At 36.5% G+C, this 51,858-nt stretch carries 55 protein-coding genes; 45 read left to right on the forward strand and 10 right to left on the reverse strand.

What is annotated here, in order from left to right; genetic code table 11:
- Window positions 1-125: 125 nt before the first annotated feature.
- Complete coding sequence (locus ACOEN1_RS08945; protein WP_422486548.1) at window positions 126-1,604, reverse strand: peptidoglycan DD-metalloendopeptidase family protein; 1,479 nt, start codon at window positions 1,602-1,604, stop codon at window positions 126-128.
- Between the two features lie 268 nt (window positions 1,605-1,872).
- On the opposite strand from ACOEN1_RS08945, the gene ACOEN1_RS08950 reads away from it, so the two are divergent.
- Window positions 1,873-2,847 carry a linear amide C-N hydrolase gene (locus ACOEN1_RS08950; protein ID WP_422486549.1) on the forward strand — a complete coding sequence of 325 codons (975 nt, stop codon included), beginning with the start codon at window positions 1,873-1,875 and terminating at the stop codon, window positions 2,845-2,847.
- A gap of 112 nt (window positions 2,848-2,959) precedes the next feature.
- Here the strand turns inward: ACOEN1_RS08950 and ACOEN1_RS08955 are convergent, their stop codons facing one another.
- From ACOEN1_RS08955 to ACOEN1_RS08965, 3 genes are all read right to left on the reverse strand, one after another.
- Window positions 2,960-3,244: a DUF427 domain-containing protein gene (locus ACOEN1_RS08955; RefSeq protein ID WP_422486550.1), complete on the reverse strand. Its 285-nt coding sequence runs from the start codon at window positions 3,242-3,244 to the stop codon at window positions 2,960-2,962.
- 290 nt (window positions 3,245-3,534) lie between these two features.
- The gene (locus tag ACOEN1_RS08960; protein WP_422486551.1) at window positions 3,535-4,287 is read right to left on the reverse strand and encodes an SDR family NAD(P)-dependent oxidoreductase; all 753 of its coding nucleotides are present in this window, start codon (window positions 4,285-4,287) and stop codon (window positions 3,535-3,537) included.
- Between the two features lie 1,113 nt (window positions 4,288-5,400).
- A complete protein-coding gene (locus ACOEN1_RS08965; protein WP_422486552.1) occupies window positions 5,401-6,117 on the reverse strand; it encodes a CPBP family intramembrane glutamic endopeptidase in 717 nt (238 codons plus the stop codon).
- Between the two features lie 540 nt (window positions 6,118-6,657).
- Between ACOEN1_RS08965 and ACOEN1_RS08970 the strand changes: the two genes are divergently transcribed.
- The 7 genes from ACOEN1_RS08970 (at window position 6,658) to pcm (ending at window position 12,817) form a co-directional block, all read left to right on the forward strand.
- The gene (locus ACOEN1_RS08970) at window positions 6,658-7,563 is read left to right on the forward strand and encodes a GGDEF domain-containing protein (protein WP_422486553.1); all 906 of its coding nucleotides are present in this window, start codon (window positions 6,658-6,660) and stop codon (window positions 7,561-7,563) included.
- Window positions 7,564-7,777: 214 nt separating this feature from the next.
- Complete coding sequence (locus ACOEN1_RS08975; RefSeq protein ID WP_422486554.1) at window positions 7,778-8,287, forward strand: helix-turn-helix domain-containing protein; 510 nt, start codon at window positions 7,778-7,780, stop codon at window positions 8,285-8,287.
- Between the two features lie 12 nt (window positions 8,288-8,299).
- On the forward strand, window positions 8,300-9,313 hold the full coding sequence (locus ACOEN1_RS08980; protein WP_422486555.1) for an alpha/beta fold hydrolase: 1,014 nt from the start codon (window positions 8,300-8,302) through the stop codon (window positions 9,311-9,313).
- A 281-nt stretch (window positions 9,314-9,594) separates the two neighbouring features.
- A complete protein-coding gene (locus ACOEN1_RS08985; RefSeq protein WP_422486556.1) occupies window positions 9,595-9,945 on the forward strand; it encodes a DNA polymerase ligase N-terminal domain-containing protein in 351 nt (116 codons plus the stop codon).
- A gap of 244 nt (window positions 9,946-10,189) precedes the next feature.
- Entirely contained in the window at window positions 10,190-11,206 is a 1,017-nt protein-coding gene (ligD, locus tag ACOEN1_RS08990) for a non-homologous end-joining DNA ligase (RefSeq protein WP_422486557.1), read from the forward strand.
- Between the two features lie 2 nt (window positions 11,207-11,208).
- Window positions 11,209-12,093 (forward strand): non-homologous end-joining DNA ligase, encoded by an 885-nt coding sequence (gene ligD, locus ACOEN1_RS08995; RefSeq protein ID WP_422486558.1) that lies wholly within the window; start codon window positions 11,209-11,211, stop codon window positions 12,091-12,093.
- Window positions 12,094-12,193: 100 nt separating this feature from the next.
- Complete coding sequence (gene pcm, locus ACOEN1_RS09000; RefSeq protein ID WP_422486559.1) at window positions 12,194-12,817, forward strand: protein-L-isoaspartate O-methyltransferase; 624 nt, start codon at window positions 12,194-12,196, stop codon at window positions 12,815-12,817.
- Here the strand turns inward: pcm and ACOEN1_RS09005 are convergent, their stop codons facing one another.
- Together ACOEN1_RS09005 and ACOEN1_RS09010 are read right to left on the reverse strand one after the other, a co-directional pair.
- Window positions 12,818-13,195: a YidH family protein gene (locus ACOEN1_RS09005; protein WP_422486560.1), complete on the reverse strand. Its 378-nt coding sequence runs from the start codon at window positions 13,193-13,195 to the stop codon at window positions 12,818-12,820.
- Window positions 13,196-13,227: 32 nt separating this feature from the next.
- Entirely contained in the window at window positions 13,228-15,171 is a 1,944-nt protein-coding gene (locus ACOEN1_RS09010; RefSeq protein WP_422486561.1) for an SLC13 family permease, read from the reverse strand.
- Window positions 15,172-15,486: 315 nt separating this feature from the next.
- Here ACOEN1_RS09010 and ACOEN1_RS09015 point away from each other — a divergent pair, with 315 nt between their 5' ends.
- The 8 genes from ACOEN1_RS09015 to ACOEN1_RS09050 all read left to right on the forward strand — a co-directional run bounded on the left by ACOEN1_RS09015 (window position 15,487) and on the right by ACOEN1_RS09050 (window position 22,760).
- Entirely contained in the window at window positions 15,487-16,629 is a 1,143-nt protein-coding gene (locus ACOEN1_RS09015) for an ABC transporter ATP-binding protein (RefSeq protein ID WP_422486562.1), read from the forward strand.
- Between the two features lie 14 nt (window positions 16,630-16,643).
- Entirely contained in the window at window positions 16,644-17,306 is a 663-nt protein-coding gene (locus ACOEN1_RS09020; protein WP_422486563.1) for an ABC transporter permease, read from the forward strand.
- A gap of 21 nt (window positions 17,307-17,327) precedes the next feature.
- On the forward strand, window positions 17,328-18,212 hold the full coding sequence (locus ACOEN1_RS09025) for a glycine betaine ABC transporter substrate-binding protein (protein ID WP_422486564.1): 885 nt from the start codon (window positions 17,328-17,330) through the stop codon (window positions 18,210-18,212).
- Window positions 18,213-18,411: 199 nt separating this feature from the next.
- Window positions 18,412-19,335: a tocopherol cyclase family protein gene (locus tag ACOEN1_RS09030; RefSeq protein ID WP_422486565.1), complete on the forward strand. Its 924-nt coding sequence runs from the start codon at window positions 18,412-18,414 to the stop codon at window positions 19,333-19,335.
- Between the two features lie 82 nt (window positions 19,336-19,417).
- Window positions 19,418-20,272 carry an SDR family oxidoreductase gene (locus ACOEN1_RS09035; RefSeq protein ID WP_422486566.1) on the forward strand — a complete coding sequence of 285 codons (855 nt, stop codon included), beginning with the start codon at window positions 19,418-19,420 and terminating at the stop codon, window positions 20,270-20,272.
- A gap of 153 nt (window positions 20,273-20,425) precedes the next feature.
- Window positions 20,426-21,661 carry a PQQ-dependent sugar dehydrogenase gene (locus ACOEN1_RS09040; RefSeq protein WP_422486567.1) on the forward strand — a complete coding sequence of 412 codons (1,236 nt, stop codon included), beginning with the start codon at window positions 20,426-20,428 and terminating at the stop codon, window positions 21,659-21,661.
- A 214-nt stretch (window positions 21,662-21,875) separates the two neighbouring features.
- Window positions 21,876-22,529, forward strand: a complete 654-nt coding sequence (locus ACOEN1_RS09045; protein WP_422486568.1) for a hypothetical protein — start codon at window positions 21,876-21,878, stop codon at window positions 22,527-22,529.
- Between the two features lie 72 nt (window positions 22,530-22,601).
- Complete coding sequence (locus ACOEN1_RS09050) at window positions 22,602-22,760, forward strand: hypothetical protein (RefSeq protein ID WP_422486569.1); 159 nt, start codon at window positions 22,602-22,604, stop codon at window positions 22,758-22,760.
- Window positions 22,761-23,010: 250 nt separating this feature from the next.
- Here ACOEN1_RS09050 and ACOEN1_RS09055 read toward each other — a convergent pair whose 3' ends face one another.
- Window positions 23,011-24,144, reverse strand: a complete 1,134-nt coding sequence (locus ACOEN1_RS09055; RefSeq protein ID WP_422486570.1) for a PAS domain S-box protein — start codon at window positions 24,142-24,144, stop codon at window positions 23,011-23,013.
- A 183-nt stretch (window positions 24,145-24,327) separates the two neighbouring features.
- Here ACOEN1_RS09055 and ACOEN1_RS09060 point away from each other — a divergent pair, with 183 nt between their 5' ends.
- Window positions 24,328-24,552, forward strand: a complete 225-nt coding sequence (locus tag ACOEN1_RS09060) for a DUF1328 domain-containing protein (RefSeq protein WP_422486571.1) — start codon at window positions 24,328-24,330, stop codon at window positions 24,550-24,552.
- A gap of 121 nt (window positions 24,553-24,673) precedes the next feature.
- The gene (locus ACOEN1_RS09065; RefSeq protein WP_422486572.1) at window positions 24,674-25,300 is read left to right on the forward strand and encodes a general stress protein; all 627 of its coding nucleotides are present in this window, start codon (window positions 24,674-24,676) and stop codon (window positions 25,298-25,300) included.
- Between the two features lie 258 nt (window positions 25,301-25,558).
- Here the strand turns inward: ACOEN1_RS09065 and ACOEN1_RS09070 are convergent, their stop codons facing one another.
- Complete coding sequence (locus ACOEN1_RS09070; protein ID WP_422486573.1) at window positions 25,559-27,298, reverse strand: ATP-binding cassette domain-containing protein; 1,740 nt, start codon at window positions 27,296-27,298, stop codon at window positions 25,559-25,561.
- 347 nt (window positions 27,299-27,645) lie between these two features.
- On the opposite strand from ACOEN1_RS09070, the gene ACOEN1_RS09075 reads away from it, so the two are divergent.
- The 9 genes from ACOEN1_RS09075 (at window position 27,646) to ACOEN1_RS09115 (ending at window position 37,177) form a co-directional block, all read left to right on the forward strand.
- Window positions 27,646-28,497, forward strand: a complete 852-nt coding sequence (locus ACOEN1_RS09075) for a CPBP family intramembrane glutamic endopeptidase (protein ID WP_422486574.1) — start codon at window positions 27,646-27,648, stop codon at window positions 28,495-28,497.
- A 51-nt stretch (window positions 28,498-28,548) separates the two neighbouring features.
- Window positions 28,549-29,943, forward strand: a complete 1,395-nt coding sequence (locus tag ACOEN1_RS09080; protein ID WP_422486575.1) for a flavocytochrome c — start codon at window positions 28,549-28,551, stop codon at window positions 29,941-29,943.
- A 330-nt stretch (window positions 29,944-30,273) separates the two neighbouring features.
- Complete coding sequence (locus ACOEN1_RS09085) at window positions 30,274-32,628, forward strand: FtsX-like permease family protein (RefSeq protein ID WP_422486576.1); 2,355 nt, start codon at window positions 30,274-30,276, stop codon at window positions 32,626-32,628.
- 20 nt (window positions 32,629-32,648) lie between these two features.
- A complete protein-coding gene (locus tag ACOEN1_RS09090) occupies window positions 32,649-33,401 on the forward strand; it encodes an ABC transporter ATP-binding protein (RefSeq protein ID WP_422486577.1) in 753 nt (250 codons plus the stop codon).
- A 34-nt stretch (window positions 33,402-33,435) separates the two neighbouring features.
- Complete coding sequence (locus tag ACOEN1_RS09095; protein WP_422486578.1) at window positions 33,436-34,629, forward strand: hypothetical protein; 1,194 nt, start codon at window positions 33,436-33,438, stop codon at window positions 34,627-34,629.
- Window positions 34,630-34,810: 181 nt separating this feature from the next.
- Window positions 34,811-35,293, forward strand: coding sequence for a hypothetical protein (locus ACOEN1_RS09100; protein WP_422486579.1), 483 nt, complete (start codon window positions 34,811-34,813; stop codon window positions 35,291-35,293).
- Window positions 35,290-35,829 (forward strand): permease, encoded by a 540-nt coding sequence (locus tag ACOEN1_RS09105; protein WP_422486580.1) that lies wholly within the window; start codon window positions 35,290-35,292, stop codon window positions 35,827-35,829. The genes ACOEN1_RS09100 and ACOEN1_RS09105 overlap by 4 nt, the downstream gene beginning before the upstream one ends.
- A gap of 130 nt (window positions 35,830-35,959) precedes the next feature.
- A complete protein-coding gene (locus ACOEN1_RS09110) occupies window positions 35,960-36,535 on the forward strand; it encodes a sigma-70 family RNA polymerase sigma factor (protein WP_422486581.1) in 576 nt (191 codons plus the stop codon).
- Window positions 36,536-36,610: 75 nt separating this feature from the next.
- Window positions 36,611-37,177, forward strand: coding sequence for a DUF2703 domain-containing protein (locus tag ACOEN1_RS09115; protein WP_422486582.1), 567 nt, complete (start codon window positions 36,611-36,613; stop codon window positions 37,175-37,177).
- A gap of 113 nt (window positions 37,178-37,290) precedes the next feature.
- Here ACOEN1_RS09115 and ACOEN1_RS09120 read toward each other — a convergent pair whose 3' ends face one another.
- The gene (locus ACOEN1_RS09120; RefSeq protein WP_422486583.1) at window positions 37,291-37,491 is read right to left on the reverse strand and encodes a dodecin family protein; all 201 of its coding nucleotides are present in this window, start codon (window positions 37,489-37,491) and stop codon (window positions 37,291-37,293) included.
- 278 nt (window positions 37,492-37,769) lie between these two features.
- Here ACOEN1_RS09120 and ACOEN1_RS09125 point away from each other — a divergent pair, with 278 nt between their 5' ends.
- The 17 genes from ACOEN1_RS09125 to ACOEN1_RS09205 all read left to right on the forward strand — a co-directional run bounded on the left by ACOEN1_RS09125 (window position 37,770) and on the right by ACOEN1_RS09205 (window position 49,781).
- Window positions 37,770-39,083: a copper amine oxidase N-terminal domain-containing protein gene (locus ACOEN1_RS09125; RefSeq protein ID WP_422486584.1), complete on the forward strand. Its 1,314-nt coding sequence runs from the start codon at window positions 37,770-37,772 to the stop codon at window positions 39,081-39,083.
- 202 nt (window positions 39,084-39,285) lie between these two features.
- On the forward strand, window positions 39,286-39,798 hold the full coding sequence (locus ACOEN1_RS09130; protein ID WP_422486585.1) for a permease: 513 nt from the start codon (window positions 39,286-39,288) through the stop codon (window positions 39,796-39,798).
- Window positions 39,799-39,802: 4 nt separating this feature from the next.
- Window positions 39,803-40,264: a hypothetical protein gene (locus ACOEN1_RS09135; RefSeq protein WP_422486586.1), complete on the forward strand. Its 462-nt coding sequence runs from the start codon at window positions 39,803-39,805 to the stop codon at window positions 40,262-40,264.
- Window positions 40,265-40,343: 79 nt separating this feature from the next.
- Window positions 40,344-40,808, forward strand: a complete 465-nt coding sequence (locus tag ACOEN1_RS09140; protein WP_422486587.1) for an aminoacyl-tRNA deacylase — start codon at window positions 40,344-40,346, stop codon at window positions 40,806-40,808.
- Between the two features lie 6 nt (window positions 40,809-40,814).
- Window positions 40,815-41,009: a YwbE family protein gene (locus ACOEN1_RS09145; RefSeq protein WP_422486588.1), complete on the forward strand. Its 195-nt coding sequence runs from the start codon at window positions 40,815-40,817 to the stop codon at window positions 41,007-41,009.
- A 15-nt stretch (window positions 41,010-41,024) separates the two neighbouring features.
- Window positions 41,025-41,363 carry an arsenate reductase family protein gene (locus tag ACOEN1_RS09150; RefSeq protein ID WP_422486589.1) on the forward strand — a complete coding sequence of 113 codons (339 nt, stop codon included), beginning with the start codon at window positions 41,025-41,027 and terminating at the stop codon, window positions 41,361-41,363.
- Window positions 41,364-41,431: 68 nt separating this feature from the next.
- Window positions 41,432-42,109 (forward strand): metal-dependent hydrolase, encoded by a 678-nt coding sequence (locus tag ACOEN1_RS09155; RefSeq protein WP_422486590.1) that lies wholly within the window; start codon window positions 41,432-41,434, stop codon window positions 42,107-42,109.
- Between the two features lie 128 nt (window positions 42,110-42,237).
- Complete coding sequence (locus tag ACOEN1_RS09160; protein WP_422486591.1) at window positions 42,238-42,945, forward strand: AzlC family ABC transporter permease; 708 nt, start codon at window positions 42,238-42,240, stop codon at window positions 42,943-42,945.
- Complete coding sequence (locus ACOEN1_RS09165) at window positions 42,938-43,258, forward strand: AzlD domain-containing protein (protein WP_422486592.1); 321 nt, start codon at window positions 42,938-42,940, stop codon at window positions 43,256-43,258. Before ACOEN1_RS09160 ends, ACOEN1_RS09165 begins: the two co-directional genes overlap by 8 nt.
- Before the next feature lie 13 nt (window positions 43,259-43,271).
- Window positions 43,272-44,099, forward strand: a complete 828-nt coding sequence (locus ACOEN1_RS09170) for an alpha/beta fold hydrolase (protein ID WP_422486593.1) — start codon at window positions 43,272-43,274, stop codon at window positions 44,097-44,099.
- 16 nt (window positions 44,100-44,115) lie between these two features.
- Window positions 44,116-45,399, forward strand: a complete 1,284-nt coding sequence (kynU, locus tag ACOEN1_RS09175; RefSeq protein ID WP_422486594.1) for a kynureninase — start codon at window positions 44,116-44,118, stop codon at window positions 45,397-45,399.
- 58 nt (window positions 45,400-45,457) lie between these two features.
- Window positions 45,458-46,219 (forward strand): ribonuclease H family protein, encoded by a 762-nt coding sequence (locus ACOEN1_RS09180; RefSeq protein ID WP_422486595.1) that lies wholly within the window; start codon window positions 45,458-45,460, stop codon window positions 46,217-46,219.
- Between the two features lie 66 nt (window positions 46,220-46,285).
- On the forward strand, window positions 46,286-46,504 hold the full coding sequence (locus ACOEN1_RS09185; protein ID WP_422486596.1) for a hypothetical protein: 219 nt from the start codon (window positions 46,286-46,288) through the stop codon (window positions 46,502-46,504).
- Window positions 46,505-46,882: 378 nt separating this feature from the next.
- On the forward strand, window positions 46,883-47,575 hold the full coding sequence (locus tag ACOEN1_RS09190) for a LysE family transporter (protein WP_422486597.1): 693 nt from the start codon (window positions 46,883-46,885) through the stop codon (window positions 47,573-47,575).
- 150 nt (window positions 47,576-47,725) lie between these two features.
- Window positions 47,726-48,601: a DUF6671 family protein gene (locus ACOEN1_RS09195; protein ID WP_422486598.1), complete on the forward strand. Its 876-nt coding sequence runs from the start codon at window positions 47,726-47,728 to the stop codon at window positions 48,599-48,601.
- Window positions 48,602-48,681: 80 nt separating this feature from the next.
- A complete protein-coding gene (locus ACOEN1_RS09200; RefSeq protein ID WP_422486599.1) occupies window positions 48,682-49,194 on the forward strand; it encodes a DNA-deoxyinosine glycosylase in 513 nt (170 codons plus the stop codon).
- A gap of 26 nt (window positions 49,195-49,220) precedes the next feature.
- Entirely contained in the window at window positions 49,221-49,781 is a 561-nt protein-coding gene (locus ACOEN1_RS09205; protein ID WP_422486600.1) for a DUF3795 domain-containing protein, read from the forward strand.
- Window positions 49,782-50,055: 274 nt separating this feature from the next.
- Here the strand turns inward: ACOEN1_RS09205 and ACOEN1_RS09210 are convergent, their stop codons facing one another.
- On the reverse strand, window positions 50,056-50,604 hold the full coding sequence (locus tag ACOEN1_RS09210) for a carboxypeptidase-like regulatory domain-containing protein (protein WP_422486601.1): 549 nt from the start codon (window positions 50,602-50,604) through the stop codon (window positions 50,056-50,058).
- 198 nt (window positions 50,605-50,802) lie between these two features.
- Here ACOEN1_RS09210 and ACOEN1_RS09215 point away from each other — a divergent pair, with 198 nt between their 5' ends.
- Window positions 50,803-51,642 (forward strand): RNA methyltransferase, encoded by an 840-nt coding sequence (locus ACOEN1_RS09215; protein WP_422486602.1) that lies wholly within the window; start codon window positions 50,803-50,805, stop codon window positions 51,640-51,642.
- The last annotated feature ends 216 nt before the right edge of the window (window positions 51,643-51,858 follow it).

Below are 51,858 nucleotides of genomic sequence, written 5' to 3' on the forward strand. Positions count from 1 at the left end.
GCGCCGTATACGGAACCGTACGTACGGTGCTGTGAGAGGTCGGTAGATGAAATAATCATCTACCTCCTACTCGATTGAAAAAATACTTTTTGACACCTAGTATAGAATCAGGGGTCAGCCCAGTATTACCTCATAAGTTCCTGGTAATTATTTTTTGTAACCGGTTGGTTGTAAATGAGATATCCAGGCTCCACATTGGTTGCATAATAAGACATTGTGAAATGTAGATGTGGACCTGTGGAAAAACCGGTAGAGCCAACTGCTCCTATCAATTGACCACGTTCAACCATATCTCCTTGTGACACAAATAGCTTCTCCAGATGGAAATATATGCTGAACAATCCTTCCCCATGATCTATGACTACACTGTTTCCAGTCAAGGTAAGATGCATAGCTAAATTGACCTTACCCCTGTTGGTTGCAAGCACATCAGTATTTGTTGGTGCTGCAATGTCTAGTCCGGAGTGTCTGTAAGATGTTGGCGATCCATTGACTGTACGTGATTCACCAAATTCAGTGGTGATTCTACCTTTGGTTGGTAATATAAAGGGTTCCGCATAATATTTTACAGGTGAAGATACTTCCCGAGAAGGGTTAAAATATTTTCTGTATTGGGCATAAGCTTCGTCAGATCTTGTGCTGGATTCAACATTGGGATCAACCGTCAGATATTGAACCCTGAAATTCCTGGAAACCACTTGGATAGTCTTTGTTATTGCATCTCCAGTTTTGGAATCGGTAATCTTAAGGCTATGGACTCCTGGGGTTGTATTGTAGTTTGTTGGGATATATCCATGAATTACTCCATCTGAAATATACCAGCTAAAACCAGGATACAAATCTTGAACCAGTGATAATTCCGAAGGATTAGTTGCATGATATACATTTATTCTTAACATATCCCCTTGCTGGAGTCTGTCCTTGGAAATGGTTACATTTACAGGAAGGCTTTCATCAGGGATGATACCCTGTCTAACCAATAATCTATAGGATATGACAGCTGCCTCTGCCCTGTTGGCATTTTGCTTGGGAGCAAAGGTTCCATTCGGATAGCCTGAAATGAGATCTAAAGCAACAGAAGCAATAGCATTCTTTTTATAATCAGGAGAAACAGCATCAAAGTCGCTTAGACCTGTGCTCGCTTTGTGAAGGGCTGAGGAATCTACTCTACCTCCAGATTGAGCATAGGCGTTGACCACTATACTTGCCATTTCTTCTCGAAATATGTTTTTGTTTAGAGTCGATTCATCCATATTCCCAAACTCATCTGAGCTGATAAGGCCGATTTTTATTGCAGCCTCGACATAGGGCTGTCCCCAGAACTCACCATTTTGACGACTTCGTACATAGGTGCCCTGTGAATTTAAAACAAGTGAAATAAATTCTATCCTTTTTATATTGTCATTTGGCTTGAAGGTGCCATCGGGATACCCTTCGATGGCTTTGTAGTCTGAAACCGTGTCCACATAGGATTTTGCCCAGTGGTTATCGACATCGCCAAAACTTGCAGCAAATGAAGGTGTTACAGCAGTCATGGTGGATACAGCAATAACCCCAATTATTAGAATCAAACTGAATATTCGTTTAAAATACTTATATGACATTTATTGCACTCCTTTCAAGCTGGCTCACAAAAGATATTTTCAATCGTTCACTACTTATAGTATATCTCAATGAGTCATTTAATTGCATTACAATGATATGACAATAAGACCAAACCCCTGAAATACCAAGTCGGTTTAATTTATTTTAGAACAGTTCATAATATGATAAAATCAGAAGAAAGCAATTGATTTTAAATCTTAAGTTATTTAAATATTAAATGCAGCCTGATGGAAGAAATCAAAATACAAGAACAGAAAGAGTGGTCATATGTGTACTGGAATAAAAATTGACTTTAATGATGGTTGTGTAATTGGAAGGACAATGGACTATGAAACCCCTTTGAATTACAATGTATTATTCTTGCCAAGGGAGTACAATTACTGCAAGGATTTGACTGGCAGAAAACTTTACTCAAAATACAAGATGCTGGGAGTTTGCTTTTATGATAGAGACCCACTCAAGGATGGGGTTAATGAACATGGATTGATTGGTATAACCAACGACTTTGCAGGCTTCAATCTATACCCTAAAAACACCAATCCTGATAAAATCAATATATCAAGTCGGGATTACTTTACCTACGCCCTTGCAAACTACAGATCCGTTAAGGAGTTGGTAAGTGATTTGCCTAATATTCGCATGGCTACCAATAATAGCATGGGAGAGAAAGTATTGTCTCCGGACTTTCATTTTATGTTTGCAGATTCAACCAAGAGATGTATCGTAATTGAACCAAAAGGAGGAGAGCTTATTTGTTATGAAAACCCCTATGATGTCATGACAAACTCCCCTGGATTTAAATCCCATGTAAGAAGGCTCAATCAACACATGGACACTGAAAAGATTGAAGACTTCAACTCCTCCAAGGAGCTGCCAGGAGGATACGACCCTGTTTCCAGGTTTGTGAAGGCTTTCTACATGACCAGAATGTGCATTAAATCCTATGATTACAAGGAGGCGCTTTCAAACTTCTACAGCATAATGTCAGCCATGACACTTCCAAATGGATTCATTAAGAACAAGAAGTATAATCACACGACTTATACAAGATACATCTGCTCCTACGATACAAAGCATATGCAATTAACCATCAAGTCTGATACGAATCCAATGGTATACAGTTTAAGCCTTGAGGATATTGTTGATGAAAATAATAGGCAGGCAATTTTTCTAGATTTTGATTTCATGACGCAAGAATTAAGAGAAAGCAAAAGAAGCAAACAGTCTCCAATACCTGACTAGAATTCCCTTAATGCTTCTACAGAGTGGATTAAGCAAAAAGGTGTATAGGATAATAGACGGCAGGAACTAAAATAAGAGAAGCCGACATTCCGGCTTCTCTTTAATAAACTTCTTAATCCTCAACTACTTTGACATCCTTCCAGAAAGCAAATTGTCCCTTTATGTGAGATGCCTTTTCTTTAGGTTCAACATAAACCCATGCTGCATTTTTTGATTCATGCTCTCCAACTACCAAATGATAGTAGCTGGCTTCACCCTTCCAGGGACAGATGCTCTTGTGTTCGCTGTTTTTCAAATATTCCATGTTAACATCTTCCTCAGGAAAATAGTGATTTCCTTCCACAACAACAGTACGGGTACTATCAGCAATTATGGTATCAGCAAATATGGCCTTCATAAAATATATCCTCCTATCTCTGTAAGTTTCTCAGGAACAATAAATACAAACAATTGTCCATTAAGGAATATTTACCCAGAAAAGATCATACTATAGAATAGGCTCTCAAATTTTAAATTTGTGCGGGATTAAGTAGTGATATGAGCAAGAAAAACACATAAAAACCCTTGGGCTAACATGGGAAATCTTCTCTTGCGAAAGATAGAATACAATTATAGTCCAAGGGTCTTATTAAGTTAAATAACTTTTAAGCAGTCAAGACACGTAAGCTGATTTAATGAAATTACTTACTAAGCTATCATACCGCCATCGATTACAATAGTGGTTCCTGTGATATATTTTGCATCATCGGATGCCAGAAAAGCTGCAAGCTTACCTATCTCATCAGGCGTACCTACTCTCTTTAGAGGTATGCCTTCTATTATGGCTTTGGTTTGCTCAGAAGGATCCTCCAGCATATCCTTAGTCATGGAGGTCTCAATCATACCTGGGCATATGGCTACTGCCCTAATACCATCTGCTCCATGCTTTGTGGCAGTGTCACCCGTCAGTCCAATTATACCATGCTTGGATGCAGTGTAAGCAGGACTTGAAAGCCCTCCCCGAAGACCCGCTACAGAAGCTATGTTTATTATGACGCCGTATTTGTTTTCCAGCATATTCTCAAGGGCATATTTAGTTCCTAGAAAGGTACCCTTTAGATTAACGTCTATTACCTTTTCAAAAGTCTCTTCTTCCGTGGTTGGAAAAGTTCCCTGACCATCAAAAATCCCTGCATTGTTTACAAGTATGTCAATTCTGCCATACTCTTCAATAACTTTAGATATGGCTTCCTTGAATACCTTGGAGTCAGAAACATCTCCCTGTAGGGAAATCCCTTTTCCTCCTTCTTCATGAATCATACTTAAAGTTTTGTCACCACTTTCCTTTGTACGATTGATTATGGCAATTGCTGCACCCTCTCTTGCAAGCTCAAGAGCAATCTCTCTACCATTCCCCGACCCTGCTCCGGTAACTATGGCTATTTTATTCTTTAACTTCATACAAGATACTCCCCTTTCTTTTAATCAAAAAACACATCCTCATTTATTGATTACCCGTGAAGGGAAGCAATATTCATAAAAAAAGCATGATGGATTCTAGCAGGTGCTCTTAGAATGAGTGAGTATAATATGCAATAAATTCTGGGGCATTAGGTTTATATAAGCATTAAATCGGTAAATGTTTTAAAGCAAAGGTAGAGGACTGGGTGATAGACATAAACGCTGTCATTGATAGGTAAAAGATGAAGACTACTGGAAAGATTTTTACATGGTGAAACAGAAATTATCAGGTATCAACAGTAGTGATAAACACATCTTAATCTTATCGAGAATAATCGAAGATTTAGTGAAAACAATGAATAATGACAGATGTGAAGTTAATGATTTTGTGAGACTTGAAGAGTAGCTATGAAACTATAAATCAGATTAAATGGAGGAATAATAGGGTATTATTATAGTACTTAAATAGAAAATATGTCCTGAGTGATGAGCTGTATGCACAAATACAGACAGAACTAATATGCTATTTAGTAGTAACCAGGTAACGATAGAAGAAGTATAAGAGTACGACTCTAGTGAAAACATGATCTAACATATAGGTATATCATTAACTAATATTTCCTATGTGTTATGCATAAAAAACAAAGAAGAATTATGATCTACCAGCAATTGAGAGGGAGGTATTAATTATGAATTCAATTATTTACATCATAGGTGCAATCGTGGTTATTTTTTTTATACTTAGAGTTCTTGGTCTGGTTTAGGCACGAGGCAATGTATTTGAGAAAAACATCTATTGACGGATATATTAACTGTGTATAGGATTTAAAAAGATTCCCGTAAGGCGGCTTGATGTTGTTTTGCGGGTTTTTTGTGTAAAAAGAAAATTGTATGATGATTTGTAGATAAGCATACACGCCAATTGAATTGTGCTAAAAGCACCTTGATTGACTTTGATTGCCTTTACCGTATTGTTTGCATTTATGATTCGTCAAACGCTGGATATTGGTTTTGCTCAACTCACAGGACTATGGTATGGATTTTGGCTAAAAAATAGGAAGGGGATGTTGGAATAAGGAGAATCGGGTTGCCAAAATATGACTTTATCCTATATTATAGAATGAAGGATAAAACAATGGTAGCTCCAACCATCAACACATTGCTGAAGCTATGCATTATCATTGGATAATACATGCTTCCGCTTTTTTCGTAGCAGATTCCATAAAAAATGCCGAGTCCAAATGCTAAAACCAACTGTGAACTACTGTATGTCATCCCAAAGGGATTGAATGTAAAGCTCATGTGAGCCATTGCGAAAACAACTGCAGCCAGAAGGTTTGCTGAGCTGATATTGTATGTGATAGTTTTTCTTTTAAGGAATAATGAAAACATTGTAATAGCAAAAGCCCTGAAAATCAACTCTTCTGAGGGACCAGACAATAGAAGTTGAAATCCCATGTATCCAACAATATTTGTTGCAGTTAGCGGGAATTGAAAATGCTGAAATCCATTGGTAAGGATCAAGAAAGTGAAGGATCCAATGGTATAGAATGTAAAGTACTTAAAGAATCTCAAGGTTATGATTTTACCAACGGTCTTGTCTCCCCAGTGTAAACCAAAATTCAGATTATATCTTTTCTTAAGAAAAATCATGATCAACAGAAAAATTAATGCTTGAAAGATATGATGTACAGAAATCCATGCAAAGGAACCATCTGGATCGATGGTAGAGTAGTCAAACAGATTGGCAAAATAGTCAGCAGTTCTTGGAATAAAGAGCAATAGAAACGATAAAAGAATTACAATAATAAAATTTCTGGCTTTTTCCATGGATGTCTCCTTTCAATGAATCTGCAATAATATTTTAGCATTAGTGTATCTTACTTGCAATTAAAACCAGATAGAAAGTACAAAACTCCAGTAAGCATCACTCAATTTCATGTACATTGCAGCTAAAATTTTCAAGAAATGGCCATGAAATATTAGTGGACAGCACAAATCAAGGAGCGAGAAAAAGGAATCTATCATATGCAGTCAAGGTGGTATATAATCAGCCAATTATTCCTAATATGATGGCAATCATACCAAAAATATTTTTTGGAGCACTTTTATGCTAAAATAATGATAAGGAAAGGATATATCATAAATCCTCATTCTTTATTAAATGGTGATTTAGATGTTTATTCCAGGAAAATTATTTTTAATAGGCATGAAACAAGCTCCTGAGTTCTCTCTAATCAGTACATTCGTATAATAATAGAGAATGAAGCAGGTAAGCAGTTTGATAAAGAACTTTTCAGGATAGCCCTGGAAAAGATTAAAAAGAACAATTGTAAACTATTAAGAAATTAATGTAAAGGGGTGGCTATGGTGGAAATAAATTTAAAGGAATTTGAGGCTCTTCTTCATCAATTGACTACATTTGATAAAATGTATGAGCAGGTAAGGATTGTGGATCCTGTTAGCAAGGAAGTCTTATTCGTTAAGAATAATAATGAAGAAGAACTTATACCACTTATTGAATCTTGCTTTGGTATATGGGGAAAAGGTATGATATGTAATAATTGTATTTCTATGAGAGCTTACAATGAAAACGAAACCTTTATCAAAATCGAAACATCTCTTGATAAAATTTTTATAGCTACTGCGATACCGATAAAAATAGAAGAGGAAATGGTTGTAGTTGAACTTCTAAAAAACGTTACAAAAAGTATGATTCTTGGGGACATTGAGTTAACCGAAGGCTTGGAAATTAAAAGACTGCTGGACCAAGCCAATGTTGTAGCAGTGACAGATGAGCTGACACAAATTTATAACAAAAGGTATATAATTGAAAGGTTACCTGTTGATATTGTAAAATCTCATCTTGAAAATCAACCTCTTTCACTCATCATGGCAGATATTGACCACTTCAAAAGAATTAACGACACTTATGGACATTTAGCAGGAGATTATGTATTAAAAGAATTTGCTTGCATCCTTGGGAAAAACACAAGACAGGATATGGATTGGATTGCAAGATTTGGTGGTGAAGAATTTATTATCTGCCTCCTAAATACAGATAAAGAACTAGCAAGTACTATCGCTGAAAGGATGAGAACAGCCATAGACGAGACAGTTTTTAATTATAAAGAAGAAGAGATTAGATTAACATCAAGTTTTGGCCTCTGCACTTTAAACGGTGAAGAAAGGTTAGACTATGAGAAACTGATCCACTGTGCTGACAAGAAACTATATGAGGCTAAAAAGACTGGTAGGAACAAAGTGATTGATTGAATATTCCGTTGCTAGAGTAATCGTTCATAGATTTATTTTTTATTGCAAAACAACTACTAATGATTTATACCTCCTTGAAACAAGGAGGTATATTTTTTATGATAAATTTGTCTTTGAGAGCCTTTGGAGTGGTAATAAGTAGTAAAATAAATTTTGCTTGACTAATACCAAATATGGAATTATAATTAAAAATGGAATCAAAAGGAGGCAGATTATGAAAAATATTAATGAAATACTGTTAAATCCTGTTCGAATGCGAATTATTCAGGAACTTTCCACAAGAGATAGCGCAACAGCCAATGAGCTTTGTGAAAAAATCAGTGACGTGCCACGGACAACCATGTATCGACATATAAAAATATTAATTGAGAACAAAATCCTATCAGTTATTTCGGAAGAAAAAGTGAGGGGAAGTTTAGAGAGAACAATTGCATTGAACATTCCTGAAATCACCAAACACAATACTGTCGAGAACGCTGCTGAAAATGCTTTGGGATTTCTCTTAAGCAATTACACTAAGTTTCATAGGTACTTTAATGCGGAGAATCCAGATCCCGGGAAAGACATGATTTTTCTGAATAATACGGTATTGATGATGAATGATCCTGAATTCGAGCAATTTCTTAATGAACTGCGCCAGTTGCTATTGAAGTACAGTTTTGATGTAGGCGAGGATAGAAAAACCAGGGATATTTCGATTATTTCTGCACCTGTGGAGGACTAAAGGAGAAGCATTATGAGAAAAAAAGATGGAACTAATCAGAAAAAGACTAAAACAAAATGGAGGATAAAGATCATGATAATTGCTGGAACGCTCCTCGGATTTGTAGCATTGGCTATGCTTGTTGGTTCAATTGCTCAAGCTACCTATTTCAAAGGGAAATTGGAACAAATTGAGCCCTATGGGCAGATTATTGATATTGAAGAAGGGCAGATGCATCTCTACTCAATGGGAGATGGAGAGAAGACGATTGTTTTGCTCCCCGGGATGGGTGTTGGCCTTCCATCCGCAGATTTTTCACCTCTTATGCGTACACTTAGTCAAAATTACACTGTTGTAACGGTCGAATATTTTGGAATGGGCTTTAGCAGTCAAACAGAGAAACCACGAACGACTGAAAATTATGTTGAAGAAATAAGATTGGCACTTAAAGAAGGGGGATTCGAGGCACCCTATGTGTTAGTGCCCCACTCAATCTCAAGTGTTTTTAGTGAATACTATGCATCGAAATATCCAGAAGAGGTGGAAGCAATCATATCACTTGATGGTACGTCGACCGCATTTTATGAAGAGATGCCATCTTATGTAAAATATTTGCTACCTGTTGCAAGATTCCAGCAATCTACAGGAACCTTATCACTGCTTGCCAATATTACAACGAAAAAACAAGAATTGCTCGATAAGGGATTTACTCAAAAAGAAATCAGTGACGTGATTATATTCGGTGGGTTTACACTGAATAAGAATGTGTTGGAACAAATTAGGAGTACACCTGAATATATAAAAGATACAAAGGATTTACCTTTTCCCGAATCGGTTCCCTATTTTAAAGTGATTTCCAAAGATACTTATGAAACACCCAATAAGCAACTAAAAATCACGCCTCAGGAATATCAACATAACCATCTTAAACGGATAGGTGAGCATGCAGAATACGAAATACTTGAAGGCAACCATTTTATTTATTCAAATAATGCTGATAGGATTCTAGAAATAGTTGATAATGTATTAATCAAGACCAAACAATAGACAGTGGAAGAGCTACTGATGTAGCAAAGATAGCCAATAGATAAAGACAATCAAATAATTATTTCTCCAACCGCACCTGCATGTATTCTAGTTAAAAAGTCATTTAATATGGCTTTTTTTATTGCGAATAGTAAATTTCTACTTTCAGTAAGAACTGGTATATTGTCGGACATTTGGGAACTCGAATTCAAAGACTGATGTAATCATTCCCAGTTGATTCTAGCTACCTTATGTTAAGACTCTCAGAGATGTGGTATATATTTTAATGAGGAGTGAGTTTTATGAGCAAGAAGGAGAAGAAATTGGAGAAGTACTATTCTAAACGGGATATTGACAAGTCTCCTGAGCCCAAAGGAGAAAAAGATATCTCAGAAAATGAACCGATATTTGTTATACAAAAGCATGATGCAAGCAACCTTCACTATGACTTTCGACTTGAAGTGGGTGGTGTTTTAAAATCATGGACAATTCCCAAGGGACCTTCAACAGATCCTGAAGACAAGAGATTGGCAATTCCAACGGAAGATCACCCAATTGACTATGTTAATTTCGAGGGTGTTATCCCCGAGGAAAGCTATGGAGCGGGTGAGGTTATTGTATGGGACACAGGAAAATATGAAAATACATCGTAAAAAGACAATAACTCTCTGTCCATTGAAGAAGCCGTTGAGAAAGGACATATTACTGTCAATCTGAAGGGAGAAAAACTTCAGGGAGGATATGCACTAATCAGGACAGGCAACGAGAATGATTCCAGATGGCTTTTCATGAAAAAAAAGGATGATAAGGCAGATGCCAGGAGAAATCCAGTGAGCACAGAACCAGAATCAGTCATAAGCGAGAATACTATTGAAGATCTGAAAAAGGAAGATCAAGATGATTGATATCAGGGAAGTCATTTCAGAAAATGAGGAAAGCAAGCTCACACAAAATGAAATGCCAGATTGGATAGAACCTATGCTGGCAACCCTTACGCACAATCCATTTTCAGAGAAGGGTTGGCTATATGAACGAAAATTTGATGGTGAAAGGTGTCTGGCCTTTAAAAGTGGAGATGATCTGCAGCTAATGTCCAGAAATAAGAAGGATTTAAAATTTAGATATCCTGAAATAGCAGATGCATTATCCTCAATGAATGTCGACAGCTTTATAGTTGATGGTGAGATTGTAGCATTTGATGGCACGGTTACAAGCTTTTCAAGGCTCCAGAAACGTATGCATGTCAGCAGCATGGAAGAAGCTATGGAAAGCGATGTGGAAGTGTATTATTACGTATTTGATATTATGTATGCAGATAAATACGATCTTACAGACCTGCCTCTAAGGGAAAGGAAGAAAGTTTTAAAAAGAATTCTGGACTTTCAGGAGCCAATTCGTTATACCATTCACCAAAATGAAAATGGCCTTGAGTACTTGCAGGAAGCCTGCAACAAGCAATGGGAAGGCTTAATAGCTAAAAAATCTTATAGCCAGTATTTGGGTGCTAGGTCAAAGAAGTGGCTTAAATTTAAATGCAGTAAAAGTCAGGAGTTCATTATAATGGGCTATACTGATCCCAAGGGTGAAAGAATAGGTTTTGGAGCATTGATTATGGGTTATTATGAAAATGATAGACTGAAGTATGCCGGCAGGGTTGGAACTGGCTATAATGATGATTTTCTGAAAGAATTGAGTGAAAAACTAAAAAGAATTGAAACTGACCATTCTTTCCTTGATGATGATATTCCAGGAAATGGTATTCACTGGGTTGAACCAAAGTTTGTAGGAGAGGTAAGTTTTAACGAATGGACAGATGATGGGAGACTAAGGCACCCAAGCTTTAAGGGTCTAAGGGATGATAAGGATCCAAAGGATGTTGTCAATGAGAACTTGAGAGCAAAGAAGGGTGATTGATTATGAAAATCAATGATAGAGTAATCGAGTTAACAAATACTGACAAAGTGATCTTTAGTGGAGATAACATTAAAAAAGGTGACATTATTAAGTATTACAAGGATATATCTCCCGTAATGATTCCCCATATAGAGGACAGGCCCATGACTCTTCATAGATTTCCCAACGGCATTGAAGATAAGGGCTTCTATCAGCAGGAAATTTCTGATTATTTTCCCGATTGGATTAATCGGACTTCTGTTAATAAGAAAAAAGGGGGCAAGGTTAGCCATGTAGTATGCAATAACCCGGAAACTCTGGTTTACCTGGCTAATCAGGCATGTATCACCCCCCATATATGGCTAAGCAAAATATCTAAGCTGGAAAAGCCGGATAAAATTGTTTTTGATTTGGACCCTTCTGACAATGAAAATACCTTGATAGTAAAGGCAGCTAAGGAGCTCAAAGAATTTTTTGACGGTACGGATTTAATTCCTCATTTGATGACAACAGGATCACGGGGGCTACATGTGGTTGTTCCAATTGTACCTGAAATGAGTTTTGATGATGTTCGAACTTATGCAGCAAAAATAGCTAAAATTATTGAAAAGGAGAACCCAGATGATTTTACCACCCAGCATCGAAAAGAAAAGCGTAATGGTAGACTTTTTATAGATTACTTAAGGAATTCTTATGGCCAGACATCTGTTGCACCCTATGGCATCCGAAGTATAGCAGGAGCCCCAGTAGCGACTCCTCTGGACTGGGATGAACTCAAATATGAAGATTTTGATCCACAAAAATACAATATAAGGAATATCTTTCGAAGACTGGGGCAAAAGAAGGATCCTTGGAAGAATTTTAGATCCAAGGCATCATCCTTACACGGGCTAGATAGCTTGCTTTAGGTTTATATGGAAGTTATGTCATATGAACTACAGCAAATGTATGTCACAGAAAATCTGTATGAAGATTTCTGGAGGTTACTTTAAAAGGAGGCTCATTAAAATGGATGAACTGTCTTTATTGGTAGAAAAAATTATAGCAAGAGGTATTTTAAAAACTCCTTCAATAAAAGATGCACTGTTAACTGTGGACCGTAAGGATTTTGTGTTGCCCAAGTACGGAGAATATGCTTATGATGACCAGCCTTTACCCATTGGTGAAGGACAAACAATTTCTCAGCCATCAACTGTTGTTTTTATGCTGGAACTTCTACAAGCTCAAAAAGGCAATAAGGTTTTGGATGTAGGGTCTGGTTCTGGATGGACTACTGCACTTCTTGCACATATTGTAGGTCCCAAGGGGAAAATAGTTGCCGTGGAGCTTTTGGAGACATTAAAAACCTTTGGTGAAAACAATTTTAAAAAGACCAAGTATGAGAATGCCACTTTCCTTAAGGGAAATGCAGCTGGTGAGCTTCATGAAGAAGCTCCTTTTGACCGTATACTTGTTAATGCTAGTGCAAGGGAAATTCCACCTACTTTTCTTTCTCAGTTGACCATAGGTGGAAAAATGGTTATTCCTCTTAAAGATGCTCTCGGAAATCTTGTTCTAGTGGAGAAGCTGGGTGAAGACGATTATAAAAAAAGTTACTACCCAGGTTTTGCATTTGTTCCGTTTATAGAATGATTAAACTCTTAAGATAACTATCAAACTGACAATGGTAAGTGCAAAAATCACAATTGTGAGAACAAGCAATAGCCAGAAAGGAGTGACATCAATTCCAACATCCTTTAATCTATTGAGAATTTTTCTATAACGCCAGTAAGCAAAGACATAGCTGGCTTCTCCTGTTATAACCAAAAGTATTCCCATGCCTCTAATTAGTATTGTAGGACCAAATTCACCCAAGAATGCAATTACCCCTAAGCCTGCACTAACAAGCGCTAGACCTGTTCGAATCCAGGCAATAAAAGTTCGTTCATTTGCCAATAGCGTTCTTTCATTGGCTAGGTTTGTTTTACTATCTGCTAAGATTTTTTTTTCATCCTTTTCACCAATTAACATTTGATTAGACTCACCTCTCTTATTAAAAATATTTACAGTCCCCAGAAAACAGCTATGAAAATAGGTGTCACAATTGCCAATAGTATTTGCAGAGGAGCTCCTACTAAGAAATAATCTTTAAATTTATAGCCTCCTGAACTGTACACCATTAGATTTGTCTGATAACCCATAGGTGTTAGAAATGCCGTACTCGCTGCAAAAGTCACTGCGATTACAAATGCAAAAGGGTTGACTCCAAGTTGTTCAGCAATACCAACAGCTATTGGTAGCATTAAAATAACACTGGCATTATTGCTAATAATATTGGTAACAGTGGCGGTAAATAAATAAAATATGCCTAATATGACTAAATTTGGCAAGTCTTTGATGACATTGAGCAATTGAATAGTTAAATATTCAGCTGCTCCCGTTTTTTCAAGAGCCAGACCCAGAGGAATCAACCCGGCCAAGAGAAATATGGTTTGCCAGTTTACATATTCATATATTTCAGGTGGCTTAATACATCCAGTGGTCACCATAAGTACCACACCGAGGAATGCTGACAGGACAATAGGAAGAATGCCCATTACCGCAAGGACAATTACACCAGCCAATATACTCAAGGTCAGAATAATTTTTGAATAATTAACATCATCACTTTCAACTTCTGCAATTACAATTAAGTTCTTACTTTTTGAAATCATTTTATATGTGTTGGAACTTCCAAGCAACAATATGCGGTCGCCTGCCTTCAATTTAATTTCGCTGATGCTTTTATGAATCAACTTGTTTCCTCTACGAACCGCAAAAGCCAATGCCTGATAGTCTTTGAAAAACCCCAAGTGATCTAGAGTCTGGCCTTCAACAATAGATGCGGGTAAGACAACCACTTCAATATACTTATCCCAGTCATTTGAAATTTCCATGGCTTTTTCCTCAGCCTTTACTTCGGCGAGCAATCTAACCCCGTCAATTTTTCTGATGCTTTGCAGATTATCCAAATCCGTTCGTAGTATTATTCTATCTTCAGCTTCCAGGGGTTTTGAAATTGAAGTGGCAGGTGTTTCATCTTTTGAGGAAATCAATTGTACAACTTCAATATCTAAATCATTCTTTTCCAATATTTTGTCAATACTGCTTCCAATCAATGAAGATTCTTTTCTTATCACTATCTCGGTAAGAAAATTATCTGCAAAATACTCTTTGGTTAGGCTTTGATCGGAACTAATTCTTTCAGGGAGAAGTCTATGTCCTATTATAACCAAATACAATACACCAAAGAAGAAAACAACAATTCCCAGTTGTGTGAACTCAAACATTGAAAAAGGTTGACCGATTAATCTATCGGAAACATCACTGGCCAATATGTTGGTAGATGTACCGATCAAGGTCAGCATACCTCCCATCATTGATGCATAGGATAAGGGAATCAATAACTTGGAAGGAGAAGATTTAGTCCTTCTGGTCATTGTGATTATCATCGGCGTAAAAATAGCTACCACAGGTGTGTTATTTAGAAATGCTGAAAGGATTCCTGATAGAACAGCAATAAAAGATAGCTGCTTAAAGGTATTATTACCGGTATTTTTAATAATTAAATTACTGATCATCTTGACTAATCCACTTTTTCGAACTGCACCACTAACTATAAACATTGCCAACACTGTTAAGGTGGCCTTATTGGAAAATCCAGACAAGCTTTCTGCCACAGTTAGGTTGGTCCAAGGTTTTAGTATAATTAAGATAACAGGGATTGAAATTGCGATAATATCCAATGGGACAGGCTCTAGAAAGAACAAAAGCATAAGAACCAGAACAAGTGCCAATATTACAACAATGCCTGAGGTAAGGGTCTTGCTCTTCAGGGATTCCATGTTTTTACCGGTGGCAGCAAATACAGGAGTATCTATTGTGGAGACTAAGATTCCAAGTATCAGTATAATACATATGAAAATATGAAAAATAGTTTTTGATGGTTTTTGTCGGTTTAGGAACAAGTCAGTCCCCTCCTTTGGGTCTTGTACACCTCACCATGATTGCCAGAAACAATTTTGATTTATGCTCAAACCTATCATTATAAATTTTATACCCTAATACAAAAAATAATAGTTGGAAAATCTATGTTTGGTTTGAGTTTCAATTAATTTGAACCATATTTCAAGGAATCCTGGATTAAGTGAAAAGATGTTTCAAATTTGACATAAGTCCTCAAACTTGGGTATAGTAAATATATAGATGAGCAAATTTAGAATGTTCAGACAAATCCATAAGGCATTTACACATTAACTTTAACAAAGAAGGAGGTTTTTAAATTGATTGAACTTGTAAATATAACCAAATCATACGATGGTAAAATTAACGTTATAGAAAACCTTAATTTGAAGATAAATAAGGGAGAGATTGTTGTTCTGATTGGTGAATCTGGATGCGGGAAAACTACAACTTTGAGGATGATAAATAGACTTAACGAACCAACTGGTGGAACAATTATGATAGACGGAGAAGATTATACCAAAATGAGCAAAATAGAACTAAGGAGGCAGTTGGGATATGTAATACAGAAGGTTGGCTTAATGCCTCATCTTACCGTAGGCAAGAACATAGAGATAATTCCAGAACTTAAGGGATGGGACAAGCAAAAAAGAAAGGACCGAGCCTATGAATTGCTTAATGTTGTAGACCTACCACCAGAGGAATATTATGACAGATATCCTCATGAATTATCCGGTGGTCAACAACAGCGTATAGGTGTTGCTAGAGCTTTGGCAGTAAACCCTGACATTATACTTATGGACGAACCATTCAGCGCATTGGATCCAGTTACAAGAGAACAGCTGCAAAAAGAGCTTTTAAGACTTCAGGATGACCTTGGAAAAACAATTGTATTTGTAACTCATGATATGGATGAAGCATTAAAAATCGGAGATAAGATTGCTGTTATGAAAGATGGAAAAATACTTCAGTACGACACACCTGAAGAAATCCTAAAGAATCCTGCAAATGACTTTGTAGAGTATTTTGTAGGAAAAGATAGACTTTGGAAGTCACCTGAAATGCTTCGTGCTGAGGATATTATGCACAAGACCCTGGTTACTATAGGACAGAAACGAACTCCGGCTCAAGTAATAGAAGTTATGAAAGAGAAGGACATGGAATTTATATTTATTGTGGAAAAAGAAACCAGTAAACCCCAGCCTCCAATTGGATATATTACCAGAGATAATCTAAGGAAGCAGGGAAGCAATAATGTCAAGATGGCTGATATATGCAACAGGGAATTCATAACTATACAACATGATGCAAAAATGACCGATGTTTTAAAAATCATGGAAGATAAGAGTGCTCGAAATCTGCCGGTTTTAGATGATGACGGTAACTTAATCGGTATGATAACAACTGCTTCTATATTAAATCTTATTACAAAAGCTGTTGTTGGCGAAGAAGAAAGTCAATAAGGGGGTTGATTTAGATGAGGGATGTAAATTTTTTTCAGTTTATAGCTTCAAGATCCGATGAACTTATAGACTTGACTATACAGCACATACAGATTACCGGATTAGCAGTCATACTGGCTATATTCTTGGGAGTTCCTGTAGGAATCTTAATAAGTAAGAATAGGAGTATGCGTTCACCAGTATTAGGAGTAGCAAATATATTTCAAACAATACCATCATTGGCACTGTTTGGTCTGATCATACCACTATTAGGAACAGGATACGTTCCTTCGGTCTTCGTTCTTTTTCTCTACGCTCTCTTACCAATAATTAAAAATACATTCATAGGTATTAACAGTGTGGAAGAAGCAATTATTGATGCAGGACGTGGAATGGGTATGACTGGTAAACAGATATTGACCAAGGTTGAAATACCATTGGCTCTACCTGTAATTATGGGAGGGATAAGAATATCTACGGTTATCAACATAGGAACAGCTACAATAGCAGCTTTGATTGGAGCTGGAGGACTTGGTGAAATGATTTTCAAAGGAATAAGCATGGCAAGCAACAACATGGTACTGGCTGGAGCAATACCGACCGCACTCCTTGCTATATCTGTAGATAAGTTATTGGGAATGTTTGAAACAAAATTGACACCTAAAGGAATTACAAGTCAGAAGGATAAGATCAAGTAATGAATAGGAGGTAAATTAGCTATGAGGAGAATTGTATTATTTAGCATGATTATGATATTAGCTATCGGAACACTTACAGGATGTGGTGAGAGCGAAAAAGTTATAGAGATTGGACACAAAAATTATACAGAACAAAGGATCGTTGGCCAACTGTTTTCAAAAATTATAGAAGCGAAAACAGACTATGAAACAAACGTTACGGAATTTGGTTCCACCAGTATAGTATTTGGAGCTTTAAAGGCTGAAGAAGTAGATGTTTACGGAGAATATACTGGAACGGCATATGCAGCACTTTTGGGAGAGTCTGAGTTAAATGATCCCCAAGAGGTTTACGACTATGTTAAACAGAATTTTGAAGAAGAATTAAATCTGTACTGGTTGAATGAAATGGGATTCAACAATACTTATACATTTAGCGTTCTTCCGGAAGTTGCAGAAGAATACAATTTAGAAACCATATCAGATTTGACTGAAGTATCTGACGAACTTGTATTGGGTGCTGTAATGGAGTTTATAGAACGTGAAGACGGACTACCTGGAGTTCAAGAATTCTACGGTGGATTTGAGTTTAAGGATGTCATAGCTCTAGATCCAGGACTAAGATATAATGTAGTGGAAGAAGGAAAGGCAGATGTAATTGATGCCTTCAGTACAGATGGTAAAATTTTAGTTTATGATCTTAAGGTTCTTGAAGATGATAAGCAGTTTTTCCCACCTTATTTTGCTGCACCTGTAGTAACAGAAGATTTATACAACAACTATCCGGAAGTTGTTGAAGCTCTTAATCTTCTGGGAGGAGTATTAACGGATGAAGAAATGCAGGAACTTAACTACAAAGTAGGAGAAGAGGGAATGGATCCTGAAGTAGTTGCAGAAGAATTTTTAACAGAAAAAGGTTTAATTTAACAGAATATAAATTCAGATATTCATATTTATTTTAAGCTCTTTGTCATAATTAGGGTTGGGGGTTTTATCAATCCCCTCTCCTTTGTTGACTTGGAGCTACTTTTATTTTTGTGGCTGGTTTATAATGATACTAGATTATAAAATATAAAACCGTAACGGTGATTCACCGTTGCTTATATTTAAAAGGAGTTGGCTAATTGTGAAGCAATTTGGAATTATGGTTGGATTGGATAAAAAAGATGCTTTTGAGGGGTGGTTTTGCAAAGTTGATGATCCAAAAAATGGGTTATTGCTGTCCATCATCTGGGGATATTCGACCCACAGAGAGACAAAACATGCTTTTATCCAGTTCCAAGATAGCTTAAAGCACGATACCACATACATATCCTATCCAATAGAAGAATTGAATTGGAAAGAAGATCCCTTTGTTCTTCAAATCGGCAATAATGAGCTATCTCAATCAGGCATGATTTTGGATTTTGAAATGGACGGAATTTTTTTAAGGGGAGATTTTCAATTCAGCAGTTTATCCCCGATTAAAAAATCTTTTCTAAAACCTAATATTATGGGATGGCTCACTTATTTCCCAAATGAGTGCAATCATTCAATCATCAGTATGAACCATAAGGTATCCGGAGAACTTATGATTGGAAATCAGTCATGGACAATTGAGGATGCAGATGGTTATATTGAAAAGGATTGGGGTACTAGCTTTCCAAAAGAATATGTCTGGGTTCAAGCCAATGATTGGGATAACAGCTCTGTTGTGTTTAGTTATGCTACTGTTCCCGTGTTTGGAAAATATGCAAAGGGATTTTTTCTTGTTCTCCATCATGAAGGCAAGGAGTACCGCTTCAGTAGTATTGAAGGCAGCAAATTGATGAATTTCAAAGTTTCAGATGATTCATTTAGTGCCACTATCAAGAAGAAGCACACTCGTTTGAAGATTAATGCAAAACAGACTAATGCTGTAGAATTGGCTTCGCCGGATAACGGGGAGATGAAATCTCATATCAAGGAATCTCTGGATGGAACGCTTGAACTTATCCTTGAAATTGAGGGTAGGAATTTTGTTGAACTATCCAGTAAAAGAGCTTCCATCGATGTACACTATAATTTGTAGAACTAAAAACAATTATCGTTAATCATTAAACCATATATCAAAATTCGATTGTATTATGACGAATAAACTAAAGGAGAAGAAAATGAAAATTCTCGTAACTGGAGCATCTGGAAATGTTGGTAAATATGTTGCACAAGAGTTGCTGAAATTGGATGAAGAAATAGTTGTTGCTGGTACCGATAAAAGTAAGCTTGAAAAACTTTATGGTGATAGAATCGAGAGTACAATACTTGATTTTACAAAGCCTAAGACATTTGAGAGTGCACTGGTGAATGTTGACAGGGTATTCTTAATGAGACCACCTCATCTTGGAAAACCTGAGGAATTATATCCGTTTATAGACTACATGAAGGAACAGGGTATTAAGCTGGTATCATTTCTTTCTTTGATGGGAGTTGAAAATAATCCGATACCACCACATCATAAAATTGAGAAATTTATTGAAAACTCAGGGATACCTTATTCTCATATAAGACCGGGATTTTTCATGCAAAACTTGTCTGGAATCCACTCTGCAGAAATAAAAGAGAAGGATGAAATATTTATACCAGCCGGTAATAGCAAGACAAGCTTTATAGATGCAGCAGATATTGGATTATCCATAGCAACTGTGTTACATGAACCTGAGAAATATAAGAACTCTACCTATACCATAACAGGTCCAGAGTCCCTAGATTATTTTGAAATAGCAGAAATCTTGAGCGAAGTTACAAAAAGAAGAATTAAATATGTAAAACCTAGGTTTTTGAAGTATCGAAATTATTATATAAAGATTAGAGGTTTGGATAAGAAGTATGTAAATGTAACCATTGCGCTTTATTTTATGACAAGAATGGGCACAGCGAAAGTAGTAACAGATGAGTTTCAACGGTTAACAGGGCAAGAACCAAGAACCTTCAAAGAATTTGCTGAGGATAACATAAATCGCTTTATGTAAATTGGCATCTATTTTTGTTTGCATTGAGTTCAACCGAATGAGTCACATCATGGATTGTTTATATAAATGTATGCTGTGGTAAAAGTAAAGTGTAGACCAGTTTATCACTGCTGCGTATTGAAAAAAGAACATGATGCAAGGGGGAATACATCAATGAGTAAGAAATGGATGGTATTGATCATAGTAGCAGTTTTATTAATAGCGTTTTGGCAAATGGGAGGACTGGATTTTCTATTAGCCCGAACCATTTTTGCACCGGATTACAATCCTGATTCAAGGGAGGAGGAGATGGTTGAAGATGGTGATCAAGAGGAAGCAGAGGAGCCTGTAGTTGAAGAGGAGGTCATTGAGAGTTCAGAGGGTGAAGAAGAGGTCATGTTTTCCACAGAGGAACTAACCTATGAAATAGAAGTAATAGGAGAGGGTTTGGAGATTCCTTGGGAAATATTGCCACTAAGTGATGGAAGTTTTCTAGTGACAGAGAGACCAGGAAGAGTCCTTATTCTGGATAAGGGAGAGATTTACGGGGTCCAGGGTGTTGAGCACATTGGAGAAGGTGGTCTCCTGGGTATTGAAAAGAGCCCTGATTTTGATGCTAACAATCACATATTCCTCTACTACACCTACAGTGAGGGGAATCAAATACTCAACAGGGTATCGAGATTTACACTTGAAGAAGACACTCTGGTAGATGAGACATATATTCTTGACAGGATTCCAGGATCAAGATTTCACAATGGTGGAAGAATTAAATTTGGGCCCGATCAAAAGCTATATGTTACCACAGGTGATTCACAGGTTCCAGAGCTTTCACAGGATGTGGACTCTCTTGCAGGAAAGATTCTAAGACTTAATGCTGATGGGAGCATTCCCGAGGACAATCCTTTTGAGGACAGTCCCGTATTTGCCTATGGATTGCGCAACCCGCAAGGTTTGGCATGGCATCCTGTTAGTGGAGACTTGTTTGCGAGTGACCATGGACCCAGTAGTCAGGACGAGGTAAACAGGATTATACCAGGTGGAAATTACGGATGGCCAAATGTGACCTGTGCTGATGGGGGATCACAGTATGAGGATCCTGTATCCTGCTATTCTGACTTCACATTGGCTCCTTCTGGGATAGCATTTCTTCCGTGGGATAACCTTGATGAATCCCCTCTGTTCGTAGCTGGCTTAAGAGGCAATATGATTATGAGAGTTGATGTAGATGATGAGGGAAGTTTTGTCAGACAAGAGGACCTTTTCCGAGACTATGGGCGAATTAGAACTGTTGTCTATCATGAAGATTCATTATATGTGGCTACGAATAACAGAGATGGAAGAGGCGTTCCAGGAGAAAATGATGATTTGGTCTTAAAAGTAACGCCTGTATTTCCATCGACGGAATAAGCCAAATAAACAAGAGAGTAGAATGATTGTTATGGGATAAAAGAATCCCCGCAAGTTAGCTGAAAGGTCAATTTGGGGGGATTCGTTATGTGATGAAATTAAAAGTTTGGAGTCGATATGTGCTAATAGTATTCTACGCAATTTATTTGATACACTCAGTATAGAAAAGTATGGATTGATCAGTAGAGGTTGTTAACAAAGGAGATGAAGACTCATGATGATAAAAAGTATAAATAGTATCACAGCTGCTAGTACTCAGAAGAAGTATACATTTCATTTGCTATTATTGATTCTTTTGTTGTCCTTTGTCCTAATGGGTTCAAATTCTGGAGTTGAAGCAGAATCTGGACAATTGAGTAAAGCGGAATATAATGCACACCCAATAGCTTATCTGTTAGAAAATGATTCCATATTGGGCCTGCTTGGAAGAGACTTCATTGAGATAACTAAATTGTTAGGGGTGCCAGATGAGAAAGGCTATAGTGAAGCTTTTGGTCCACATCAATATATTCTATATAAGCATGATAAAGGGTTCATACGATTCTCTTCTCCTGAATCTATGGGGAACAAAAACATAATTGTTAACAGCGTTATTTTGGGACCAGGTCGAGAGGTATTAGGGGCTACAGTTGGAATGCATTTTCAAGAGATTATTAATGTTGTAGGGACTCCAGATTTTGGACCCGAGACGGGTATGGATGATCTCTACTATATGAATTACTATCATGGAGAAATCAATAATCAGTTGCCTGAGGTTTTTGTTAGTTTTGTTTCTATTTCAATTGATGCTCCAACTGAATATGAATTTATCAAATTGGAACATTCCAAGCTTGACGAAATATTATTGCAGGTTGGAGCGGTGAATTAAAGATGACCCGACATTCAGAGCAATTAATATATAGCTACCAAAATAGTGGAAACTATGGAGAGGGGGTATCATATGATTTTGGAACACAATAAAAATTCAAATCAAGAGACCGAAGATGATTACTTCATGAAAATATTCAATAAATCAAATTACAAGGAAAAAACAATGCATAACGATGAAGTTTTGATAGACAACGACGATTCGAATATTAAGATATTCAACATGTCGTAGCACTATCTGGTTGAATATGGATATTGGAAATTAGTGATAGGTAAGTAAAGGGGGATACGAGTTATGAATTCAATTTTTTATATTGTTGGTGTGGTAGTTGTTGTTATGTTTATACTAAATTTTATATTCTAAAATGTAGTGAGTATTAATTAAAAAGAAATGATGTTGTAGAAAAGCCCGCAGAACAGTTGAATACTTAATCTGCGGGTTTTATTTGTGTGATTTGTAAAAATTCAAATCGTTTCTTAAGCTATAACTTCTTGGAATAATCCATAAGCTCATCAGGTGAATACATCTTTAACTTTTCCATTAGGTTTTCTCTGTGCTTATCTACAGTTTTTGTCGATATATCCAAGTTTTCAGAGATTTCCTTGCGACCGTAACCTCTAACCAGCATTTGAAATACTTGCTTCTCTCTTGACGTGAGCTTATTGTATAGCACCAAATTCTTCTGTGCCGTGATATCATTAAAACTAATCAAGAATTGAACGTCATCTTCATCAGGCATTGAGATTGCCATTGCTGAGACAACAATCCAAGTATAATACGTTGAGTTAATTGGCATGTAACCCATTGTAAGTCCTTGCATCACTTCATTTGAATTGAGGATTTTCATAAAGGGTAGTGTTTTTTCCGAAAAAGCTTGTCCATCCTCATGGATGGGATTTGAAAAAAAGTCTACCAATCTCTTTTTTTCCATTTGATTCAAAGTTAGACCAATAATGGTTTCAGCAGCTTGGTTAGCTGATATAATTTTACCATCACGGTCACAAAGAACAATGCCATGTGTTATGTTTTCATATATCGTGCGGTAGGTGTGCTCTTCTTTGCGAAGCATTTTCGCCTGTTCCTCTTCTGTCACATCTATTAGAGCGGCAATACATGTATCACCTTCCTTGTTTTCACGTGCCTCCATATGGACAATAATAGTATCTTCCGGTCTTTGCAGCTCGAATTCGAAGATTTGTTGGGAGTGGTCCTTGTATACATTTTCCAGGAAAATGGTAAATTCAGACCTAGACTTAGAAGACATAAATTTTTGGAAATGCTGGTTTATCAGAAGGGGACGTTCAACTCTGAACAAACGTGCACCAGCTGAGTTAACATGCAAAATATGGCCACTTCTGTTCAGGGTTATATAGCCAACGGGAGCAGAATCATAAAGATTGGAGTACTGTTCAAGAAGTAATTCCAAGTCCGTTCTTGCCTGCTGCAACTCATCGTTTTGTAATTTGAGATCACTAATTTGTTCAGCAAGTTCATTGTCGATTTCCTGCAATCTCGAAAGCGTACCAGGAACACTCAATCTTAGTAAACGATCTGGCAAAAAATCATCTGCGCCGCGATAATGTGTTCTATTTGACGTGCTTTTTTTGCTATTCATGATAACTCCTCCAATTCGTGAGTGACTGGTATTAGATGATATAGTTATAATTATCATATCACTTTAGCAGACTACAAGCAATATGGGCCAGTATTCATATCGAACTGATTTTACCAAATTACATAACTCTTGCCAATCTACTTCCTGTTTAGCAATTTCATATTGCGGGCATCAATATTATATATGGGATCAGTATTACTGGATTTAAATTCATCATATGAAAGGGTGAAGCATATGCTTAAATGGTCGGCAGTGTTTTTTATCATAGCTCTCATTGCAGCGTTCTTCGGATTTATCGGAGTAGCAGGTGTAGCTATTGAGATTGCAAAAATTCTCTTTTATATCTTTGTGATACTCTTTATCATAACATTAGTCGCCGGAATCATAGCTGCGCGACGAATTAGTTGATTTTATTAGTTAGTGGGTACAGTTAAGAGAAAAAAGCAAGGAAGCTAATCTTCTTAATTTGAAGTCAGAGGCTTTGGGAGAAATTTATTAACTTGAGTATAGGTTTTAAAAGGAGGAAAAAATGAAAGATCAAATTGGAAAAGATGGTAATCGTGTTGAGAAAGATACAGTTTATAGAGACAGAGAAGCTGAAGTTGATAACAAGGTAAGTAGAGAAACAAAGGAAACCAGAGACGGTAAAGTTCTGGTAGGTGTATTCGGAATGGTAGAGGAAGCTGTAGAAGTTATTAAACGTTTAAAGGAATCTGGATATCGTGAGGATGAAATAACTTTGGTAGTGAAGGATGACGAGAAACTTGAGCGAATAGAGGATGAAGTAGATGTCGATGTTGAAGCCCAGGGCTTTACTGAAAAAGTCGCTGGAGGAGCTGCAATTGGTGGAACGTTAGGCGGTCTTTATGCAGCATTACCTGCATTGGGCCTAGTTACTGTACCCGGAATTGGGCCTATACTTGCTGCAGGTCCGATTGCAGGAGTACTGGGTGGTATAGTTGCAGGTAGTGTAACTGGTGGACTGATAGGCGCCTTGGTTGAATTGGGCGTTGATGAAGAGGATGCCAAGAATTATGAATATCTGGTGGAAGAGGGGAAAATTCTGATACTTGTTGAAAATAGAGAAGACCTGCGTGATGATGCATATATGGCCTTTAGACAGAACAACACCCTTGTTGGCGGGCGAAACTGGTAAGGATAGCTTAGAATAAATTATTGAGCTATATTGAGATTATTTTGGAGCATTCTATGAAATAAACTCTTGGAACTGCGGTATTATAGCATTTTCGAGGGTTTGCTCTATTTAAGGTTAGATTCTAATATAATTTAATATGAATGAAATATCTAATTAGACTTTTGAAAACATAAGGGTTTTACTAATAAAAGCACCCCAAATAATAGATTTTCTAGTATTTGGGATGCTTTATAGCTAAAGTGGAACTTTTTTTCTTATTTATAGCAATTTTATAACCTCTTCTAGTTCTTCTGATAATAGTTTTGCGTGTTCAAAATTATTATCTTTTAAAGCCAGTTCAATTTCAGTTTCAATGGATTTTTTCTTTTGTTCAATTTCTAAATAGTTTCTATCAAAATGTTTGCTATAAATCATCTTTCTAAATTTCTTAATACTAGTTTTTCTAATTGTATTGTCCTCAATGATCAAAACATAATCCATGGAATTTACAATTGTATAGTAGTCATGAGAAATCATTAGAATTGCACCTTTATAGTCTTGAAGGGCTTTTTCCAATGCAATTTGAAAATATGTGTCCAGATGACTTGTAGGCTCATCTAGGAGCAAAAATGTTGCATTGCTTGCAGCAATCTTAGCCAATTGCAGCATATTCTTTTCTCCACCTGATAACGACTCTATCTTTTGATCAATAATTTCTTCATCAAGACCATAGTTTGAAATACTCGATTTAATATCATCATAAGATTTAAATCCTGCGTCAAAGAATTCATCAGCTATTGTATTGGATTCATTCAACATCTCTCCTTGAAGTTGAGAGAGATAAGCAACTTTAGCCTCGGGATCAATTTTTATAGCATCATTGTTGTTTTTAAATACATCTCTCAATAATGTTGTTTTTCCGGTACCATTTGCACCAATAATAGCTACCTTATCAGTAGATTTTATCTCGAAGTTGACATCCTCAAGTAGTACATCGTCAAAGGAAACACTATAATTATTAACTTCAAGAACAGTCATAACTTCTATTTCATGATCAATATCAAAAGCAATATTCGGTTGTTGAATGGCTACAAATGGGGCCTTGATTCTTCGCGCTTTTAGTCTTTCCTGAATCTTTACCCTTGCATTTACAGATTTCCCTTTTGCAGCTTCGGCATTTTGATTTGCCATAAATTGCAGTCTCTCTATTAGGATACTGTTTCGCTCAATTTCTGCATCGTCTATGGAAGCCAGTTCTTGTAACTCAATTTTCGTTTGAAGCAACTCGAAGTTATAATCAATGTATCTACCATCGAATTCTTGAATCTCCATATTTTCAAGATGTAATATCTTATTGAAACAGTGATTCAAGAGATATCTATTGTGCGTAATAATTAGCAATATCCCCTTGTGAGAATTAATCAGTTCTTTTAAGGAAACTAGGTTTTCATAATCCAGGAATACATCTGGCTCATCCATAATTACAAGATCTGGACTGTTTAGCATTTCCTTGATTACTTGAATTAGTTTGAATTCACCACCACTAAGTTCAGAAACCAATTTATCCCTATGCTTATTCAGATTGGCGAGATTAAGCTTTTTATCAATGACATTTTCATAATCATCTCCACCTATTGCATTAAAGGTGTCTAGAACATTTTGATATTCTTCCAATAAGGAATCTATATCCGAGGAAGTTTCCATCTTAGTAAAAATTGCATCTATTTCATTTTGCAACTTAATGTATTTTTCTGCAATATACTCAAAAACACTAATTTGCTGAGTGTTGTCCAGCTGTGAAAACTGACTAACATATCCAATTCTTGAATTTGGGTTCATTTCCAGAGTGCCATCGAACATGTATCTTTCCGGATCCATGATTATATCTATGAGCGTACTTTTCCCAATGCCACTTGAGCCAATAAAGGCACAGTGTTGGCCATCTTCCAATTCAAATGAAATCTCTTTGTAGAGATCTTTTTGTGGGAATGAGTACGACAGTTTATCAACTTTTAACATATTATTACCTCTCTTTATCTACTAAAAAACTTGGAATATAAGTTCTTTAACATACTATCTTTCATATCAAAGCTACTGAAATGCAGTAACAATAATATTTGGTTTAACAACTCAGCATACCATTTTTTGGGATTAATATCAATCATTTCCATGAAGAGAGTTGACAATATGCAAAATGAAAATAAGCATAATTACTCAAGAGTCAAGCTGGAATTGAACATTTTGTTGAAAGAAAAGATGCTAAATGTTAAAATCTAGACAAAGCTACATCTATTCTGATAAATCAAAGAATCTTTATAGTTGTTTTAAATAGAATATTGTTTTGGAAGGAAGAGTGTTAAGCAAATATGATTAATAATAGGGATTATAATAGCAGAAATAAAGATAGAGGTTCTGGAATAATATTATTCTTGAGTATTACATATTTTCTATCTTGGTTGCTTTGGCTTCCGGCATTACTTAATGTCTATGAAATTGATGTGTCATTACCAGAACAGTTATTTGTAAGGATTGGTAATTTCATGCCATCTATACTTGGATTGATTTTTATATTCTCAGTAGAAGGTAGAGCAGGTCTTTCAAAACTGACTAATCAATTGACAAAGGTGAAGTTTTCGTTTCCTTGGTACATGTTTGCTCTTTTTTTGATGCCAGCTATTATGATAGCTTCTTACTTAATAGCGTATGTTACTGTGGGTTTGGAATTTGAGTCAATTCTCCTTCCTGTTATATATCCTGAAGTATGGCAAGTGATTCCTCTGGTAGTTTTTTTTGTTATTGCTCAAGGACCAGCAGGTGAAGAGATTGGTTGGAGAGGATATGTTCTTCCACGATTGTTGCAAAGATATGAACCCATTAAAGCAGGTATAGTCATGGGAATGATATGGGCAGTTTGGCATCTTCCTAAATTTTTCATTGTCGATTCAACACAATACAGCCTTACAGATGCCTATGGAATTCCATTAGCACTAGCAGGGTATACGATGTACACTGTTATGTTATCAATTATGATTACACTTTTATATATAAAAACAGGAAAAAGCATATTGGCAGTTTTATTGTTCCATGCAATGGCTAACTTTTCTCATGGTATGGTTACTATCCTGACAAACACAGCAGGGGGAATAAGTATCATCCTGATGATGTTCTTATTTACTGTATTGATTGTCTATCATTTTAAAAAGAATTGGGCAATATGAAGTAAATTTAAATTGTAAGTTAATCCTCTAGTACATAGAATGGAGATTATAATGGAAAAGAAAAATCATTGGAATAAACAAGTGGATGTACTTGTTGTTGGTAGTGGCTTTGCTGGATTGACTGCAGCAATTGAAGCAGCTGAAGCTGGAAAAAAGGTAGTTGTCATCGAGAAAATGAAAAAAGCAGGTGGTAATTCCATTATTAGCGATGGAGGGATTGCAGCTCCTGATACAAAATTTCAAGAAAAGTGGGGAATTGAAGACAGTGAACAAATGATGTATGATGATATGCTAAAAGCAGGCCTTGGGTTAAATCATCCCAAACTGTTGGATGCCTTTGTATCCAATGCAAAAGGTGCTCTAGCATGGACCATAGATGTTCTCAAGGTCCCATATTTGGACCGAGTTGATAAATTTGGAGGTCATAGCGTCGCCAGGTGTTATACACCAGAAGGTATTACAGGGGGAACTATTCTTAAAAAGATGTTGAAAAAAATCAATGAATTAGATATTCCCATTCTCTACAGCACTTCTTTTAGATCCATAATCATAGATGAACAAGGGAAAGTTGTTGGAGGGGATGTCTTACTAGATTATGATTATAAGACTGATACAGGCTCCCCTACTAAAATTCGAACTCAAAGGGGAATCGTTATCGCTTCTGGAGGATATGGGGCAGATGTAGAATTCAGATCTATTCAAGACCCAAGACTGGATGAAAAGATCCAAACTACCAATAAGCCGTTTGCTACTGCAGAGGTTTTAAAAGCGGCTCTAAGCATTGGAGCTGCATCGGTTCAGCTATCTAAAATTCAGCTAGGTGCCTGGGCATCACCAGACGAGATTGGTTTTGGTCATGGGCCATTATTTGCGGACTATATTCTTTTTCAATACGGTATAGTAGTGGATCCCAATACTGGGAAAAGGTTTATGAATGAATTTGGAGATCGAAAACAATCTGCTGATTCCATTTTGGATATAGGGCATCCGTGTGTTGGCATCGCTGATGATAAAGCCGTTAAAACTGCTGGCTGGGATATATCCAAAGCTATTCAAAATAATGTGGTTAAGACATTTGACTCCATAGATGAACTGTCAGCATATTATGATATAGATTCCGAAGCCTTCCAAGCATCAATATGCAGATATAACGATTTTGTTCAAGAAGGTATAGATGAAGATTTTCAGAAACCGATAGTGGATGAAGCCTCTCCAATCGAGAAAAAACCTTTTTACGCCATGCGTCTATGGCCTAAAGTCCATTTCACTATGGGAGGTCTATTAATCAACGAGAGAGCACAGGTGTTGGATTTTAATAGAAACTCAATTTCTGGACTATATGCAGCAGGTGAAGTTGTTGGAGGTGTTCATGGAGCCAGTCGTTTAGCTAGCTGCGCTATTACAGAATGCATTGTATTTGGAAGGATAGCCGGAAAGAATATATAAGCAGTTCACAAGCAGAATAAAACAATTTCCAGAAGATACTAGTTCAATATTTTCTGGGAATTGTTTTTCTTCTAAGAAAAAGTCTTCATTGTACCGGGAGAATGATTCAAGCGAAGAATTCTTTTATAAAGATGGAATTGGATATAGAGTAAAATACCAATTTAAATTGCTAAACATTAACATTTTATTATGGTATTATATCTGTAACTGGTTAGTGGTATTGTTTCATTTGCTCGATAATACCATGCGCTCTCAAGTCTCATTGATTGGGTAATATCCGGTTTGATATTGAAAAATCTTCAAAAAAATTCAAGGGATTGGAGATTGGGTATGAACTGGTTAATTGTGAAAAATGATTTTAAAAGGAATAAAGTTATTAATCTTGCCTTGCTTCTATTTATGATGTTTTCAGCAGGACTGGCCATCCTATCTGTGATAATGGGAGTACAAACCTTTGCATCAATTTCCGGATTATATGAGAAAGCTCAGCCACCTCATTTTCTTCAGATGCATAAGGGAGAAATCAATCAGGATAGAGTAGATGAGTTCGCATCAAACTATGAAGGGCTAACCTACTTTCAGACGGTAACAATGATTAATATAAACGGGGAATCTATTAGTGTTTTTGGCAATAATGATACATATGATCTTTCTGATAACCGTCTTGGAATTGGTCTGGTAAAGCAGAACGAAACCAAGGATTTGCTTGTTGATTTCGATCATAAAAGAGTAGTTATGGATGAAGGGGAAATCGGAATTCCAGTACTTTTGAAGGAAATGTATGATATGGAAATCGGCAATCAAGTCGTTCTGACCTTTGATGATATCCAAAAGGAGTTTATTATCAAGGAATTCATTCTGGACTCACAGATGAACTCCCCTATGGTCTCTTCAACAAGAATACTGTTAAGTGATGACGATTTTGATATGCTTAATGGTCAAGTCGGCGAAAATGAATATCTTATAGAGGCCTATTTCACAGATTCAAAAGAGGCTTCGGATTTTCAAACAGCTTATGAGAATGCAGGACTTCCACAGAATGGACAGGCAGTAACCTATGCAATGATTTTTTTATTAAGTGCAATAACCGATATTACAACTGTGTTTGTCTTGCTTCTGGTAAGCATACTGTTGATCATTGTCTCTTTTATCTGCGTCAAGTTTACAATAATGGCTGCCTTGGAAGAAGAAGTCTCAGAAATAGGTACAATGAAAGCTATTGGACTTCAATTTACCGATATCAGGAATATTTATCTAATCAAGTACAGGATATTAGCGGTAATAGCTGTAATTATGGGATATATAATAGCATTACTGACTAGTGATGTGTTTACAGGTCATATCAGGACTACATTTGGAAATATGAGCATGTCTCCTTTAGCAATAGTAGTATCACTTGCTGTTGGAATATTTGTTTTTTTACTGATAAACTATTACTGCAATAAAGTGCTAAAGAAAATTAAAAGAGTTACTGTTGTGGATGCATTAGTTAAAGGAAAGGGATTTGATAAGGATAAGGGTCATGTAAGAGATGGTCTACATAAATCAACGAAGCTTCCCATTAACTGGTTGATGGCAATCAGAGAGGTTTTCTACAAGTTTAGAAACTGGATAGTAGTATTTACAGTTGTTCTTATTGCAGTATTGATGATTATGGTTCCTGTTAATCTGATGAATACATTTGAGTCATCCGAGTTTATTACCTATATGGGAAGCTCACTGGAGGATATCCTGATTGAAGTTGAAAATGGGGAAGATCTTGAAGCCAACTACGGCAAAGTAATACAAGTCCTGGAGAATGATGATTCAATTGAAAGCTATTATGAATACAGAAGGGTACGTGTTCAGACCACCGATGCTGAAAATCGACCTATGAATATGCATATAGACAGTGGTGATAACTCGGGGAATGAGTTAAAGTATATTAGCGGAGAGGCACCTAATGCAGAAAATGAAATTGCCATTTCCTACCTCAACAACAATGAAATAGGAAAAAACGTGGGTGATGAGCTGGTGCTTCTATATAATGACAAACAGAAGGTGTTTATTATTTCTGGAGTATATCAGGATGTTACCAGCGGTGGATACACAGCTAAATCAAAATATGATTTTTCAGAAATGAAAAGCGAAAAATATTCTTTTTCTGTTAACCTTAAGGAGAATGCTGAAGTTGAAAAAACCGCAGATGAATGGTCTGATATCATTGGACCTGGGGTAGCGGTAGCCCCAATGGAGGAGTTTATCAACCAGACTCTGGGAGGGGTTGTAGTACAGCTTAAGACTATTGTTTTGCTAATCATTATTATAGGAGCATGTTTAGTAATGCTAATTACTGTGCTCTTTCTAAGACTGCGTTTGGCAAGAGATTTGTCGGAAATCGCAATCTTGAAGGCTTTAGGGTTTACCGAAAGAGATATTAAAAAACAGTACTTGATCAAAATTGGGTTTGTTGCCATAGCTGGAATCTTTACAGGTGTAATTTTAACGGGGGTATTTGGAGAAAGGATAGTTAATCTAGTGTTGAGCATTTCGGGGCTTGGTGTTCAAAAGGTTGAGTTAATTGTCGATCCATTAGTTCAATACATGTTGATTCCATTGCTGTTGTTGGTGTTAATACTTTTGTCAACATGGATCGTTTTGAGGATAATAAAAAGATACAATATTATTTCTATTATTAATGAATAGAAAAATTGAGGAGGTGCAATATGGAAACAATACTGAAGGTAGAGAATTTATACAAAAGCTATGAAGGTACACAGGTATTGAACGATATAAATTTTGAGGTAGGAGAAGGTGAGTTCATAGCAATCATGGGGCAGTCTGGTTCTGGGAAATCAACATTACTTTATAGTATCAGTGGAATGGATAGACCTACTTCAGGTAATATTCTAATTTGTGGGAAAGATATTTCAAAGCTGGACGATGTAGAAATGAGCGCAGTAAGACTGGAACAAGTCGGATTTGTTTTTCAACACTCATTTCTTCTAAAAAATTTATCTATCAGGGACAATATTATACTTCCAGGATTTAAGCTTGGGAAGATCTCAAGAGAGCAGGTAAATAAAAATGCCGATGCACTTATGCTAAAAACGGGCATTGATAGCATAGCTGGAAATGATATAAAAAAAGTTTCAGGAGGTCAGTTGCAACGGGCAGCCATATGCCGGGCATTGATCAACCAGCCAGATATTCTATTTGGGGACGAACCGACTGGTGCCCTAAACAGCAGCACATCAAGAGGAGTATTGGATATCATTAATGATATCAATCTAGACGGAACAACAGTAATAATCGTAACCCACGATGTGAAGGTGGCAGCTCGGGCTGACAGAGTAATCTTTCTTATGGATGGCAATATTCAGGATAAATTGCCATTGGGAAAATACGATGGAGATGAAGAGAAAACATCATACCGAGAAAAAACCCTATATGAGTGGTTGGAAAAGAAGGGTTTCTAATACAAACTATTAAGCAAACTAGGGGAGAGAAGAGATGAAAACTTTGTTTGATCTAGGAGATAAACAAAACGTTGGGCTTAATGAAACTATCCAAAATCTATATGATGAACCTTTAAAGATAGTTAGATTAGAAGAACAATCCATAAAATCATGCATAGGTTGCTGGAACTGTTGGCTTAAGACCCCTGGCATGTGTGTCATGAAGGATGAAATGGCTGAATCATATGTTGACTATGTAAATAGTGATACTGTAATTTTACTGATGGATACAGCTCAAGGATTTCTCAATCATCGAGCAAAAGCTTTTCTAGACAGAACAATTCCCCATCACCATCCATACATAGAACTGGTAGATGGTGAATGTCATCATGTCGAAAGATATGAGAATTATCCTGATTTGGTATTCTACTATGATACTGAAGGGTTAACAGACCAAGAAGAGCAAGTTATTGAGGATTATTTGTACCGTACTGCATATCATTTTAAGTCCAAGGCATATCGTATAGTTGAAAAAGGGAATAGTCAATTAATCCCACTGGATTCAAGAAGTGCTAAAAACCATGCTGTGGCTTTTGGATCAACAGAATCTATTGAAAAGCTGGTGATCTATAACGGTTCTCCCAGAATTAGTGGCAGTAATTCTACACTTATTCTGGAAAAAGTTGTTGAAGCCCTTGGAGATAAGGTTGAGATACGAGATTTGAAGAAAAGGGAAAAATGGGAAGAGTGGTCAAAATCTTTTAAGAGTGAAAAACATGTTATGCTATTCATGCCCTTATATGTCCATGCGATGCCTTCCCATGTAATGGGTTTTATCGAGAAGCTTGAAGCTTCAGAAGGAAGCATAAGCTTTTTTGTACAATCAGGATTCCCTGAAAGCAGCCAGTCAAGCTACCTTGAAGCATATTTCGAACAATTGGCGGTAAGGTTAGGAAGAAAATATCTTGGTACAGCCATTAAGGGTGGGATGGAAGGCTTGCAAATGAGGCCAGCTACAGCTCAAGATAAAATGATCAAGCCATTGGCAAATACGATTGAGAACCTGGTCTATGAAGGAGAATTCAGCAAAATAGATATTTTTCAATTGGCTAAGCCAATTAGATATGGCAAGGGTATGCAGATTCTCTTTAACCTACTTAGTAAGAGATTGCTAAATCTTTTCTGGGACCATCAGCTTAAAACAAATAATGCATATGAAAAACGTTTTGATCGTCCTTATTTATCATAGGATAAGGAATAGACATGTACCAAAACAAAATACACCTTGACAGAATATAAACATAGGAATAATATTTACGTATAGTCACATACACATATACGCATACGAGCATTCATAATATTTTGTAGACACTATACTCTTACATCTGTTACAGAATGAAGGGTTATACTGTATTGAAAAGAGGTTTGGAATGGATTGGTTGCTTTATTTAGGGACATTTGGATTCTTGATTTATTCATATTCAAAGGATAAGACCAAGACAATAAAATCATTGATAAAGGCGTGGAAGGCATTTGAAAAGATTTTACCAGAATTTCTTGTGGTAATAATCATGGTTGGCCTTATGATGGCAATCCTAGATCAGGAGCTTATTATTAAGGTAATAGGTGATGACTCAGGCTGGTTTGGTATTGTTTTGGCTTCAGTTATAGGGTCAGTTACACTTATACCGGGATTTGTTGCTTTTCCTACTGCTGACCTTTTAATAAAGGGCGGAGCAGGTTATATGCAGATTGGTGCTTTTGTATCTACTCTAATGATGGTTGGAATTGTTACAATGCCTATCGAAGTAAAATATTTTGGTGCTAAGATTACTCTTTACAGAAATGCTATGGCCTATGTATTTTCATTTATTGTAGCTTATGCTATAAGTCTGGTGGTGAGTTTAGTGTGATAAAACTAATAATAAGATATAAATGGTTTTTACTTGCAATAATGGCAGTGGGAGCTATAAATATTGTTGATAAGGATCTGGGTACAAGGGCAATTGGCACTACAATGATGACTTTAAAGGAAATGATCCTGATAATTCCTCCGATATTTGTATTGCTAGGCTTGCTTGACACATGGGTACCCAAAGATACAATGGTAAAGTATATGGGAGAAGACTCTGGAATAAAGGGAATTCTACTGGCATTTTTCATAGGTTCTGCAGCGGCAGGGCCATTATACGGAGCCTTTCCGGTTGCAGCAGTATTTATGAAGAAAGGTGTAAAATTCAGCAATATCCTTATTTTCATAGGAGCCTGGTCAACAACTAAAATACCCATGTTCCTTTTTGAGATATCCTCTTTGGGAGCACCATTTGCTTTGACAAGACTTTTTGTTAATATACCTGGGATAATTATCATAGCTCATATTCTTAATTCATTGGTTTCAAAGGATGAAGTGGATGAAATATATAGAATGGCAGAACGAATTGCTGATTAATTTTAATAGTTGCCTGATTCGATTGAACTCAACAAAGGTAATGAAAGTGTGTGTTTATAAAGGTGGCCAGTTTAATCGAGGAAGTAGGATTAGTTAGGCACTTAGTAGAGATAAGAGGAAGGTGTTTCAATTGAATTCCGAAGAATTATGGAATATGTATAATGAAAAACTAAAAAGCTATATTAGAAGAAAAGTGTCAGATGAATATAAAGCTGAGGATATATTTCAGGAAATCTATTTGTGTGTAGTCAAAAATGAGAGAAAAATTATAAATGTCAGGAATGTTGAAGCTTGGTTATACACCATAGCAAGTAATAAAATAATTGACTACTACAGGACTAATGACAGATTTACTTATATGGATGATATTGATACCGTAAAAACTAAGGACTTCTATACAAATGAGCTTGATAACTTTAATTTCGAAGCTGCATCCTGCCTTCTAAAAATGATTCAATTTTTACCGGAATCATATAAAGTAGCGATAATTGAATGCGACTATAATGGAGTTCAACAAAATGTATTGGGAGAAAAATTGGGATTGAGCTATTCAGGAACTAAGAATAGAGTGCAGAGAGCACGGAAAAAGTTAAGAGAGACAATGCTCAATTGTTGTGAAGTTAAATCCGATAAACAAGGAAACATTATTGAGTTGATTAATAAGAATGTCACAAACGAAGAATTTTCTTGTATAAATTGTTTGTAAACGTGGGTCTTTTTGATGATATCTCCGTCTAATAGTGTAGACGCAAAAAATATATTATTTAATGGAGGTATTCAAATGAAAACTTTGAAAATGGAGTGGGAAGATAAGGATGCAGTTGGCTGCACATGTGGTACAGATTGTTGTGATACATCAAAAGAGAAAGAGAATAATGAAAGAAGTATGGTAATTGATTTATTATATCTCGATTTAAGTGTGTGTACAAGATGCCAAGGAACGGATGTAAGCCTTGACAATGCTTTGGATGATGTTGCCAAGGTACTTGAAGCAACTGGTGTAGAAGTAGTTGTGAATAAAGTGCATGTTATAAGCGAGGAACTAGCAAATGAGTACCACTTTTTAAGCTCTCCCACTATTCGTGTAAATGGCAGTGATATTCAAATGGAGGTAAAAGAGAGTCTTTGTGAATCTTGTGGAGATCTATGCGGTGATGATGTTGATTGTCGTGTTTGGGTTTACCAAGGTCAGGAATACACCGTTCCTCCTAAGGCAATGATCACAGAGGCTATTTTGAAAGAAGTATATGGAAGTAATGAGAAAAGGGAAGCAAAGCGAGAATACATCATGCCGGAAAACTTGAAGCGATTTTATGAAATTATGAGAAGTAAGGACAATCATATTTAGAGCATTGTTGTTGGTGAATTTATGCCTTGTTGTAAAGATACTATGTAAGATAAAGAAGATTGACCAAAGCTTTCAAGCTTTGGTCAATCTTCTTGTTTTTAACGATTTAAATCTTAGTCTACTATAAAAGAAATCTTTACATTTACACGATATTTTACGATTTTGTTATCTTCAACAATACCCTGGAAATCTTTTACGTAAACAGATGTAATGTTCTTTACTGTCTTTGAAGTCTGCATTACAGCTTTCTGAGTAGCGTCCTCCCAACCTTCGGTGGATTCAGCCAGAATCTCAACAACCTTAACAACTGACATTTCCAATTCCTCCTTTTTAGGCTCCTAAACAAATTAACCTCTTGTTATTCTACTACCCAGATAGTCTTAAAATAAAACTAGTGCCTATTTATAAGAAGTGAAATTAAAATCTTTAGGAACCTATATTTACTAATATACTTTCAGCTAAGCTTTTAATACAACTTCTGCTTATCAGATTAACATGTTACCCTGACTTGTCACAGGGTATATAGATAATAATTATCATTTAGAAAATGTGTTTGGGTAGACATTTGATACTAGACTGAAAGGAGCTTAATATGAATAAACAAATAATTAGTATATTTATTTCTTTTATAATGGTTTTAACTATGAACGTATCACCAGTTTTGGGGGCAACAGATGATTGGTGGACAGAAGAAAAAGCAGAAATCATAAGAGAAGCTGAAATGGAAATGGAAAATTACAGAGAAAAGATGAATATCGGAGTCTCTGACGGATTCCAGGAAAATCTAAGAAATACGAAGTCTTTGTTGGAGGATGAAACAAGACAATCCTGGTTGTCAGTTCAGGAATTACTAGCAAACTTTTTGAATGCTAATCTGGAGGCATCTGAAGCGGAAATGGTATTTCAACTTGTTTCATATGCACAGGATTACAACAGCTCAAGGTCCAATAAATACAGTTCTAGATCTGCGGAAGATGACATCGATAATGATGCAGATGAATATCAAACAAAAGCACAGGACTACAATAGCTCAAGATCAAATAAGCCTAGTACAGCGGTCTATATAGGCGATAATGATCCAGATAGTGATGACGATGGTTTGCTTGATGCTGCTGAAAGATTGGAGATAAGAATTCCTATAGAAACTAGTAACATTACTCTATTGGAAAATCTGGAAATTGAAGAAATGAACTTTACCCTAGGGAATCGCAATGCAGATGTTGTATTAGCTATGATATTTGCAGATTCTATTCAAGAACAGTTCAAATCCTCAGAAACGTTAAATTCGTGTGAGTTAAACGACAAAGGCTTGGCTTTTTACTTCCAGGATGATGATAGTTCAACTAAACAGTATCTAAAGGATGAATTCTTTATACCACTTGGAATAGGTGGTGATCTGGACTGTGATGATGACGGGCTGGACGATGTAGTACCTGGAGTAGCAAATCCAGATGATAATAATGGAGGCAATAGGATTATTATTAAGATTGGAAATGAAGATGTCATCACAGGAAATGTTCGGAAAGTACTGGAAGTTCCTCCCTTTATCCAAAACAATAGGACAATGGTACCATTTAGATTTATTGGGGAAGAGCTTGGAGCAGAAATTGACTGGAATGGTGAAGAAAGAAAAGTAGAATACAAACTTGGAGACAATATCCTTGAACTATGGATTGGGAATAATACAGCAAGGATTAACGGCGAAGAGGTTATGCTGGATGATGATCCTTCTATTAGACCATTTATCATTAATTCAAGAACAGTGGTCCCGGTTAGATTTATAAGTGAGACACTTGGTTTTGAAGTTGCTTGGAACAATGAAACACAGGAGATAACAATAGAAAATGGGAATCCTTTATATGAAGGTGAGACTCAGGAAGGATCCAACCCTCTTTTTGAAGACTAGAACTAATCAACAGAGAGAATAGGATGTTCCTGTGAATTAAAGATAAATTAATCAAAGACAGTTTGCAGATGTTTGCAAACTGTCTTTTGATATGGGGTTAATGTAAAGCATAGGGGACAATATGTTTTAATTTAAACAGATGAATGATAAAATCAAGGTGAGCTTATAATTTAAGAGCTATATCCATGTCAGGAGTGAGGGAATGAAACAATCATTGACTATTGTATATTCGGCATCAATTATTCTAATGCTTGTAGCGTACTTTATTGGAGGTAGCAGCCTTGTCCTAAAAGGCTTAGAGTTATCACTTGGTACAGCGCTTAATTCCTTCTTGATGATTCTAGCATCGTTCATCATAATAGGACAATTGAATGTTTTGCTAACCAAGGAGGCAATAGAAAACTGGTTGGAGAAATTCAGTGGCATCAAATCCATCGTAGTAAGCGCTATAGCTGGCGGACTCTTTCCAGGCGGACCCTATATCTACTATCCTTTTATTGTGAGCTTAAAGGACAAGAACTTACCATTTCATATTTTCATTTCGTTTATATTTGGAAAACAGGTTTATGATTTTGCAAGGTTGCCAATGGAAATAAGTCTTGTAAGTCTAGATATTGCGATCATAAGAAATTTGATTACCCTTCCCATACCAATTATTGTAGGTTTATACTTTGAAAGAAGGTGGAGAAATGGCTCAAACAACATTAATCCTTAGTATTTTGGCTATTGTACTTTTTGTGATAAACAGCAAAAAAACCAAGAAGCAATTTGAAGGATTGAAATTGGGTCTTACACAGTTCATTAAAACAGCCATGGTAATAGTGGGAGCATTTATACTTGCTGGATTTATTGAAGTGCTTATACCAGGAGAATTTGTTCAGGGTTGGCTATCCAGGGAAGCAGGATTAAAAGGAGTAGTGTTGGGAACTTTTGGAGGGATGCTACTTGCTGTAGGACCATATGCATTTTTTCCAATAGTGTCTTCAATAACAGCATCTGGGGCAGGACTGGGAACGATAATTTCAATGATTACTGGTTGGACTCTATTAGGTCTAGGTAAAATGCCTTATGAAACTGCTTTTGTTGGGGTTGAATTTTTTTATAAGAAATTACTGTATAGTATTCCGTTTAGTCTTTTAGCCGGATTAATAGCATTTGTTCTAGAAATAGTTGTTTATTAGAGCACTTGACAGTGTAGAATAACTGTAGGAAAAGCAAAAAACACCAAACCGTTCCTAGTATTTGGAGAGGAGGAAGATTATGATAGAGTATGAAGAGAAGTTAAAGATGTACATGGTGGATAAGGGGGTTGATGCAGAGCACCTTCACTTCGAACAGACATGTCACTCTGTACAGGAAGCAGCTGATGCAGCAGGAGCAACTCCGGATGATCTTGTAAAGAATATCTGTATGGTTAATGATGAAGGCGATTTGATTGTAGCCATAGTAAAAGGAGAAGATAGGGTTAGTACATCCAGAGTCGGCAAGGCTTTAAAGATTGAAAGGCCAAGGACTGCCACGGAAAATGAAATACTGGAAAAGACAGGTTTCCCTTGTGGTGGAGTTCCGTCCTTTGGCTATAATGCTACTTTTATTGTCGATCCAAAGGTAATGGAAAAGGAATATGTATACTCAGGTGGAGGTTCAGAGTATTCCCTAGTACGGATAAAGAGTCAGGAGTTGTCAGAAATCAATGATGGTATAATTTTGAGAGTGAGGAAGTAATCTATTATGAATGGAAATTTGAGAGGAAATTTAAAAATTGGTTCACAAGTTAGAGTTGTACAGAAGCAAGATCAGAGATCCGGAAAGCTAACAGAAGGGGTAGTTGAAAAGATTTTAACCAAGTCAACCAACCATCCTCACGGGATCAAGGTAATGCTGGAGGATGGGATTGTAGGAAGGGTAAAAGAAATAATCGAATAGTTAGTGGGTGAAATGATGAATATTCAGATTTATGGTGCCAATAAATGTTTTGATACAAAAAAGGCTGAGCGATACTTCAAAGAAAGAAATATTGAGTTCCAGTATAAGGATTTGTATAGGTATGGGTTAAGTAAAGGCGAATTTGAAAGTGTAAAAGCTTCAGTTGGTTTAAATAACCTTATAAATTCCAATTCCAAAGATTATGAAAAATTGAATCTTCACCGTATTAGAGGAAACAGTATCCGGGAAGAGATAGTTTTGAAAAACCCAAAACTATTAAATACTCCAATAGTTAGGAATGGCAAGCAGGCAACTGTGGGTTATAAACCAGAAATATGGAATGACTGGGAATAAAAACTAACATATAGGCTATTTAACTTTTTTGTCTGGGTATATCTAATATAAAGGAGAGGTGATTTAGTATGAAGCTGACCTATCTAGGCCACTCAGCGTTAATAGTGGAGGAGGGCACATTCAAAGGCATAATCGACCCTTTTATTTCAGGTAACCCATCTTCAAGGATTAAACTGAGGGATATCAAGAATCTTACTCATGTTTTTATTACGCACGGACACGGGGACCATATAGGTGATTCTGTCGAGCTAGCCAAAGCAAACGATGCATTGGTAATTACAAACGCAGAAATATCTGATTATCTTTCAGACAAAGGAATTAGAATCCATGCAATGCATATTGGAGGTAGATTTAAATTCGATTTTGGTACTGTCAAGATGACTCCGGCACTTCACGGTTCTGGAATAAAGACAAAAGAGGGAATGGTGTATGGTGGCAATCCAGGTGGATTCTTAATTGAGGTCAATAACAAGAAGGTTTACCATTCTGGAGATACTGGATTGACAATGGAAATGAAGCTATTGGAATCGGAAAATATTGATGTGGCATTTCTTCCAATAGGTGGAAATTATACTATGGATATTGATGATGCTGTGATCGCAGCAGAATTTGTTAGACCAAAAACTGTAATTCCAATGCATTTCGGTACATTTTCAGTTATTGAGGCGGATCCAAATGAGTTTAAGGAAAAGAACAAGGGATGTGATACCGTTATTCTTGAGATTGATGAGTCCTATGTTTTTTAATAAAAGACCTGCAGTGTAAGCAGGTCTTTTATTGCGGCCAAATTGTAATTCCATGGATAAGGGGGAATGTTTGTGATAGAATGACTAGTATTATTGTATTATTGTTTTTTGAAAGAAGGTAAATTGTAATGATAAATAAAGAGAGTGCAATAAGAGGATTCAAGTCCGTGACTCCATTAATAATTGGTATTATTCCTTTTGCTTTGATAAGCGGAATTACTGCTGCAAACACGGGATTATCATTGGGAATGACATTGCTTATGAGTATAGGAATATTTGCCGGTGCTTCACAGCTTGCGGTGCTACAGCTGATAAGCAACAACGCCCATGTGCTTGTAATTATATATACTGCACTGATTATTAATCTCAGAATGATGATATACAGCTTGTCGATTGCTCCATATTTGCAGGGAATAAAAATGAAGTGGAAGGCATTGCTTGCATACAGCATGACCGATCAGAGTTACGCTATTTCATCGGTGCATTTTTTGAACAATCCTGAGGAAGACTACAAGAGCTTCCTATTTGGAGCTTCCCTTACACTTTGGATAATTTGGCAGGTAAACACTATTGCAGGCTACCTGATGGGTTCAATCATACCTCCGGAACTGGGACTTGATTTTGGAATTCCCTTAACATTTATAGCGATTCTCTTCAAGGGTGTGGCAGGTTGGCCTGGGTATATTGCGATAGTTACCAGTGGAATTGTGGCTGTCATCGCCTCAAGTCTTCCCATGAATATTGGGCTGGTTCTTGCTGCAATAGCAGGAATTGCTGCCGGGACCATCAGCGAACTGATGATGTCAAATGAAGGGAGGTCATCGGGTCGTGAGTAATTTACAGCTTGCTATTACAGTAATTATCATTGGAATCGGGACTTTCCTTTTTCGATTTTCGTTTATATATCTCTACGGAAATTTAAAGCTTCCTGAATGGATCCCTCGTGCGATGCGGTTTGTTCCTCCTGCCGTATTGTCTGCATTAATATTTCCAGCAATCTTGATCAAAGATGAGGTATTATGGATGTCGCCGCAGAATCCAAGATTGGTTGCTGGTTTGGTCGCAATCATTGTAGCATGGAAAACAAAAAATCTACTGCTGACAATTGCGATAGGTTTGGGTATATTCTGGTTGATAACTTTTATTTAAGGGGATGTTGGATTTGAATGAAGCAAGAACACTGAAAAGAATGGGATCTAATATAAAATACTGGGTTGAGGGTTTGGAGGATAATCCTGTAATAGTATTTTCACACGGTGCCACCCTTGATCATAATTCTTTTAAAGATCAAACTAAAGCATTTACAGAAAAAGGCTTCAGAGTAGTGACTTGGGATATGCGTGGACACGGGAGTTCAAAGCCAATTGGTAATGATGTTTCAATAAAGAACATGGCCAATGATCTAAAAGCAATAATTGATGATTTAGGGGTTGATAAAGCTATATTGGTAGGACATTCCTTGGGAGGCTATGTTGTACAAATGTTTGCATACAAATATCCTGAAAGAGTTCTTGCCATTGCATTGGAAGGATGCACAGACCTAAGCATGAAACCCAAGTTGTTTTATAGGATGATGTATCACATCATGCCAAAGATGCTAAAAAGGATGAGGGTAGAAACTTTTAGACTGAGAACTGTGACTGATTTATCAATCAAGGAATCAGTGAATGAGTACGCATTAAATGCAATGGACCACATTCCAAAGAATGATTTCATAAGAATAATCATGTCAGGAGTCCAGGCACTATGGACTGATTGTGGAATACCCGAAAACTATATGGTTCCTGTACCGTTTTTACTGGTACATGGTGACTCTGACGGTGCAAATGGAAAGATTTATCAGGAGCAATCACCTGAATGGGCCAAACGTCAGCCAAACTGCAGATATGAAATAATAGAGGAAGCAGGCCACACAGCTCATATGGACAACGCGGAGAATTTTAATGAAGTATTAATAGCTTTCTTGCAGAATAATGCAGCATCATTTTGATAAAGGAGGAAAAACAATGATTTATGATTTCAAGGATGGACTGGAATACGCTAAGTCTCTGGACAAGCATGACAAACTAAGTCACCTGAGACAGAGATTCTATGTAAATGAGGATGAAATTTACATGGATGGCAATTCTCTAGGCTTAAGTTCAAGGGATGCTGAGGATGCTCTCGATAAAATGTTCCAGGTATGGAAGAAGGAAGCCATCAGAATCTGGGGTGCTGATGAAGGTCAATATTTCAATTATTCAAAGAAACTGGCAAAAAAGTTTAAGAATCTAATAAATGCAGATGACGAAGAGATTATTTTCATGGGAAGCATAACAACAAATATTCATCAGGCACTATCTACTTTCTACAAGCCCACAAATGAAAGATATAAAATCATTGTAGATGAACTTAATTTCCCTTCAGACATATATGCAACAAAAAGCATCATAGAGCTTAAAGGGTACAAGGTAGAGGATGCATTAATAGAGATAAATAGCAGAGATGGCCGAACCATACAAGAGGAAGACATCATCGCTGAGATGAAGGATGATGTAGCTCTTATACTTCTTCCATCAGTGCTTTATAGAAGTTCGCAACTGCTTGACATGAAAAAGGTTACGAGAGAAGCTCATGAGAGAGGAATATTAATAGGGTGGGATCTTGCTCATTCCATTGGCTCAGTACCACATGATTTTAAAGGTATTGACCCGGATTTTGCAGTTTGGTGTACTTACAAATACCTAAATGGAGGTCCTGGAGCAACTGCAGGAATGTATATCAACAAAAAGCACTTTGGGAAATCCGCAGGATTAAAGGGATGGTTTGGAAGCAAGGATGAAAGCCAGTTCCTAATGAGTCATGAGTTCGACCAGGACAGGGATGCCAATGGATGGTTACTGGGAACACACAACCTGTTTTCAATGGCACCAATCGATGGTTCACTAGATATATTCAATGAGGCTGGAATAAAAAGCATAAGAGAAAAGTCACTTCACATAACAGCTTACCTAATGTATTTGATAGATAACAAGCTGACTAAGTATGGATATTCAGTTGGCAATCCAAGGGAAGATTCCCGTAGGGGTGGTCATGTTGCCCTTGAGCATGAAGAAGCTTACAGAATAAGCTTGGCTTTAAGGGATAACAAGGTAATACCTGATTACAGGGAGCCTAATGTAATCAGACTGGCACCTATAGCCCTTTACAATACCTATGAGGAGGTATTTATTCTGGTAGGTATTCTTGAGAATATTGTTAATAACAAAGAGTATGAAAAATATTCGTTGGAAAGAGTTACTGTTCTGTAATAGATGGTAGAGACCTGTATAGATGATATAAAAAACTAATCTTTAGGAGATTTTGATTATGGATATAAAACAGATGAGTCTTGAAATAACTGGTGAAAATGGGACAATATACGCCTTTAAGGTTGATGACGGATTCAGTGTTGTCAATTTGGATTTTGACACTTCAGACAAGTCATTGAAATTCCTTGATGAAAATGACCTTTCAGAATTCCTTATGAAGAATGAGTTTCAGTTTAGGGGGATACTCCACAACAAGAGCAGGGAAAGTTTTTATAAAGGATTCAAACTTGAATTTTCGCTGATAGATGGAAAGGATATAACCGAATTCAAGAATCGGGAAAACATAATAGTTAAGGACAAGGGTAGAATATTTGTTATATCTGATAAAGACAAGGTCAGTATACCTGAGGTTTATACTGATGCGAGTTATGATGAAGTGCTAAGCAGGGGTGCTTTTTGTGTGCTTAGGAAGAATCTTGATGGAGTTTATGAATCCAGTGAGTTCTTCTGTAACTGTCAGGATTCCAGCTCAGCAGAGCTTGAAGCAGTAATAAAAGCATTGGAAGTATACGATGATGATTTAAGGATTATTACTGATTCCCAGTATGTCCGTAAGGGGATAACGGAATGGATAATACATTGGAAGTTGAATGATTGGCATACAGCAAACGGAACGAAGGCAAAGAATATTGAAATGTGGAAGAAACTTGAGTTGCTTTGTGAAAACAGGCGAGTTGAGTTTGGATATGTAAAAGCCCACAACAATCACTTTGAAAATGAATATTGTGACTTTATGGCTCGTATAAAGCGTGAGTCCTAGAACAGTCAAATTACAAAATGAACAGTTCCGATTGTTTTGCGATTGTTTTGAAAGGCATGTAAAGTATTGAGAAAGGTTTTGTTAAAGATGAGTATTATTAATCTGGATTGGAATAGGATACCAAAAACGACAAGAGAAAAACTCCTTTGCAATGTTTTTTGTGCAAACTGTAAAGGTGCTGTCAGAGTAATAGACTATACTGTAGAAAACAGTAATATGGGGTTGATAATTAAAGGAAAATGCAGTAAATGTGGTGGAGATGTTGTAAGAGTGGTTGAAGATTAGTGTATTAAACAGATAATAATTCATAAAGCAAGCTGGAGTCTTATTAAAAGACTAAGTCAGTTTGAGTTTGCTATACTTGTAATAGAATTATTTGTGTAGGGTTAATATGGGTATGTTCCACTGCTATCCAGAAACCGCTCCGCTTATCACTGAAACTTAACAGGCATTTGAAGAAATCTTTTCATTTATTAAGAGTAGTGCTAGAGAGGATACAACAAAATAAATTATTGTTCATACAAAATAGCTGACTCGACATCTTGATGTTGAGTCAGCTTTTGATCTATATAAAACGATAATTGAAAGAAAATATTGATATGCTCAGTGATTTTGGTACAATATATCAAAAGGTTGAATTATTTATTATCTGGAGGATGAACCATGTTAAAAACGGATAAAAAACAGGATTTAATATACAATATGATTGGAAGTGGATTCAGATTTGGAATGATCCTTCAATTAGCCATTGGTCCAATATTCTTACTTATACTACAAACATCAATCACCCAAGGCTTCTCATATGCAATGCTGGGCGTTTTGGGGGTCACTCTTGTGGACGCTGTGTTTGTTTTAGCTGCCATATTAGGTTTGGGTGCGATAATCAATAGAAGTGCCAGTGCAAAGAGACTACTGGGATATTTGGGACCTTTGGTACTGATAATCTTTGGATTAAGTACACTAATGGGATCATTTGGTATCTCATTTATGCCATCCTTCAGCCTATCCGCTGAAGGAACATCGAATATATTTATGAAAACCGTGATACTGACAGTATCCAGTCCGTTAACCATTGTGTTCTGGGCAGGTGTATTTTCCGCAAAAATTTCTGAAGATAAGCTCTCCAAGAGAAGTCTGTACCTGTTTGGACTGGGTGCTGTGCTATCAACCCTAATATTTACAACCCTTGTTGCCTTGGTGGGTGATGCTGTATCAGCTGTAGTAAGCATTAATCTGCAAAGAATTTTAAATGCAATTGTGGGAATCTTTCTTATTGGATTTGCCTTAAAAACTTTCCTTAAGCAAAGACAAGTTGATAGATCAATGAAGGAAACTGATGATATTAAAACTCTATGACTTAGACCCAAAATATAGTAAAATATATATGACTTAATTGAATAAAAACCAATTTAACTTTTTGAAGAAATTACTTCAATAGAAGCGACTCATATATATAGCAACATCTGATAATTTACTTTTTTATATAGTGTGAAGGGAGTTTTACTGTTGACTGCAAATGAAATTGTTGCTTCCATTTTCAATGGAAGAGAAGGACTATTGGCAACCATGCATAGAAAAGAAGAAGCTATGGCACCGATTCTGGAAGAAGAATTAAAGATTGACATCATTATTCCAAGCGGGTTTAATTCGGATAAATTTGGGACATTTACAGGTGAAATAAGTCGTATGGGAGATCAATTGGAATCTGCTAGATATAAGGCTAATGCAGCTATGGATCTATATAACAAAACATTGGTATTCTCAAGTGAAGGTTCATTTGGATCTCATCCTTCCATACCATTTGTTCCAATTAACCGAGAAATTGTACTTTTAATAGATAGGGATAATAATTTGGAAATCAGCGGAGCTTCAACCACAACAGACACCAACTATGGACATATGGTTGCGTCAAGCTTCCAGGAAGCTTATGATTTTGCAATATCCTCTGGTTTCCCGGAACATGGAATGGTTGTAAAAGCGGAAAGGTCTTTTAGAAGAAGCCCGTTGATAATAAAAGGAATAACATCAAAAGACGAGCTTAAAAAAGCTGCTGACTTGGCAATCAGAAAATCCAGAAAAGGTAAGTTTACCATAGAACCAGATATGAGAGCATTATACAATCCAACCAGAATGAAAAACATTGAGGCTGCCACCAGGGATCTTGTTAAGAATATCCGTAATTTATGTCCTGAATGCAGTTTCCCAGGATTTCAAGTAACCAAAATGAAAGAGGGCCTACCATGTGATTGGTGTGGATTACCTACTGATTCCATACTATCACATCAATATAGTTGCAATAAATGCGGTTATACAGAAGATAAACTATACCCTGATGGAGTCGAAAAAGCAGATTCAGCAAATTGTCACAGATGCAACCCATAGATAGCCATTTAAGATGGATATATTTGTGAGATAAGATTGTAGATGTGAAAACTTACGGATCATGATCGAGGAGAGATTTTGTGAAAGAATTACAATCTTTTAAGCCCATAATTGATAAGAAATCGAGAATACTAATTCTTGGGTCAATGCCCGGGAAGATGTCACTGGAAAAAGATGAATACTATGGAAATCCGAGAAACCATTTTTGGAAAATCATGTTCGAATTGTTCGAGAGACCCATGGAAGAGGATTACAAAAACAAAGTTGAATTTATTTTGAATCATAATATAGCATTGTGGGATGTAATCGAAAACTGTGAAAGAGAAGGAAGCCTTGATTCAAATATAAAAAATGAAAAAGCAAATGATATCATAAATCTATTGGAAAATTACCCTAATATTGGTAGTGTAGTATTTAATGGAGCGAAAGCTTTCCAAACCTATAAAAAATTGATAGGATTTGATCCTAAGCCATCACTCGATTATATTAAGTTGCCGTCAACCAGCCCAATACCTGGAAGGACCTATAAAACCTATGAAGATAAATTTGAGGCTTGGAAAGAAATCAAAAATCATTTGGAAAAATCAATATAGATATCAATTAAAAGGATTGATCAGAAATGAAAAATTTCACCAGATCAAATTTAACTTTATCACTTTGTGGCCTAAATTGCAGCTTATGTCCCATGAAGATTGGAGCTTATTGTCCAGGATGTGGTGGAGGCGAGGGAAACCAATCATGTTCAATAGCTAAATGCAGTTTGGAGCATGAAAGAATTGAGTATTGTTACCTGTGTCCTGAATTTCCATGTAGCCATTACGAGGGAGCAGAAGAATATGATTCATTTATAACTCATCAGCGACAACTTAGAGACCTTGAGAGAGCACAGATAATAGGAATCGAGGCATATAATACAGAGTTGTTTAAGAAACGAGAAATACTCGATTTGCTACTTTCTGAATTTAATGATGGTAGAAGAAAGACGTTCTTTTGTATTGCGGTTAATCTCTTTGATATTGCAGATTTGGAAACAATCATGGAACAACTAGTGAAATATAAATCCAAGGATAGCTTCTATCTAAAACAAAAATCAGAAAAGGCTGTGGAACTTCTAAATAGGTTAGCTATTGAAGAAGGGGTTGAACTTAAACTTAGAAAGAAACCATCGGGAGCAAAGTAAAATTAACAGGGCACTATCATTTCAAAAATACTTTAGATTTAGGCCGTTTGGTTTAGATAGTCTTGTTTGGATCATATACCCATCAAAAGAGGATGCCAGAATGTCTGGTATCCTCTTTTGATGGAGAGCCATTACCGAGTAATTGTTCCTATGTCGTTTACTTTCCCTGTTTCAAATGTTACAGAAGATCTGTAAATCGTACCATCGAAAGCAGTTATCTCATAGTTTCCAGGGTCCAATGCAAGTAGGAATCTTCCGTTAGCAGCGACTTTTGCTAATGATGTTTTTGTGTACCGATTGGAGTGAAGTAAATTTCTGTTCCAGCCGGGAAGTTGCTTGCAATTCCCGTAAGGATAACTCTTTGGGAATTGAATGTATGTGTCTGACCTTGTGAAAGCTGTAATTCAGATCGTAGTTTTATAGTCCCATCTTTCCGCAATTCTGTATGGGATCCAGAGTATGCTCCTTCATAAGGATTAGCATCTCCAATATTGATATCAAAATTAATGAGATAGCTTCCAGGTAGCATTGCTATAGAGTAGGAACCATCTACAGTTGTAGCTCTATCAAAAAAGTGATGTTTCGAGCTGCTACTCTCCTCAAGTATAACAGATGCACCCTCCACTGGATTTCCATTGAAAGGATTGATTACAGTACCTGTAACCAGAGATGCTTTGTTTGAAGCCATTATGAATGTTACCTTGTCTACCCAGTCACCTCCATCCTGCACAGCTGTCTTAATAGTTGCAGGCTTGTTGTCATCTGAAGCTAAAGTAGTGTAAGTGAAAGTAACGAAACCGTTTATATCAGCATATTGCGACACCCTTTATCTTTTTCATCGTTAACCAACCTAATTATCTTGTTTTCGGATAATTAGGTTGGTTAATAACTTTATACCGCAACTTTTACAATGCATAACACTAAAGCCAAAGAAACTAAGGGTGATTGGCAACTCTTTTTTGGATTAATCAGTTATGGTATATTAGAGATATATTAATAAAAAACTCGAGAGGTCAAAGAAATGGAGGACAACATAGTGGTTAGAAGAAAAGTAATAGAAGTGACAAAAGAAGACAATAATTTTCAATATGTTGATGTTATTAAAAGAAACAGAAACAAACGTCACAAGCATGGAGAATTCTTTGTGGAAGGAGTTCGAAATATAAATGAAGCTATCAGAAACAATTGGGAGATTAGTTCTTTTCTCTATTCAGGTGAAAGAGAGTTGTCGGGCTGGGCATTGGAAATAATAAACAATGTAAAGGCTGATTCACTTTATCAGATGACAGATGGATTGATGGATAAGTTAAGTGGAAAGGAAGATACATCAGAACTGTTGGCTATTGTGAAAATGAAGTCTGACAATATGGAAAGGATAAAACTTTCAGAGAATCCACTGATTGTAGTTATTGACAGACCATCAAACAGAGGAAATCTGGGAACGCTTATTAGGTCCTCCGATTCGCTGGGAGCAGATGGATTAATTATGACAGGCCATTCCGTGGATCTTTATGATCCTGAGACTATAGTCTCATCTGTAGGTACATTTTTTAGTTTGCCTATTTTAAGATTGCCTTCACACAATGAGCTTTATGAATGGGTACAAGATCAGAAAAAGGAGGGTGTAGATTTCCAGATTATAGGAACCAGTGCACAGGCAGATTATCCTGTTAATAAATGCGATTTCACAAGACCTACAATACTACTTTTGGGTAACGAAACAGTTGGATTAAGCAGAAACTACAAAGAGATAGCAGATGCGATGGTTGAAATACCAATTGATGGAGTCGCATCATCCTTAAATGTTTCCTGCGCAGCATCAATTGTATTGTATGAAATAAAAAGGCAAAGATATCTATAAAAGTTATATCCAGAGAATTTAAAAATCCAATAGAATAATAAAGCCAATAAAGCTATTGACGAGTTATGCTTCAATTATTTTATTGGCTTCTTAAACTGATAATGTAATAGATTAATCAAGGTTGAAATAATGACTCTTAGTTAGTGTAAAATAACTGTAGGAAAAATAAATGAGAATAGAGCTCCGTATGGTATGATTAATTTTGAGGAAAAAACC

This window comes from Gudongella sp. DL1XJH-153 (assembly GCF_049310905.1).
Taxonomy (GTDB): Bacteria; Bacillota; Clostridia; order Tissierellales; family Tissierellaceae; genus Gudongella.

What these genes read in the sequence shown, in the direction of transcription:
- ACOEN1_RS08945 (WP_422486548.1), bottom strand. Translation starts at nt 1,604, where the DNA reads ATGTCATATAAGTATTTTAAACGAATATTCAGTTTGATTCTAATAATT.
- ACOEN1_RS08950 (WP_422486549.1), top strand. Translation starts at nt 1,873, where the DNA reads ATGTGTACTGGAATAAAAATTGACTTTAATGATGGTTGTGTAATTGGA.
- ACOEN1_RS08955 (WP_422486550.1), bottom strand. Translation starts at nt 3,244, where the DNA reads ATGAAGGCCATATTTGCTGATACCATAATTGCTGATAGTACCCGTACT.
- ACOEN1_RS08960 (WP_422486551.1), bottom strand. Translation starts at nt 4,287, where the DNA reads ATGAAGTTAAAGAATAAAATAGCCATAGTTACCGGAGCAGGGTCGGGG.
- ACOEN1_RS08965 (WP_422486552.1), bottom strand. Translation starts at nt 6,117, where the DNA reads ATGGAAAAAGCCAGAAATTTTATTATTGTAATTCTTTTATCGTTTCTA.
- ACOEN1_RS08975 (WP_422486554.1), top strand. Translation starts at nt 7,778, where the DNA reads ATGAAAAATATTAATGAAATACTGTTAAATCCTGTTCGAATGCGAATT.
- ACOEN1_RS08980 (WP_422486555.1), top strand. Translation starts at nt 8,300, where the DNA reads ATGAGAAAAAAAGATGGAACTAATCAGAAAAAGACTAAAACAAAATGG.
- ACOEN1_RS08985 (WP_422486556.1), top strand. Translation starts at nt 9,595, where the DNA reads ATGAGCAAGAAGGAGAAGAAATTGGAGAAGTACTATTCTAAACGGGAT.
- ligD (WP_422486557.1), top strand. Translation starts at nt 10,190, where the DNA reads ATGATTGATATCAGGGAAGTCATTTCAGAAAATGAGGAAAGCAAGCTC.
- ligD (WP_422486558.1), top strand. Translation starts at nt 11,209, where the DNA reads ATGAAAATCAATGATAGAGTAATCGAGTTAACAAATACTGACAAAGTG.
- pcm (WP_422486559.1), top strand. Translation starts at nt 12,194, where the DNA reads ATGGATGAACTGTCTTTATTGGTAGAAAAAATTATAGCAAGAGGTATT.
- ACOEN1_RS09005 (WP_422486560.1), bottom strand. Translation starts at nt 13,195, where the DNA reads ATGTTAATTGGTGAAAAGGATGAAAAAAAAATCTTAGCAGATAGTAAA.
- ACOEN1_RS09020 (WP_422486563.1), top strand. Translation starts at nt 16,644, where the DNA reads ATGAGGGATGTAAATTTTTTTCAGTTTATAGCTTCAAGATCCGATGAA.
- ACOEN1_RS09025 (WP_422486564.1), top strand. Translation starts at nt 17,328, where the DNA reads ATGAGGAGAATTGTATTATTTAGCATGATTATGATATTAGCTATCGGA.
- ACOEN1_RS09035 (WP_422486566.1), top strand. Translation starts at nt 19,418, where the DNA reads ATGAAAATTCTCGTAACTGGAGCATCTGGAAATGTTGGTAAATATGTT.
- ACOEN1_RS09040 (WP_422486567.1), top strand. Translation starts at nt 20,426, where the DNA reads ATGAGTAAGAAATGGATGGTATTGATCATAGTAGCAGTTTTATTAATA.
- ACOEN1_RS09045 (WP_422486568.1), top strand. Translation starts at nt 21,876, where the DNA reads ATGATGATAAAAAGTATAAATAGTATCACAGCTGCTAGTACTCAGAAG.
- ACOEN1_RS09050 (WP_422486569.1), top strand. Translation starts at nt 22,602, where the DNA reads ATGATTTTGGAACACAATAAAAATTCAAATCAAGAGACCGAAGATGAT.
- ACOEN1_RS09055 (WP_422486570.1), bottom strand. Translation starts at nt 24,144, where the DNA reads ATGAATAGCAAAAAAAGCACGTCAAATAGAACACATTATCGCGGCGCA.
- ACOEN1_RS09060 (WP_422486571.1), top strand. Translation starts at nt 24,328, where the DNA reads ATGGGATCAGTATTACTGGATTTAAATTCATCATATGAAAGGGTGAAG.
- ACOEN1_RS09065 (WP_422486572.1), top strand. Translation starts at nt 24,674, where the DNA reads ATGAAAGATCAAATTGGAAAAGATGGTAATCGTGTTGAGAAAGATACA.
- ACOEN1_RS09070 (WP_422486573.1), bottom strand. Translation starts at nt 27,298, where the DNA reads ATGTTAAAAGTTGATAAACTGTCGTACTCATTCCCACAAAAAGATCTC.
- ACOEN1_RS09075 (WP_422486574.1), top strand. Translation starts at nt 27,646, where the DNA reads ATGATTAATAATAGGGATTATAATAGCAGAAATAAAGATAGAGGTTCT.
- ACOEN1_RS09080 (WP_422486575.1), top strand. Translation starts at nt 28,549, where the DNA reads ATGGAAAAGAAAAATCATTGGAATAAACAAGTGGATGTACTTGTTGTT.
- ACOEN1_RS09085 (WP_422486576.1), top strand. Translation starts at nt 30,274, where the DNA reads ATGAACTGGTTAATTGTGAAAAATGATTTTAAAAGGAATAAAGTTATT.
- ACOEN1_RS09090 (WP_422486577.1), top strand. Translation starts at nt 32,649, where the DNA reads ATGGAAACAATACTGAAGGTAGAGAATTTATACAAAAGCTATGAAGGT.
- ACOEN1_RS09095 (WP_422486578.1), top strand. Translation starts at nt 33,436, where the DNA reads ATGAAAACTTTGTTTGATCTAGGAGATAAACAAAACGTTGGGCTTAAT.
- ACOEN1_RS09100 (WP_422486579.1), top strand. Translation starts at nt 34,811, where the DNA reads ATGGATTGGTTGCTTTATTTAGGGACATTTGGATTCTTGATTTATTCA.
- ACOEN1_RS09115 (WP_422486582.1), top strand. Translation starts at nt 36,611, where the DNA reads ATGAAAACTTTGAAAATGGAGTGGGAAGATAAGGATGCAGTTGGCTGC.
- ACOEN1_RS09120 (WP_422486583.1), bottom strand. Translation starts at nt 37,491, where the DNA reads ATGTCAGTTGTTAAGGTTGTTGAGATTCTGGCTGAATCCACCGAAGGT.
- ACOEN1_RS09125 (WP_422486584.1), top strand. Translation starts at nt 37,770, where the DNA reads ATGAATAAACAAATAATTAGTATATTTATTTCTTTTATAATGGTTTTA.
- ACOEN1_RS09130 (WP_422486585.1), top strand. Translation starts at nt 39,286, where the DNA reads ATGAAACAATCATTGACTATTGTATATTCGGCATCAATTATTCTAATG.
- ACOEN1_RS09140 (WP_422486587.1), top strand. Translation starts at nt 40,344, where the DNA reads ATGATAGAGTATGAAGAGAAGTTAAAGATGTACATGGTGGATAAGGGG.
- ACOEN1_RS09145 (WP_422486588.1), top strand. Translation starts at nt 40,815, where the DNA reads ATGAATGGAAATTTGAGAGGAAATTTAAAAATTGGTTCACAAGTTAGA.
- ACOEN1_RS09150 (WP_422486589.1), top strand. Translation starts at nt 41,025, where the DNA reads ATGAATATTCAGATTTATGGTGCCAATAAATGTTTTGATACAAAAAAG.
- ACOEN1_RS09155 (WP_422486590.1), top strand. Translation starts at nt 41,432, where the DNA reads ATGAAGCTGACCTATCTAGGCCACTCAGCGTTAATAGTGGAGGAGGGC.
- ACOEN1_RS09160 (WP_422486591.1), top strand. Translation starts at nt 42,238, where the DNA reads ATGATAAATAAAGAGAGTGCAATAAGAGGATTCAAGTCCGTGACTCCA.
- kynU (WP_422486594.1), top strand. Translation starts at nt 44,116, where the DNA reads ATGATTTATGATTTCAAGGATGGACTGGAATACGCTAAGTCTCTGGAC.
- ACOEN1_RS09180 (WP_422486595.1), top strand. Translation starts at nt 45,458, where the DNA reads ATGGATATAAAACAGATGAGTCTTGAAATAACTGGTGAAAATGGGACA.
- ACOEN1_RS09190 (WP_422486597.1), top strand. Translation starts at nt 46,883, where the DNA reads ATGTTAAAAACGGATAAAAAACAGGATTTAATATACAATATGATTGGA.
- ACOEN1_RS09205 (WP_422486600.1), top strand. Translation starts at nt 49,221, where the DNA reads ATGAAAAATTTCACCAGATCAAATTTAACTTTATCACTTTGTGGCCTA.
- ACOEN1_RS09215 (WP_422486602.1), top strand. Translation starts at nt 50,803, where the DNA reads ATGGAGGACAACATAGTGGTTAGAAGAAAAGTAATAGAAGTGACAAAA.